The sequence below is a fragment of the Micromonospora sp. NPDC049301 genome (assembly GCF_040678715.1).
Classification (GTDB): Bacteria; Actinomycetota; Actinomycetes; order Mycobacteriales; family Micromonosporaceae; genus Micromonospora.
On the sequence record NZ_JBFAQO010000002.1, the window covers coordinates 171,218 to 226,763 of the forward strand.

Genomic DNA, 55,546 nt, shown 5'->3' on the forward strand with positions numbered 1-55,546 from the left:
CCACCCGGCCGGAGTCGCGGTAGACGTGCGTGGTGGTGCCGGGGCCGACCACGAACGGCGGGTTGCTCACCACCAGGTCGAAGCGGCGGCCGGCCACCGGCGCGACCATGTCGCCGCGCAGCAGCTCCCAGTCCTGGCCGTTGAGCGCGGCGGTCGTCGCGGCGAAGCGCAGGGCCCGCTTCGACAGGTCGGTGGCGGTCACCTGGCTGGCGTGGGTGGCCAGGTGCAGGGCCTGGATGCCGGAGCCGGTGCCGAGATCCAACGCGGTGTCGACCGGCCGGCGGACGGTCGCGCCGATCAGGGTCTGGGTGGCTCCGCCGATGCCGAGCACGTGCTCGGAGTGCAGCGGTCGGCCCGGCCGGGCGCTGGCCGGCACGTCGGCGAGCACCCACCAGTCGTCGCCGTACGGCTCCAGGTCGACGCCGGCGCGCAGGCCGTCGCCGTGCCGCTCGACCAGCCCGCCGGCGATCGCCTCCGCCAGGTCCAGCGGCGCCAGCGCGGCGGCCACGGTCGCCTCCGACTCGGTCTGGTCGCAGATGAACACCCGGATCAGGGTGCCGAGCGGGTCGCGGTCCTCGGTGGCCCGCAGCGCGGCCCGGTAGTCGTTGCGCGCGACCCCGCCGGTGGCCTGGGAGCCGAGCCGGCCCGCGATGCCGTTGCTGGTGAACCCGGCCCGGGTCAGCGCGGTGCGCAGCGCGTCGATGCCGGCAGGGGAGAGCAGCATGTCGTGTTCGTCCACTCCGCCATCCTGCCCCCCGCCCTGCCCCCGGTCGGCGCCACCCGCCGGATCGAACCCGGAGCGTCGGTGTTCACCCCGGGTCGGTGGCCGGGCAGGATGTGTCCATGACGCTCGTGCTGCCCATCGACCCCGAGGCCAACCGTCTGCTGGAGCGCAGCCCCCTGGCCCGGCTCATCGGCATGGTTCTCGACCAGCAGGTGCCGATGGAGAAGGCGTTCTCCTCGCCGTACGTGCTGGCGCAGCGGCTCGGCCACGACCTGGACGCGGCCGAGCTGGCCGGGTACGACCCGGACGCGCTGATCGCGCTCTTCGCCACCCCGCCCGCCCTGCACCGGTTCCCCAAGGCGATGGCGGCCCGGGTGCAGGAGGTGTGCCAGGTCCTGGTGGATCGCTACGACGGCGACGCCGCCGGGCTCTGGTCCGACGTGGCCGACGGGCCGGAACTGTTCCGCCGGGTCGCCGAGCTGCCCGGCTTCGGCAAGCAGAAGGCGCAGATCTTCGTGGCCCTGCTCGGCAAGCGGTTCGGGGTGACCCCGCAGGACTGGCGGGAGGCGGCCGGCGGCTACGGCGACCCGGGCGCGTACCGGTCGGTGGCCGACGTCACCGACGCCGACTCGCTGCGCAGGGTGCGGGAGTACAAGCAGCAGATGAAGGCGGCCGCGAAGGCGAAGGCCACCGACGGCTGACCCGCACCGGGGTGTCGCTCAGGCGGCGGTCGGGTGGGCCAGCGAGGCCAGCGCGCGCCGGACGTCGGCGAGCGAGACGGTGGCGGAGTCGTCCAGGTCGGCAAGCCCGGCCTCGATCCACTGCCGCATCAGTGTGGTGACCCCGATGCCGCGGGCGTCGGCGGCAGCCCGCACCCGCTCGTAGGTCTCCAGCGGCAGCCGAACCGACCGGCTCACCATCGGCACGTCGGTGTCGGGGGTGGGCAGGTCCACCGCCGGGCTCTCGTCGATCAGCTCGGCGATCCGGTCGTCGCCGCTGTGGAACTGCTTGGTCGCGTCGTTACGGTGCATCGTCACGGCCTCCTCATCGGCGATCTCTCCGCACGGCCTCGTCGTAGCGCTTGGACTCGACGTCGCTCAGCTCACGGGCGGAGAGGATGTCCCAGTCGTTGTCGGTGCCGTCGGCCTCGGCGAGCAGCACCGCCAGTCGGCGGCCCCGCCGGAGGCGGCGTAGACCACCATCACGTCGTCGCCCAGGTGGCGGATCACCCGTCGGGCGCTGTGCAGCGCCTCCCAGACTTCCCCGGGTGTGACGTCGTAGACCCTCAGGTTGGCCAACGCCTCGTCGGTGAAGCTGAACCTGCTGCCCACGCGCGCAGCGTACCACGGACGTAACACGCAGCGGGATGAGTTGAATTTCGCTGATCACGGTCGCGCGGTGACAGGATGAGTCGTAATCCCCTTGAGGAGGTTCATGGTGAAGCGTCAGGCGTACCAGCCGATTCTGATCACCGACGCCTCGCGCAGCCAGAACGATCAGCTGACCAGCCGTCAGCGCCGGTATGTCCTGATGATGGGCATCCGGGTGGCCTGCATCATTCTCGGCGCGATCCTGGTCGGCGCGAACGCCCCACTGCTCTGGCTCTGGCTGCCGCTGTGCGCCCTGGGCATGGTGCTCATCCCGTGGCTGGCCGTGCTGCTGGCCAACGACCGGCCGCCCAAGGAGGAGCACCGACTGGCCAACCGGTTCCGCCCCCGGCTGCGGGACGACACCCCGCCGATGAGCCTCACGGCCGAGGAACGTCCGCACAAGGTCATCGACGTCGAACCCTGACCCGCGCCCGGGCCAGGGTCCGACAGGTCACGGCAGTGGCCGGGCGCCGACGGTGGAGACGGCCAGGGCACCCAGGTCGGTGGCGCGGCCCAGCGCGGCAGTCGGGGTGGCGCCGCCGAGCCAGGCGGTGAGCAGACCGGCCGCGAAGGCGTCGCCCGCCCCGGTGACGTCCACCACCGCCACCCGCCGTGCCGGAGCCGCGCAGAGCGCCGCCGCGCGGTCCACCCAGACCGCCCCGGCCGCGCCGCGCTTGACCACCACCCGCCGGGCCGTCGCCGACAGCGCCCGCCCCTGCGCCGCGGGGTCCAGCCCGCCGGCCAGCACCGTCGCCTCGTCCGCGTTCACCAGCAGCAGGTCGACGTCGCGTACCCAACCCAGAAAGGCCGCCGCACCGACCCGCCGCAGCGGCGCCGCGGAGGCTGCGTCGACGCTGGTGGTGAGCCCGCGCTCGCGGGCGGCGGCCAGCGCGCGCAGCCCGGCGCCGCGCGACCCGGCGTCCAACAGGGTGTACGCGGACAGGTGCAGGTGCCCGGCGTCGGGCACCGCCGCGAGGGCCCCCTCGACGTGCTCGGCGCTCAGCCGCAGGTTCGCGCCCCGCTGGCTCACCATGGTGCGCTCGCCGTCGGTGGCCAGCACGATCACCGTGCCGGTCGGAACGCCCTCGACCCGCTCGATCGCACAGTCGACACCGGCACGGTCCAGCTCGGCCATCCGGTCGCGCCCCGCGTCGTCGTCCCCGACGGCGCCGACGAGCGTGACGTCCACCCCCTGCGCGGCGATCCAGGCCGCGGTGTTGGCCGCCTGGCCGCCGCCGCCGATGCTGATACCGGCCGAGGTGTCCGAACCCGCCGCGAGCGGCCCGGACAGCACCGCGACCACATCCGTGATCACGTCCCCGACGACGACCACCCGGGCCGGTCGGGTCATGCCGGAATGGCGTCGGCGCGGGCGGCCGCAACCGCGATCCGCGCGGCCAGGTCGGCGTTACGCAGGATGATCCGCACGTTCACGGCCAGGCTCGCGCCCTCCGTGGCCGAGTGGAAGTGCGCCAGCAGGTACGGGGTGACGGCCTTGCCGGTCACCCCGTCGCGTTCCAGCAGGGCCAGGCCCTCGGCGAGGGTCCGGTCGTGCAGCTCCGGGTCGAGCTGCTCGTCGACCGGCAGCGGGTTGGCGACGATCAGGCCGCCGGCGTGCACGGCGTGCCGGTCACGGGCGGCGAGCACGGCGGCGACCTGCTCCGGTGAGTCGACCGACCAGTCGAGGTCGAAGCCGCCGTCGGTGAGGTAGAAGCCGGGGAACCGGTGGGTGCCGTACCCGACCACGGCGACCCCGAGGGTCTCCAGCCGCTCCAGGGTGGCGCCCACGTCGAGGATCGACTTGACGCCGGCGCAGACCACCGCGATCGGGGTGCGGGCCAGGGTGATCAGGTCCGCCGACTCGTCGAAGGTGTGCGCCGCCTCCCGGTGCACCCCGCCCAGACCTCCGGTGGCGAACACGCCGATCCCGGCCGCGGCGGCCACCGCGCTGGTCGCGGCCACGGTGGTGGCACCGTCCGCGCCGGTCGCCGCCGCCACCGCGAGATCGCGGACGGAGAGTTTGGTCACTCCATCGACGGTGGCCAGTCGGGTCAGCTGCGCGTCGTCCAGGCCGACCACCAGCTGGCCGCCGATCATGCCGATCGTCGCCGGGACCGCCCCGGCGTCCCGGACCGCCTGCTCGATCTCCCGAGCCACCCGAAGGTTCTCCGGCCGGGGCAGGCCGTGCGAGACGATGGTGCTCTCCAGGGCGACGACGGGCCGGCCGTCGTGCAGTGCGTCGGCCACCTCGGTGCCGTAGCTGATGCGAAAGTCAGTCACGGGGGGCCACGGTACGGGGTGGGGCCTGCGCCGGCCTCAAGTGGACCCGGCCGTGATGACCTGCCAAACTTGACGGTTGGAGGTGCAGACGTGAGCACAGAGGTTCTCGAGCGTCCGGAGCTGAAGGACGCCGACACCGGTCCCGAGATGTTCCACTACGTCCGCAAGGAGAAGATCGCCGAGAGTGCCGTCATGGGCACCTTCGTCGTCGCGCTCTGCGGGGAGACCTTCCCGGTCACCAAGGCGGCCAAGCCGGGTTCGCCGGTCTGCCCGAAGTGCAAGGAGATCTACGACTCGTACCGCGAGTGAATCGCGGCCGGTGTTCCGGCCGGCGACGTAGCCTGCGGCGGTGACCACCTCCACCGCCCTGCTCCTCGCCGACCTGACCGGGGTGGCCGTCTTCGCCGCGTCCGGGGCCTCGGCCGCGGTGGCCAAGCGGCTCGACCTGTTCGGCGTCGCGTTCGTCGGCTTCGTGGCCGCCCTCGGCGGCGGGATCTTCCGGGACCTGGTCATCGACGAGGTGCCGCCGCTGGCATTCGCCGACTGGCGGTACGCCACCACCGCCGCGATCACCGCGCTCGCCGTCTTCTGGCTGCACCCGCAGCTGGCCCGGCTGCGCACCACAGTGCTGGTGCTGGACGCGGCGGGCCTCGGGCTGTTCACCGTGACCGGCACGCTCAAGGCGCTCGACGCCCGGGTGCCGGCGGTCGGTGCCTGCTTGATCGGCATGCTCACCGCGATCGGCGGCGGGCTCGGCCGTGACCTGCTCACCGCGGAGATCCCGGTGGTGCTCCGCCGGGAGATCTACGCGGTGGCCGCCCTGGTCGGCTCGGTCGCGGTGGCGCTGCTGTACGTCACCGGGCAGACCGGGCCGGCGCCGCTCACCGCCGCCGCCGTGCTGGTCTTTGGGCTGCGCCTCATCGCGCTGCGCCGGCGCTGGTCGGCGCCGGTGGCGACGCTGCGCCCGCCACGTACCGGTGGGGCCGATCCGCGCACCGACCGGGAGTGGTGAGCCCGCCGGCCGACGGGCTGCCGGGCTTCCCGGGACGGCGCGGGCGGGGTGGTGGATGTGACCAGCGTGGCGTCGCCTGGGCCATGGGGCCGGCGCTGGTTATGCTGAGTCGGCCTTCGCGGCAGCTACTGCGCGGAGGCGTTTTCATGGGCGGCGGTACTCGTGGCCCTCGCCCGGGGTCCGCCATCGTGCGGTCGGAGAGGAGCTTCGCGTGGCAGCCCGGACGCCGGTGCTCGAGACGTTCCCGGCACTACGTGCCTGGCAGCGCAAGGCCCTGGTGGAGTACCTGCGCCGGCGCAGCGAGGACTTCACCGCGGTCGCCACACCGGGCGCGGGCAAGACCACCTTCGCCCTGCGGATCGCGGCCGAACTGCTCGGGGACGGCACGGTGGAGGCCGTCACGGTCGTCGCCCCGACCGAGCACCTGAAGAACCAGTGGGCCGAGGCCGCGGCCCGGGTGGGCATCCAGCTCGACGCCGCGTTCCGCAACGCCGACGTGCACTCCGCGGCCGACTTCCACGGCGCGGTGGTCACCTACGCCCAGGTCGGGATGGCCCCGCAGGTGCACCGGCGGCGCACCATGACCCGGCGCACCCTGGTCATCCTCGACGAGATCCACCACGCCGGCGACTCCCGGTCCTGGGGTGACGGCGTGAAGGCCGCCTTCGAGCCCGCCGTACGCCGGCTGATGCTCACCGGGACACCGTTCCGCTCCGACGACAACCCGATCCCGTTCGTCAGCTACGAGCGCGGCGGTGACGGGCTGCTGCGTTCCCGAGCCGACTCGGTGTACGGCTACTCCGACGCGCTGCGCGACGGCGTGGTCCGGCCCGTGCTCTTCCTGGCGTACTCGGGAGAGACCCGCTGGCGGACCAACGCGGGGGAGGAGCTGGCCGCCCGGCTCGGTGAACCGATGACCCAGGACCTGGTGGCGCAGGCGTGGCGTACCGCCCTGGACCCGGCCGGGGACTGGATGCCGCAGGTGCTGCGGGCCGCCGACGCCCGGCTCACCGTGCTGCGCAACGCCGGGATGGCCGACGCCGGCGGTCTGATCATCGCCACGGACCAGCAGACGGCCCGCTCGTACGCCAAGCTGATCGAGCAGGTGACCGGCGAGAAGGCGGCCGTGGTGCTCTCCGACGACCAGGGGGCGTCCGCGCGGATCGCGACGTTCGCGGCGTCCGACCAGCGGTGGCTCGTCGCGGTGCGGATGGTGTCCGAAGGTGTCGACATCCCGCGCCTCGCCGTCGGCGTCTACGCCACCAGCGCCAGCACCCCGCTCTACTTCGCCCAGGCGATCGGCCGGTTTGTCCGGGCCCGCCGGCCAGGGGAGACCGCGTCGGTCTTCCTGCCCAGCGTGCCGCACCTGCTCGGGCTGGCCAGCGAGATGGAGACCGAGCGGGACCACGTGCTCGGCAAGCCCAAGGAATCCGACGGTTTCGACGACGACCTGCTGGAACGGGCGCAGCGCGACGATCAGGCCAGCGGTGAGCTGGAAAAGCGGTTCGCGGCGCTCTCGGCCACCGCCGAACTGGACCAGGTGATCTTCGACGGCGCGTCGTTCGGCACCGCGGCCCAGGCGGGCACCCCCGAGGAGGAGGAGTACCTCGGCCTGCCCGGCCTGCTCACCGCCGACCAGGTCTCCCTGCTGCTGACGAAGCGACAGGCCGACCAGCTCGCCGCCCAGCGCCGCCGCAGCGCCGAGCGGGCCGCCCAGCCGGCCGGTGCGCCCACCGCGGCGCCCCCGGCACCGATGAGTGCCGCCCAGCGCCGGGTGGCGCTCCGGCGGCAGCTGAACGCTCTGGTGGCCGCCCGGCACCACCGCACCGGCCAGCCGCACGGCAAGATCCACGCCGAGCTGCGCCGGCTCTGCGGCGGCCCGCCGAGCGCCCAGGCCACCATCGAACAGCTAGAGGAACGCATCGCCACCGTGCAGACCCTCTGACCCCACCGGCACCACCTGCGGCGGCCGTGCCGCAAGATCCGCGCAGCTTCCGGGAAACTGCTGCCTCCGGGCGCGTCGAGGCAGCACTTTCCCGGAAGTTGTGCGGATCTTCGCGCCGCGCGTTTCTGGGACGTCGGCGGGCTTCAGGCCCTGGCACGTCCGCCGCGACCGGCGGAATGCGCTCTCTGGCGGGTCAGCCCGCCAAGATCGTGCAACGTCCTGGTTGTAGTGGTCTCCCGGCGCGCCGACGCCACTACAACCAGGATCGTGCACGATCTTCGCGCGGGGCGCGGATTGGGTTGTGGGTAGAGAAAAGCCGACCGGAGACACCCTCGGGGTGCCTCCGGTCGGCTATGTCGGGTTGCGGATTCAGTTCGCCATCAGATCGGCGCCACGCCAGCTGAACTCGGGGTCCGTCGCGAACCGGACGGTGATCTTCACGAGATCCTCCGCGTACTTGTTCGCGTGGTGCCCACAGAAAACCAACTCGCTCCCACCCGCCAGAGTGATCCGGAGCTTGCCGGCAGCATTGCAGCGGTCGCACCGTTCATCGGCGGCTGGGGGGGCCACCGTCTCGGGCGGCGGCGTGAGGGTCGGGGTCATCGCCTTCCTCCTCTGGTCGTCACCGATGAACAATCTCTTCGGTCGTTGCTCACCTATCGTGCAACACCCTTGCCATGCCTTGCCTTCCCTGTGTGCCCGCGGGGGACCGAGGTCACACATGGCAGGGACAGTGTGCCGTGCACCCAGGGTGCCACGTCAACGATCACATTCGTGCATCCGGACGATCACCATCTGGTGTTGCACACCAGGTGGCCAAAACGACACGTTCGGTTGACGAAACCCGATCAGTCCAGGTAATCCCGGAGGACCTGCGACCGGGACGGGTGACGCAGCTTGGACATCGTCTTGGACTCGATCTGCCGGATCCGCTCCCGGGTCACCCCGTAGACCTGGCCGATCTCGTCCAGCGTCCGCGGCTGGCCGTCGGTCAGGCCGAAGCGCAGGCGTACCACACCCGCCTCACGCTCGGAGAGCGTCTGCAGCACCTGCTGGAGCTGGTCCTGCAGGAGCGAGAACGAGACCGCGTCGACCGCGACCACAGCCTCGGAATCCTCGATGAAGTCACCGAGCTGGCTGTCGCCCTCGTCGCCGATGGTCTGGTCCAGTGAGATGGGCTCCCGGGCGTACTGCTGGATCTCCAGCACCTTCTCCGGTGTGATGTCCATCTCCTTGGCCAGCTCCTCCGGCGTGGGCTCGCGGCCCAGGTCCTGGAGCAGCTCGCGCTGTATGCGGCCGAGCTTGTTGATGACCTCGACCATGTGCACCGGGATGCGGATGGTGCGGGCCTGATCGGCCATCGCGCGGGTGATCGCCTGCCGGATCCACCAGGTGGCGTACGTGGAGAACTTGTAGCCCTTGGTGTAGTCGAACTTCTCGACCGCGCGGATCAGGCCGAGGTTGCCCTCCTGGATCAGGTCGAGGAAGGCCATGCCACGCCCCGTGTACCGCTTGGCCAGCGACACCACCAGGCGGAGGTTCGCCTCCAGCAGGTGGTTCTTGGCCCGCTCGCCGTCGCGGGAGATCCAGCCCAGGTCGCGGACCATCTCCCGGCTGAGCTTCTCCTCGCCCTCGTCGGCGGCGCGCAGCCGCTCCGCGGCGTAGAGCCCGGCCTCGATCCGCTTGGCGAGCTCCACCTCCTGCTCGGCGTTGAGCAGCGGGACCTTGCCGATCTGCTTGAGGTACGCCCGCACCGAGTCGGCGGAGGCGGTCAGCTCGGCGTCCCGGCGGGCCTGCTTGAGCGCCTCGGACTCCTCGTCGTCCCACTCGAAGTCGTTGTCGGTGGCGGAGGCGGCGGCGTCGGTCTCGGCGGCCTGGGTCAGCTCCGCCGGCTCCTCGACCACCACGTCCTCGATCGCGGCGGCCAGTTCCTCCGGGTCGATCTCACCCTCGGCGCCCTCGCCCTTCTTGCCACCGGCCTTGGTCGGCTTGGCGCCGGCGGCCGCGGCGACCGTCGCCTTGGTGGCGCGGGTCGACTTGGTCGCGGCCTTCGCCGGCGTGGCGGCGGCGACCTCGGCGGTGCTGCCGGCTGCCTTGCGCGCGGCGACCTTCCGCGGGGCCGGCGTCGACGGGGCCTCGTCGGAGGCCGGTGCCTGCTTGGGCGCCGGCGCGGCGGCCTTCTTGGTGGTCTTGGCGGTGGTGGCTCGGGACGCCGGCGTGGTCGAGCGGGCCGCGGCGACCCGGCGGCGGGTGCTGGCCGAGCCGTCGACCACCACGGTCACTCCCGCCTCGGAGAGTGCCCGCAGGATCTTCTTGGCCTGGGCCGGAGTCACCTCGGCGGACTCGACGGTGCGCGCGAGCTGGGCCGACGTGAGCTGACCACCGGCGCTCTGCGCGTGGGCGATCAGGGTGTCGGTGAGCGAGCGAACGTCGGCGCCGGTCTGGCGGGGTTCTGTCACGAATGACCTTCCGGAGGCGAAGAGCGGGCACGGCCGGGTCGTCCGGCACAGCGTGGGGCACCGGGCCGGGCGATGTGGTTGAGGGACCCCCGTGTCCCGGGCCGGCCGGTGGTCGGCGGTCCGTGGCGCGGTGGCAGGGGTGAATTGTAACGCCGTCTGCGGCGATCATCCTGCGCCGCACGGCGTACCGGCGGTGGGGACCGCCGATTCGGCGCAGATGTGGACTTTGTAAGGATGATACTCGCGCGTGGCCCGGAACGCCCCGGTCGTGCGGGAAGGGGATGTGGGATGGACCGTTCGGTGCCGCCACCCGGGGATCTGTTGGCCATGGCGGTCGACGTGGCGCGGGACGCCGCGGCCACCGCGTACCGGATGCGGGCGGAGGGCGTCGCCGTGGCCGCGACCAAGAGTACGGTCACCGACGTGGTCACCGCGGCGGATCGGGCGGTCGAGCGGCAGGTGCTCGACGCGCTGCGCCGGCTGCGGCCGGGCGATGCGGTGCTCGGCGAGGAGTACGGCACGGGGGACACCGGGCCGGTCGCGCCGGGCGGTGTGCGCTGGATCGTCGACCCGATCGACGGCACCGTCAACTACCTGTACGGGCTGCCGTACAGCGCCGTGTCGCTCGCCGCCGAGGTGGACGGGGTGGTGGTCGCCGGCGTGGTGCGCAACGTCAGCACCGGCGAGGAGTGGACCGCCACGGCCGGCGGGGGCGCCTGGCGCGACGGCGTCCGGTTGCGCTGTTCCGGCGAGACCGACCTGGGGCAGGCGCTGGTCGCCACCGGTTTCGGCTACGACGCCGGCCGCCGGGCGCACCAGGCCCGGGTGGTGACCGGGCTGATCGCGCACGTGCGGGACATCCGCCGCCTCGGCGCCGCCGCGCTGGACCTCTGCCTGGTCGCGGAGGGGCGGCTGGACGCGTACTTCGAGAAGGGCCTGGCGGCCTGGGACCTGGCGGCCGGTGGGCTGGTGGCCGCCGAGGCGGGGGTGCGGGTCACCGGCCTGGACGGCCGTCCCCCCGGCCCGGACCTGGTGCTCGCGGCCCCGCCCGCGCTGTTCGCGCCGCTGCACGACCGGCTGGCCGCCCTGGACGCCGCCGGCGGGCCCTGACCGACGCTCCGCCCCGCGGCACGCCGGTGCGTCCGGGGGTTGATCGTCGGTCAGGGGGCCGCCGGTGCCGGAGTGGTCAGCGCCCGCTGGCGCGGCCGGTCACTTCTTCTCGACGGGGGCCGGGCAGGAGCCCGGGGGCGCCACCGGGGAGCCCAGGTCGCCGAGGGACTGGTTCACCTCGGTCGTCGTGGCGAGCTGCTGGAAGCGGCTGCCCAGCACCACGTCCACCGTGTCGTCGGTGCGCTTCGGGTCGTAGCCCGGCTCGGCGTTGTTGAGGAAGTACGCCTGGAGCAGGTGCGCCGAGCCGACGCCCTTGGGGCCGTACCGCAGCACGGCCACCTCGTCGATCCCCTTGGGCGCGTTGTCGACCTTCTTGACCTGGAACTTGCGGTTGCGGAAGTCGTCCGCGACGCCGGCCGCCCGGCCCGGCTCGTCGGTGGCGTTCAGAACGTTGATCTTGACGTCCTTGGGCTCGTGCAGGGTGACGTCGGCCAGCGGCCAGCCGTCCGGGCAGCCCTCGGCCGTGCCTGCGTTGCCCTGTGTGTCGCGGACCAGCGCGGTGATCACGAAGGCCAGGGCCAGCACCCCGAGCAGGCCGACGACGACGAGTGCTCGCACTCGCGCAAAACTCATCTGGGCGCTCCCGGACGTCAGGTGGGTGGCGGCAGCCGCCGACGATCGCACTGACCGGCGGCCGTCGAATACGCCGCTGAGGTTAACGGTTGTCCGGCCGTCGCGTGGAAACAGTCCGACATGCCGGCGCGCCGACCGCTGACCGGGTACTACTACCCCTATCTTCGTGTCGCCTGAATCACATTGGGAACAACTTCGCGTGCTGGGGCGTACATCTCAGCCGCGAGGGCGGTATACATGCCTCGCCCAAGGGGGGGTAAGGTTCCGCGCTCGCAGGGGCGTCGCCCCAGCGGTCTCGACCCGTTCGGTCCCCGGGTCGGGTGCCCGACACAACTGGTGGCCGGCCAGCGGAACCGAAACAGCGTCGTCCGGCGTTACAACCGGAAGCGACAACATCGATATGGGAGAGTGAAACCGATGGCCACCGACTACGACGCCCCGCGTCGCGACGAGGTCGACCTCGGCGAGGACAGCCTGGAAGAGCTCAAGGCCCGGCGCGTCGACTCACAGTCGGGCGCGGTGGATGTCGACGAGGCCGAGGTGGCCGAGAGCTTCGAGCTGCCCGGCGCCGACCTGGCCGACGAGGAGCTCACGGTCAAGGTGCTACCGATGCAGCAGGACGAGTTCCGATGCGCCCGCTGCTTCCTGGTGCATCACCGCAGCCAGCTGGCGGTCGAGCGCAACGGCGAGCTGATCTGCCGCGAGTGCGTCTGACACTCACGACACCAGCGGCGGCCTCCTGATCGGGGCCGCCGCTGCCGGTGTAGCCGTGCGGCACGTGTGGGTACCTGCTTGACTCGTAGGGGGTAACCACAGCACCGGGAGGTCCGACCCCATGAGCGATCGAGGTGACACCAGCGGCGGCGCGGACGACCTCGGCGCCACCGTCGCGGCGTTGACCGCCGACGACGTCGAGCCGGCCCGGCGCCGCCAACTGCTCACCCGGATGGTCGGGCAGGCCCGCGCCCGTGGCATCGGCGACCTGTTCAAGCCCCGCGCCGCCGTGCGCTGGATGGTCGACACCGTCGCCGAGATCGCACCGCACGTCCCGGTACGGGACCTGGCCACCCTGCGTCGACACTTCCCGGGCCTGGACGACAACGCCCTGGCCGAACGATTGATCCGCAACGCGGCCCGGACCACCGCCGGGATCGGCGCGGCCGGCGGGGGCGTCGCCGCCGTCGAGTGGACGGTCGCCCCGACCCTGCTCTCCGCGCCGGTGCTGCTCGCCGCCGAGACGGTCGCCGTGGTGGCGGTGGAACTGAAGCTGGTCGGCGAGCTGCACGAGGTGCACGGCGTGACGCTTCCGGCCGGCGGCAGCCAGCGGGCGGTCGCCCTGGTGCACTCCTGGGCCACCCAGCGCGGGGTCAACCCGATGATGCCCGGCGTGGGGGTGGGCGCGGTGCTCGGCACCGCCGCCCGCAAGGAGCTGCGGGACACCCTGCTCCGCCGCTTCGGGCGCAACCTCACCACGCTCGGGCCGTTCCTCACCGGCGCGGCGGTGGCCAGCTTCCTCAACCGCCGGGCCACCCGCTCGATGGCCGACCAGCTCCAGGTGGACCTGCGCCGGCGCGGCATCGCCCGGCCGGCCCCGCCGCCGGCCCTGCCCGGCCCGCCGACCGGCACCTGAGCGGCTCACCCGCCGGCGCGTGGCCCCGGTGCGGTCAGCCCGGCCCGCCGGCCGTGCGGTCGACGCGCGCCCGGGCGTCCCGGGCGGTCAGCACCGCCTCGGCCAGCTCGACCGGGTGCCGGGTGCTCACCACCCAGAACGGGGTCGGGTCGGCCGGGTCGTCGAGCACGACCTGCACGGCCCCGCCGATCCACGGCCGCTGCACCACGAAGGCGAGCGGGTCCGCGCCCACCCCGAGCACCTCACGGCGACCGGCCGCGTCCAGCGGCACCACGTCCGCCACGAAGCGCACCGGCAGCCGGGCGTCGTCCACCCGCAGCTCGCCGTCGGCGACCGCGACCCGGATCCGGCCCAGCCACCACAGCCCGGCCGCGGTGGCCGGCAGCAGCACCACGAACGGCAGCCAGGCGCGGACGCCGTCGGCGCCCATCCAGATCTCGACGGCCAGCAGCGCGGCGGCCGCCAGCCCGGCCAGCCACAGCCACCAGGACAGATCCAGCCGTTCGGCGTAGGCCGTGCGGGCCGCGACCGGCGGCTGACCGGCGGACGGCGAAGGCGACATGCTCACTCCTGCGAGGGTACGGCGCACGACGGCCCGGGTAACCGGCAGGATGGCAGGGACACCCCGATGAACCGGACGGAAGAGGAGACTTGTGACCGACGTCGTACCCGTGTCCGTACGGCTGCTCGACACCGAGCTGCCGCTGCCCGCGTACGCCCATCCCGGCGACGCCGGGGCCGACCTGGTGGCGGCTGCGGACGTCGAGTTGCCACCCGGCGGCCGGGCCCTGGTGCCCACCGGCGTGGCCATCGCGCTGCCGGAGGGGTACGTGGGGCTGGTCCATCCCCGCTCCGGCCTGGCGGCCAGGCTCGGCGTGACCGTGCTCAACGCGCCCGGTACGGTCGACGCCGGCTACCGGGGTGAGATCCTGGTCAACCTGATCAACCATGATCGGGAAACGCCGGCGAAGATCTCCCGCGGCGACCGGATCGCGCAGCTCGTGGTCCAGCGGGTCGCGCGGGCGCGGTTCGAGCCGGTGGCCGAGCTGCCCGGGTCCCAGCGCGGGACCGGTGGGCACGGTTCCACCGGCGGCCACGCCGGGCTGGTGCCGTCGCCGGCGAGCCTGGACCGGATCGAGCAGCGGCTGAACGAGCCGGGCCACGGGTGGACGGAAGAGGTGGCAGGGTGAGTGCGAACAGCGGAGGGTGGGCGCAGTGATCTTCTCCCGAAAGCGGGCCGGTGCCGGGCGGCACACCCGTGACGAGCGGACCACGGAGGTCGGCGACCAGCGTGTCGACGAGTCGACGCCGACGTTGGAGCGCGGCCCGTACGACATCTCCGAGGTCGACGACGAGGTGCAGCGGCTCGACCTCGGCAGCCTGCACATCCCGGCGGTCGCCGAGGTGGAGGTGCGGGTCCAGGCCGACCCGCAGGGCGTGATCCAGCAGGTGGTGCTGGTGCACGGGGACAACGCACTGCAGCTCGGTGTCTTCGCCGCCCCCCGGTCCGAGGGGATCTGGGACGAGGTGCGCGAGGAGATCCGCCAGTCGCTGCTCCGCGACGGCGCCGACGCCCGGGAGGTCGACGGCGAGTACGGCCCCGAGCTGCACGCCCAGGTGCGTACCCCGGACGGCCCGACCAACCTGCGGTTCGTCGGCATCGACGGGCCGCGCTGGATGGTCCGTGGCGTGTTCCAGGGCCCGGTGGCCCTCGACCCGACGACCGCCGGGCCGCTCGCCGAGTGCCTGGACGGCCTGGTGGTCGACCGGGGCCAGGAGGCGAAGCCGGTCCGCGAGCCGCTGCCCCTGCGGCTGCCCAAGGAGATCGCCGACCAGGCCGACCCCGAGGCCGGGGACGCGTCCGCCGTCGAATCGCGCCAGGTCTGACCGCCGCGCACCGGCCCGCCGGAACCGCTCCCGTCGGCGTACGCTGGCGGCACGGTTCCGGCGTCGCCGGGGCCGGCCCAGTGCCGGCCGGGGCCGGTGAGCGTGGAGAGGGTGACACGGAGGTCATGACGACCGACGAGAGCCGGGTGTCGCTGCGGCGCATCCTGCAACGGCTCACCGCCAGCGAGGCCGAGATCGACGCGCAGGAGCTGCGTCGGGAGAGCGCCGAGTGCGGCGGTGTCCCGGCCCAGCAGTGCTCCCGGGGCCAGGTGGTCTCGGTCGCCGGTCGGCTGCGCACGGTGGTCTACACACCGCGGACGAACCTGCCCACCCTCGAGGCCGACCTGTACGACGGCAGCGACGTGGTCACCCTGGTCTGGCTGGGGCGGCGGCACATCGCCGGGATCGAGCCGGGGCGACACCTGACCGCGCGCGGCCGGGTCGCGGTGCGCGACGACCGCAAGGTGATCTACAACCCCTACTACGAGCTGGACTCGCCGAAGTGACGGCGTTGCGGACGGAAGGCCGGCGATGACGACGGGACAGGACCGGGCGGCACAGCCGGAGACCGGCCCCCAGGACGACGAGCAGCTGCCGACGATCGCCGAGCAGATGGCCGACCAGCTCGGCGGCTGGCGGGGGCTGGTCGAGTCCAGCATCCCGGTGGTCGTCTTCGTGGTCGCCAACATCATCGGCGAGCTGCGTCCCGCGGTGATCGCCTCGGTGGCCGTCGCGCTGCTGATCGCCGGGTTGCGGCTGGCCCAACGCCGGCCGATCCGGCACGCGATCAACGGGCTGTTCGGCATCGGCATCGGTGCGGCCATCGCCTGGCGTACCGGCGACGAGCGCGACTTCTACCTCCCCGGCATCCTCTACGGCATCGGCTACGGCGTCGCCCTGCTCATCTCGGCGGCCATCCGGCAGCCGCTGGTGGGCTGGATCTGGTCGGTGCTGGTGGCCAAGGGCCGCGCGGAGTGGCGGGACGACCCGAAGCTGGTGCGCGTCTTCACCCAGCTGACCGTGCTCTGGGGCGTGGTCTGGCTCGCCAAGGTGGGCGTGCAGGCCGGGCTCTACCTGGCCCACCAGGACACCGCGCTGGGCGTGGCCCGGCTGGCGCTGGGCTACCCGCCGTACGCGCTGCTGCTGCTGATCACGGTCTGGACGGTGCGCCGGGTCACCCGGGAGCCGCAGCCGACCCCGCTGCCCGGCGCCTGAGCGCAGCGCCGGGCAGCCGGCGAGGCTCAGCGGGAGCTGCGGGTCCGCTCGACGCTGTCCGGGCCGAGGATCACCGCGCGGACCTCGTCCTCCACCTCGGCGGTGCAGACGAAGACCAGCTCGTCGCCGGCCTCGATCGGGTCGTCCGGGCTGGGCACCAGGACCCGCTTGCCGCGCAGGATCGCCACCAGGGCGGAGTCGCGGGGCAGCGGCACGGCGTGGATCGGCTGGCCGACGTACGGAGCGGTCGGCGGCAGCGTGATCTCGACCAGGTTCGCCTCGCCCTGCCGGAAGGTCATCAACCGGACCAGGTCGCCGACGGTGACCGCCTCCTCGACCAGCGCGGCCATCACCCGCGGCTTGCTCACCGCGACGTCCACGCCCCACTGGTCGGTGAACAGCCACTCGTTCTCGGCCCGGTTGACCCGGGCGACCACGCGGGGCACCGCGAACTCGGTCTTCGCCAGCAGCGACACCACCAGGTTGACCTTGTCGTCGCCGGTCGCCGCGACCACCACGTCGCAGCCGGCGACGTTGGCCTCCTCCAGGCTGGCCAGCTCGCAGGCGTCGGCCAGCACCCACTCGGCTGCCGGCACCCGCTCCGGGCGCAGCATCTTCGGCTGGCGCTCGATCAGCATCACCTGGTGGCCGTTCTCGATCAGCTCCTGGGCGATCGAGCGGCCCACGTTGCCGGCGCCCGCGATGGCGATCCGCATGGCTCAGTGCCCCCCTTCCGGCGGCGTGGCCGCCACCGACGTGACCGTCGCCACGATGTCGTCGCTGACCAGCATGAAGACCTGGTCACCCTCCTGCACGACGGTGGAGCCGGTGGGCAGCGTGCCGATGCCGAAGCGGATCAGGTAGGCCACCCGTGCCCCGGAGGCCTCCTCCAGCGTGCGCACCGGTCGGCCGATCCAGTCCTTGTGCACCGGGACCTCGACGATCGACACGGTGCTCGTGGGATCGCGGAAGATCTCCACGTTGCCCTCCGGCACCAGGTGCCGCAGCATCCGGTCGGCCGTCCAGCGCACGGTCGCCACGGTGGGGATGCCCAACCGCTCGTAGACCTGCGCCCGGCGCTGGTCGTAGATGCGTGCCGCGACCCGGGACACGCCGAACGTCTCCCGCGCCAGCCGGGCCGAAATGATGTTGGAGTTGTCGCCGCTGGAGACGGCCGCGAAGGCGTCCGCCCGCTCGATGCCGGCCTGCCGCAGCACGTCGCCGTCGAAGCCCGCCCCGGTCACGGTGATCCCGGCGAAGTCGGGGCCGAGCCGGCGGAAGGCGTCGGCGTCCTGGTCGATCACCGCCACCGAGTGCCCCCGGGACTCCAGGCTGTGGGCGAGGGTCGACCCGACCCGGCCACATCCCATGATCACGACGTGCACGCTGTCCCTCCCAAGGTGCGTACCGCTCCGTTACCGGTGGCCCTTCGAGTGCGAGCCTGCCACGTCCGGGTCGGAAGCGGGGACCGACCGTACCCCGTGCCTCCGGCAGGCCGTGATCGCCCACCCCCGCGTTCCCGCCGTGGTGGTCGTACCCTTGGCGTTCGTGGCCAGTCCCACCTCGCTGCTGAAGCGGTTGCTCCTCGGTCGACCGTTCCGGTCCGACCGCCTGCAGCACACCCTCCTGCCGAAGCGCATCGCGCTGCCCGTGTTCGCCTCCGACGCGCTGTCCAGCGTCGCGTACGCGCCCGACGAGATCCTGCTGACCCTGTCCATCGCCGGAGCCTCGGCGTACGTCTTCTCGCCGTGGATCGCGCTGGCGGTGGTCGTGGTCATGCTGACCGTGGTGGCCAGCTACCGGCAGAACGTGCACGCCTACCCCTCCGGCGGTGGCGACTACGAGGTGGCCACGGTCAACCTGGGCCCGAAGTTCGGCGTCGGCGTGGCCAGCGCCCTGCTGGTCGACTACGTGCTCACGGTGGCGGTGTCGGTCTCCTCCGGGGTGGCCAACCTCGGCTCGGTGGTGCCGTTCGTGGCCACCCACAAGGTCATGATCGCGGTGATCGCGGTGGTCCTGCTGACCGCGGTCAACCTGCGCGGGCTGCGCGAGTCGGGCACCGCGTTCGCCATCCCCACCTACGGCTTCGTGATCGTGATGGGCGGGATGCTGCTCACCGGGCTGGTCCGGGTCTTCGTGCTGGGCGACGAACTCCGCGCGCCGAGCGCCGACCTGGTGATCCAGGCGGAGCACAGCGTGACCGGTTTCGCGCTGGTCTTCCTGCTGCTGCGGACGTTCAGCTCGGGCGCCGCCGCGCTCACCGGCGTCGAGGCGATCTCCAACGGCGTGCCGGCGTTCAAGGCACCGAAGAGCCGCAACGCGGCCACCACGCTGCTGCTCCTGGGTGCGATCGCGGTGAGCCTGCTCGTCGGGATCATCTGGCTGGCCCGGCTGACCCACCTGCAGTTCGTCGAGGACCCGGCCCTGCAGATCGTCTCCGGCCCCGAGGGGTACGTGCAGAAGACCGTCACCACCCAGCTCGGCGAGACGGTCTTCGGCTCCGGCTCGATCCTGCTGTACCTCGTCGCCGGGATGACCGCGCTGATCCTCTTCCTGGCCGCGAACACCGCCTTCAACGGCTTCCCGGTGCTCGGCTCGATCCTCGCGCAGGACCGTTACCTGCCCCGGCAGTTCCACACCCGCGGCGACCGGCTGGCGTTCTCCAACGGCATCGTCTTCCTCGCCCTCTTCGCGATCGTGCTGATCGTCGGTTTCCAGGCCGAGGTGACCCGGCTCATCCAGCTCTACATCGTCGGGGTCTTCGTCTCGTTCACCGTCTCCCAGGCCGGCATGATCCGGCACTGGAACCGGCACCTGCGAACCGAGCGGGATCCGGAGGCGCGCCGCCGGATGCACCGGTCCCGGGCCATCAACACGTTCGGCACGGGTCTGACCGGCACGGTGCTGGTGATCGTGCTGGTCACCAAGTTCCTGCTCGGCGCCTGGATCGCGATCGCCGCGATGGCGGTGATCTACGTGCTGATGCTGGCCATCCGCGGGCACTACGACCGGGTCGCCCGGGAGCTGACCCCGCCGGACGAGGGTCGCGCCGTGCTGCCCGCCCGCAACCACGCGATCGTGCTGGTCAGCAAGCTGCACCAGCCGACCCTGCGGGCCATCGCGTACGCCCGGGCCACCCGGCCGGACACGCTCACCGCGGTGACCGTCAACGTGGACGAGAAGGACACCCGGGACCTGCAGGCCGAGTGGGAACGGCGGGAGATGGCCATCCCACTCACCGTGATCGACTCGCCGTACCGGGAGATCACCCGGCCGATCCTGGACTTCGTCGCCTCCACCCGCCGCTCGTCGCCCCGCGACGTGGTCACCGTCTTCATCCCCGAGTACGTGGTCGGGCGCTGGTGGGAGAACCTGCTGCACAACCAGAGCGCGCTGCGCCTCAAGGGGCGCCTGCTCTTCGAACCGGGGGTGATGGTGGTCAGCGTTCCCTGGCAGCTCGCCTCGACCGCGAGCAAGAACCTGGACCGGCTGGACGCCACGCTGTCCCGGACCCCGGCGCGCGGACCACGGGTGGCCCCGCGCGGCACCCTGCCGCCGGTGGTGTCCGCGCCGTCCGGCGACAGCGCCCCGGCCGACGGCGGCCCGGTCGGGACCGGCCGTGACTGAGCCGGGCGCGCAGCGTGCCGCGACATCCCCGCCGCCGGAGCGCGGGCTGGGCGAGGCGGAGCTGGTCGAGCTGACCGTCGACGCCGTCGCCCCCGGCGGGCACTGCGTTGCCCGGGTGGACGGCCAGGTCGTCTTCGTCCGGCACGCGCTGCCCGGCGAGCGGGTGATCGCCGAGGTCACCGAGGTGCACCGGGGGTTCGTCCGGGCCGACGCGGTGACCGTGCTGGAAGCCTCGCCGGACCGGGTCGAGCCGCCCTGCCCGTACGCGAAGCCGGGCGCCTGCGGTGGCTGCGACCTGCAACACGTCGCCCCGGACGCGCAGCTGGCCTGGAAGGCCTCCGTGGTGCGCGAGCAACTGGTCCGCCTCGGCGGGCTGACCGACGCCGAGCTGGACCGGCTCGGCGTCCGGGTCGAGGCGCTGCCCGGCGGGCCGCTGGGCTGGCGCTCCCGGGTCCGCTACGCGGTGGACGCCGCCGACCGGGCCGGCCTGCTCAAGCACCGTTCGCACGAGGTGGTGCCGATCGACCGCTGCCGGATCGCCCACCCGGCCATCCAGCAGCTGCCGGTGCTCACCCCGACCGGCGCCCGCTGGCCGGCGGCCGAGGCGGTGGAGACCGTCGCCAGCACCGGCGGGGACGTGACCGTCGCGGAGGTCCGCGACGGTGTGGCGACCCCGGTGAGCGGGCCGTCCGTGGTCCGCGAGGTGGCCGCCGGGCGGGACTGGGCGCTGCCCGCGTCCGCCTTCTGGCAGGTGCATCCGGCGGCTGCGGACACGCTCTCCACGGCCGTGCTGAGCCTGCTCGACCCGCAGCCGGGTGAGGTCGCCTGGGACCTCTACGGCGGTGCCGGGCTGTTCGCCGCCGGGCTGGCGGCACGGGTCGGCGCGACCGGCCGGGTGACCCTGGTCGAGGCGGCCGCACAGGGCGTCGCCGCCGCCCGGGAGAACCTTGCCGACCTGCCCCGGGTCGAGGTGGTGTCGGCCCGGGTGGAGACGGCCCTGGCCCGCCGACGGATCACCGGCCCGGTCGACGTGGTGGTCCTCGACCCGCCGCGCTCCGGGGCGGGCGCACCGGTGGTGCGCGCGCTGGCCGCCGCCGGTCCGCGCGCGGTCGCGTACGTGGCCTGCGACCCGGCCGCCTTCGCCCGGGACGTGCGGACCTTCGCCGAGCTGGGCTGGCGGCTGGAGGCGCTGCGCGGGTTCGACCTGTTCCCGATGACCCAGCACGTCGAGCTGGTCGGGCTGCTGCTCCCGCCGGCCGAGCGTTGACCGGGGACCCTTCCTTCATGCGGATCGTCGGTCTGATGTCGGGGACGTCGTACGACGGGGTGGACGTGGTGGCCGCGGAGTTCACCACCGAGGGGGACACCCTCTGGCTGCGTCCGCTGGGGCACCGCGGCCTGGACTACGACGAGGGTCTGCGCGCCGAGATCGCCGCGCTGCTCCCGCCGGCGGCCACCACCATCGAGGCGGTCTGCCGGCTCGACAACCGGCTCGGTGAGGTCTTCGCCGAGGCGGCGGCGGTCGGCCTGGAACTGGCCGGCGGGCGGGCCGACGCGGTGGTCTCACCCGGCCAGACGGTCTTCCACTGGGTCACCGACGGGGTCGCCCGGGGCACCCTGCAACTGGGCGCGGTGGCCCGGGTCGCCGCCCGGGTCGGCGTACCGGTGCTCAGCGACCTCCGCTCGGCGGACATCGCCCTCGGCGGGCAGGGCGCACCGCTGGTGCCGGCCTTCGACGCGTTGCTGCTGGACCCGGCCGACGACGCCGCGGCCCCGCGCGCCGCGCTGAACCTCGGCGGCATCGCCAACCTCACCGTGGTCGCACCGGGGGCGCCGGTGCTCGGGTACGACGTGGGCCCGGCCAACGCCCTGCTGGACGCGGCGGCCCGGCGCTTCCTGGACCGGCCGTGTGACCTCGACGGCGCCCGGGCGGCCGCCGGCCGGGTGCACCCGGGGCTGCTCGCCGAGCTGCTGGCCGAGCCGTACTACGCGGCGCCGCCACCGAAGTCCACCGGCAAGGAGCTGTTCCACACCGGCTACCTGGACCAGCGGCTCGCCGCGCTCGGTGAGCCGGTGCCGGTGGACGACCTGCTGGCCACGCTGACCGAGCTGACCGCCCGGGTGGTGGCCGCCGAGTGCGACCGGCACGACGTGGTCGAGGTGGTCGCCGCCGGCGGCGGTGTGCGCAATCCCACCCTGCTGCGCCGGCTCGCCGCGCTCGGCGCCGGCCGGTGGCGGCTGCGCGGCACCGACGAGCTGGGCGTGCCCGCGCAGGCCAAGGAGGCGTACGCCTTCGCGCTGCTCGGCTGGCTGTCCTGGCACGGGCTGCCCGGGGCGCTCCCGTCGGTGACCGGCGCCACCCGGGGCGCGGTGCTCGGCTCCTGGACCCCCGCCGGGCCGGCGTACCCCGGCACGCCGGCCGACCCGCCGCGCCGGCTGCGGATCCGGTCCTGACCAGGCGCGCGGCCGGTCGCCGGCCGACCCGGCCGGCGCTCGTCTGACCGGGCGCTCAGCGAGCGGGCGCGGGTCGGGCCTGGCCGGGCCGGGCTGCGGAGTGCCGGAGGGCCGATAGACTCTGCGGTCATGAGTGTTGAAGAGGACACGGCCAACCACGGTCGGCTGCTGGGGACGGTGCGCGGTCCGCAGGACGTCAAGCGGATGTCCGGCGAGGAACTGGACGTCCTCGCCGCCGAGATCCGGGACTTCCTGATCGCCAAGGTCTCCCGCACCGGCGGGCACGTCGGGCCCAACCTCGGTGTGGTCGAGCTGACGCTGGCCATGCACCGCGTCTTCGACTCGCCCCGGGACCGGCTCCTGTTCGACACCGGCCACCAGGCGTACGTGCACAAGATCCTCACCGGGCGCCAGGCCGGCTTCGACAAGCTCCGCCAGCGCGGTGGCCTCTCCGGCTACCCCAGCCAGGCCGAGAGCGAGCACGACCTGATCGAGAACTCGCACGCCTCCACCGCGCTCTCCTACGCCGACGGCCTGGCCAAGGCGTACGCCCTGCGCGGCGAGGCGCGCAGCGTGGTCGCAGTGGTCGGTGACGGCGCGCTCACCGGCGGCATGTGCTGGGAGGCGCTGAACAACATCGCCACCGCCGGCAACTCCCTGGTGATCGTGGTCAACGACAACGGCCGCTCCTACTCGCCGACCATCGGTGGCCTGGCCGACCACCTCTCGTCGCTGCGGCTCAACCCGGGCTACGAGAAGGTCCTCGACACGGTCAAGGACGCCCTCGGCTCCACGCCGCTGGTCGGCAAGCCGATGTACGAGGTCCTGCACGCGGTCAAGAAGGGCATCAAGGACGCCGTCGCCCCGCAGGCCATGTTCGAGGACCTCGGCATCAAGTACGTCGGCCCGGTCGACGGGCACGACGTGGCGGCGGTCGAGTCGGCGCTGCGCGCGGCGAAGAACTTCGGCGGCCCGGTGATCGTGCACGCGGTCACCCGGAAGGGCTACGGCTACCGGCCGGCCGAGGAGGACGAGGCGGACTGCCTGCACGGCCCCAGCAGCGCCTTCGACGTGGAGACCGGCGCACTGCTGGCCGCCCCGTCGGTGAAGTGGACGCACGTCTTCGCCGACGAACTGCTGGCCGTGGCCGACGAGCGGCCGGACGTGGTGGGCATCACCGCCGCGATGGCCGAGCCGACCGGCATCGCCAAGCTGGCCCGCAAGTACCCCGAGCGGGTGTACGACGTGGGCATCGCCGAGCAGCACGCGGCCACCTCGGCGGCCGGGCTGGCGCTGGGCGGCCTGCACCCGGTGGTCGCGGTCTACGCCACCTTCCTCAACCGCGCCTTCGACCAGGTCCTGCTGGACGTGGCGATGCACAAGCTGCCGGTGACCTTCGTACTGGACCGGGCCGGGATCACCGGTCCGGACGGCCCCAGCCACTACGGCATCTGGGACATGTCGGTCTTCGGCGTGGTGCCGGGCCTGCGGATCGCCGCTCCCCGGGACGCCGCCACGCTGCGCGAGGAGCTGCGCGAGGCGGTGGCCGTCGACGACGGCCCGACCGTGGTGCGCTTCCCGACCGGCGCGGTCGCCGCGGACCTGCCGGCGCTGCGCCGGGTGGGCCCGGTCGACGTGCTGGCCGAGTCGGCCCGCACCGACGTGCTGCTGGTCGCCGTCGGCTCCTTCGGCCAGCTGGGCATGGAGGTGGCCGCGCGGGTCGCCGAGCAGGGCTACGGCGTCACCGTGGTCGACCCTCGCTGGGTCCGTCCGGTCCCGGCCGAGCTGGTCGAGCTGGCCGCCGGCCACCGGCTCGTGGTCAGCGTGGAGGACGGCGTCCGGGTCGGCGGGGTGGGCGACGCGCTCGCCCAGGCGATGCGCGACGCCGACGTCCGGGTGCCGCTCAAGGACCTGGGCGTACCGGCTGACTGGCACCCGCACGGCACCCGTGCCCAGATCCTCGCCGACCTGGGCCTGACCGCGCAGGACGTGGCCCGCGACGTTACCGGCTGGATCTCGGGTCTGGACGCCACCCCGGACCGCCTGACCCCCACCCGGGCCCCAGCCCAGAACTGACCCGCATCGCGACGGCGGGCGTCCCTTGAAGGGGCGCCCGCCGCCGTACGTGCGCAGCACGCCGCCCGGGTGACCCCCTCGCTGCGTCGATCATGGAGTCGTGGTGGGCAGCTCATCCGCAGGGTGCCCCTTTGGCGCAGCACCACAAGTGCATGATCGACGCCGGGCGGCGGGTGGGGTCAGCGGGGGGTGATCGAGCGGTAGTGGGTCTTGTCGGTGTTGGCCAGGCTGAAGGTCTGGCTGCGGCGCGGTTCGGGGACGACCACCAGGCCGGGGCGTTCGACCAGCAGTGGCGTGCCCGGCGGGACGGAGAGCGAGCTGTCCCGGGTGGCCCGCCAGCTGAGCACCACCAGCGGCTGGCCGGGCACCGGCAGTTGGTACGTCTGCAACGGGGTGGCCCGGTCGGCCGGCGAGACCACCGGAGCGCTTCCGTCCGCCGGTCGGTAGACCACCGCGGTCATCGTGCCGGCGTCGGTGTCCCAGCTGAGCTGCTGCAACTCGGCTGGCTCGCCGCCACCGAGGGCGACCTCGCCGAGCGAGCGGACCGTCAGCTTCGCCATCGGCCAGGACGTCGGCACCGACTGCGGCGCGTCCCGGTCGCCCACCCGGCGCGGGATGCTGCCGAAGGGGCCCCGGTCGCCGGCCAGCACGCAGGTGTCCAGGCCGGTGAGCGCCCGCCGGCCGGTGCCGGACTCGTCGCGTACCAGTGGATAGCGCGGATCGGTGGTGCCGGTGCCCAGGTCGAGCAGCCGGTCGGCGGCCCGCCCCCGGGGCAGCGACTCGGTGGCCCGCAGCGACGCGGTCACCGGTACCGCTGTGCAGGCCGGCACGTCGACCGGCGCGCTGAGGCCGTCGGCGACGGTGAGCGCCCGGCCCTGCGGCCCGAGCAGCCGCTGCACCCGCGCGGAGACCAGGTAGCGCCGGCCGCCGGCGGTCTGCACCGGCAGCACGTCGGAGTAGACCAGGTAGCCGGGGTCGGTGTACTCGGTGGCGCGGGTGACCGCGTACCGGTCCCCGTCGCGGGCGAGTTGCAGCAGCCAGGAGGCGCTCTCGCCGGGCACGTCCGCGGCGACCAGCGCCACCGGGGCTCCGTCGACCCGGCCGGAGAAGAGGATGCCGGACGAGGGCAGGTGTGCCCGGTCGTCCGCCGGTGACCGCCAGTCGCGGACGGCGTCGGTGACCGCCGCCGTCGCCGTGGCGTCGCCGGACAGGTCGCCCCGGGGCGGCCACACCGCGAGCGTGCCGTCCAGGCTGTCGTACCCGACCCGCAGGTCCTGTGGCGTGCGGTCGGCGACCGGACCGCACGCCGTGGCGGCCAGCAGGGCGGTCAACAGGACGGTGAGCGTCCTGCGGTGCCGGCGGGCTGGAGTCACCTGATCCGCTTCCGATCGCCTCGTCGTCGCTGTGGGAAAGCGTCATAGTACGAGATGTCCGATGCGGCACCTCAGGTGGCCGTCGATCCATCCACCACATTGGACGGCACCGGGGCTTTAGTGCCTTTTCGTCGCTCGGGTAGACTCCGCCGACTGTGACGCCTGCCGAGTCCCGCGCCCTGTCCGCGCCGCACCGGGAGGCGGCCGGCCTCGACGAGACAGTGAGCCACCGCACTCCGGCCGCCGTCCCGGTCGATCCGGCAGGCGCTCCCGCCGGTTCCGCCGCTCCCGTCGCGCCCGCCCGGGGCCGCGGCGTCGCCGAGCCCGCACTCGCAGGGCCGGCCACGCTCACCGGGCCGGCCGCGCCCGTCGAGGCCGGGACGGACGAGACGGCGGAGGCGCCGGCGGCGACGCGTCGACCTCGGTGGACCGGGTGGACCCGGCGGCGGCAGAACCTGGCCGTGGGTGGGCTGTTCCTGCTCACCGCGCTCTGGGTGACCAGCCGGATCTGGCTGGACCCCGCCGGCCGGGTGGCCTCGCTCTACACCGGCGACCCGGCCCAGGTGCAGTTCTTCCTCGCCCACTCGGTACGCGTGGTGCTGCACGGCGAGTACCCGTTCTACACGGAACAGTTCAACTACCCCGACGGCGTCAACCTGATGGCCAACACGGCGGTGCTGGCGCTGGGCATCCCGATGGTGCCGGTGACCCTGCTCTTCGGGCCGGCGGTGTCCTTCGTGGTCCTGGTGACGCTCGGTCTCGCGGGCACCGCCATGGCCTGGTACGTCATGCTCTCCCGGCACCTGGTGCGCACCCCGCTCGCCGCGGTCGTCGGCGGCTGGTTCTGCGGCTTCTCCCCGGCGATGCTCTCGCACGCGAGCTGGCACCCGAACATCATCAGCCAGTTCCTGCTGCCGTTCATCGTCTGGCGGGTGCTCGTGCTCACCCGGTCGCACCGGCCGGTACGCGACGGGGCACTGCTGGCGTTGCTGGTCACCGCGCAGGCGTTCATCAACGAGGAGATCCTGCTCTTCACGGCGATGGCCTGCGGGGTCTTCCTGCTCGCGGTGCTCGCCCAGCAGCCGGCCCGCTGGTCGGCGGCGTGGCGACCGCTGGCCGCCGGCCTCGGGGTCTGCGCGGTGCTGGCCGGGGCGCTGCTGGCGTACCCGCTGTACGTGCAGTTCGCCGGGCCGATGGCGTACCACGGGCTCAGCGACGCGGTGCAGGACTACGGCAACGACATCGCCGCCTTCTTCGCTCCCGGCTCGCCCACCCTCGGCGGCAACCAGCGGGCCAACATCAACCTGGCGCCGAACTACTCCGAGGAGAACGCGTTCTTCGGCTGGAGCCTGTCGCTGCTCGCCATCGGCGTCGTGGTCTGGCTGCGACGGGACCTGATCGTCCGGGCGCTCGCGGCGACCGGCGCCTTCTTCGCCGTGCTCTCGCTCGGCGAGCGGGTCTCCTGGTGGGACCGGGAGATGGTCACCGGGCCCTGGCAGTGGCTGGTCCACCTGCCGCTGCTGGACGCGGTGGTGCCGACCCGCTTCGGTCTGATCACCAGCGTGACGGTCGGTCTGCTGCTCGCGCTCGCCGTCGAACGGGCCTGGGCGCTGCGCCCGGCCGACCGGGGCACGGTGCGCAAGCTCGCCGTCGCCGGCCTGGCGTTCGCGTTGCTGCCGGTCGCACCGATGCCGCTGCGGATGGTGTCCCGGCCGCCGGTGCCGGAGTTCATCACCGCCGACCGCTGGCGGGCGTACGTCGGCCCGGACCAGACGCTGGTGCCGGTCCCGGTGCCCAGCATGGGCAACACGCACGGCATGCGGTGGGCAGCGGCCACCAACCTCGACTTCAAGATCCCCGGCGGGTACTTCCTCGCGCCGCGTAACGGCAACACCGGTGACCCGGGCCGGTTCGGCGGCCGACCCAGCGGGGTGGGCGCTCTGCTGGAGGAGGTGGCGACCACCGGCCGGACGCCCAAGCTGGACGATCGGCAGCGCCGCCGTTTCATGGACGAGCTGCGGCACTGGCGGGCGGCGATCCTGGTGCTGCCGGTCCGGCAGCAGAACGTCGAACCCCTTCGCCGTACCGTCGAGGAGCTGGTCGGTCCCGGCCGCCAGGAGCTGGACGTCTGGGTGTGGGACGTCCGGACGCTCACCGACCGCTCGGTCTGATGACCACCGGGACGGCGTCCTCGGCGCCGCCAGAGCCGGCGACGGCGGTCCCGCCGGCACCACGCCGGTCCCGGCCCGCCTGGCTGCCGGACGCGCTGGTGGTGGCCGGCTACCTGGGGCTGGCCCTGCTGCTGACCAGCGGGCAGTGGCGCCACCCCGAGCGGCTGTTCCGCCAGGCCGGCGATCAGGTCCTGTTCGAGTGGATGCTGGCCCACGCGGCCCGTGCCGTGGTGGAGGGGGAGAACCCCCTCTACAGCACGGCGTTGAACGCGCCGGACGGCGTCAACCTGATGGCGAACACCTCGGTGCTCGGCCTGGGTGTCCCGCTGGCCCCGGTCACCCTGCTCCTCGGCTCGCAGGTGGCGTTCTGCGTGGCGGTCGTCTGCTGCCTCGCCGGCACCGCCACGGCCTGGTACGCGCTGCTGCGCCGCCGGCTGGTCACCGCCCGGTCCGCGGCGGCGGTCGGCGGACTGATCTGTGGTTTCGCCCCCGGCATGATCGCCCAGGCGGGAGCGCACCTGCACGTGGCCGCCCAGTTCCTGGTGCCGGCGATCCTCGCCCTGGTGTTCCGGCCCGGACCGGGGCCCGGCGGGGTGTGGCGGCCCGGCGTCGGCCTCGGGCTGCTGCTCGTCTGGCAGGTGTTCATCGGTGAGGAGGTGCTGGTCTTCCTGGCGCTCGCCGCCGGGGTGTTCGCGCTGGGCTACGCGCTCGCCGACCGGGTGGCGGCCCGGCGGCTCGCGCCGGCCCTGCTCGGCCGGCTCGCGGTGGCCGCCGTCGTGGCGGCGGTGCCGCTGGCGTACCCGTTGTGGTTCCAGTTCCGTGGCCCGCAGCACTACTCCGGGATGGCGTTCGCCGCCCACGGCTTCCAACTGGACGCGGCGTCGTTCACCGCGTCGGCCCGGCAGACCGTGCTGGGTGACGACTGGCTGCCGGGGCTGCTCTCGCCGAACCCGACCGAGGAGAACTCGTTCTTCGGTCCCGGGCTGCTGGTGCTCGCCGTGGTGGTCGTGATCTGGCTGTGGCGGCGGCCGCTGGTCCGCGCGCTGGCCGGCTGCGGTTCCGTCTTCGCCCTGCTCTCGCTCGGCACCGAGGTGCGGGTGGACGGTACGGCCACCGGTATCCCCGGGCCGTACCGGCTGGTCGCCGGGTTGCCCCTGCTCGACCTCGCGGTCCCGGCGCGGTTCGCGCTGGTCTGCGTGCCCGTGCTGGGTGTGCTGATGGCGCTCTCCCTGGACCGGGTCCGGGCGGCGCGTGGGCCGTCGGCCGCGCCGGGACTGCCGGTGCGGCTGCTGTGGACCGGCGCGGTGGCCGCCGCACTGCTGCCTCTGCTCCCCACGCCGATCCGGGCCGTACCGGTCGCGCCGGTGCCGGAGTTCGTCGCCGCCGGCGGGTGGCGCCCGCTGGTGCCACCCGGCCGGACCGTGGTGGCGGTGCCCCCGGTCACCGGTGCCGCGCTGAGCCCGGTGATGCTCTGGTCCGCCCGCACCGGGCTGGCCTTCCGCGCGCCGGGCGGCTACTTCATCGGCCCGACCGGGCCGGACGACCCGACGGCGCTCTGGGGTGCGCCGGACCGGCCCACCGCCGCGCTGCTGCGCCGGGTGGCCGAGACCGGCGCGGTGCCGGTGCTCACCGACGCCGACCGTCGCCAGGCCGTCGAGGACCTGCGGCACTGGCGGGCCGCGGTGGTGGTGCTCGGCCGGTTGCCGCACGGCGAACCGGTCCGCCGGACCGTCGAGGAACTGCTCGGCCCGGGCCGGCCCGTCGACGGCGCCTGGGTGTGGGACGTCCGGGACCGCGTCTAGCCCACCAGCGTGCGGACGTCCCAGACCCAGACGTCGTCGACCCGCTGCGGTGGCCCGATCAGAGCCGTGACCAGCTCACGCAGCACCGCCTCACGCGGATGCGCCCCTAGCACCACCACCGACGCCCGCCAGAACCGCAGGTCCTCGACGGCCTGGCGGCGGTTCTCGTCGGTGAGCGTGGGGACCGCGCCCGCGTCCATCGTGGAGTAGATGAGGCTGCTGGTCGGCCGGTTCGGTGCGCCGAAGACCCCCTCGCCCACCTCGTTCGGGCCGATGAAGTAGCCGCCCGGAACGGGGAACTCCTGCCCGGTCAGCGCACCCCAGCGCAGCGTCGGCAGACCGTGCACATTGCTCGGGATCGGCACCGGCACCAGGGTCCGGCCCTCCGGCACGTACGGCCGCCAGCCACCGGCGGTGATGAAATGCGGCGGCGGGTCCACCGGCTGGGCCGGCAGCGGCCGGGGGAAGAGCGGCAGCAGAGCGAGGGCGACCGCCGCGTACCCCACCGGGCGCAGCCACCGCCGCCGCGACGCCACCGGTGCGGGCGCGTCACCGGGAGCCGTCGGCTCGCCGGCCCGCGGGGCCGGCACCCGGGCCCGGTCGGCCGCCGGGCGCCCCTGGCGGGCCGCGGCGTCCCAGATCAGCGCGACCAGCACGCCCACCGCGGCGGCCACCACCAGGGTCAGCCGGGTCGGCATCATCATCTCGACCAGCGGCAGGTCGTCCGGCACGTACGACCACGGGCCGCGCACGTCGGTCTCCACGCCGTTGAAGCGGACCACCGGCCCGATCGCGGCCACGGTGAAGACCACGATCAGCACCGCGACGATCCGGGCGGCCAGCGACCGGCGTACGAGCAGCACCAGGGACACCACCGAGAGCAGCACCAGCGGCCAACCGAACCAGGTGTTCTGCTCGGTCAGCCCGATCGTCTGCTCCACCGCGGGGTCACCGGCCCAGGTGTCCCGGGCGAAGGTGACGAAGGCGACCAGGTCCTCGCCCCAGTTGTGGAACACGCCGCCCTGCAGGCCGCGGTAGGACTGCGGGCCGTTGAACTGGAACCAGATCGGGTACGCGGCGAGCAGCAGCGCCAGCCCGCCGGCGACGCCCAGCCCGGCCAGGAACGGGCCCGCCGCGGCGCGCGCGGCGGCCGGCCGCTGCACGACGTACGCCAGCACGACGACCAGGCAGGCCAGCGCCGTGAGCAGCAGCATCTCCTCGTTGATGAAGATCTGGTACGTCACCAGCGCCCCGAGCACCAGCCCGTTGCGCCGCCACCGGCCCGGCTCGCGCAGCCGCAGCACCCGCACCACGATCAGCGGCAGCAGGAAGTTGGACACGAAGTTGGGCTGGCCGTTGGCGTGGTGGATGATCCCCGGCGCGAAGCCGAGGAAGGCGCCGCCGACGAAGGCCGCCGCCCGGGAACGCACCAGGTGCCGGGAGAGCATCCAGTACCCGGTGCCGGCGGTGGCCGCCAACGCCCCGCCCAGGTAGAGCGCGTACATCACCTGCGGGCCGAGCAGCATGGTCAGCGGGGCCAGCGGCAGGGTCACCCCGAGCAGCGAGGTGTTGGCCATCATGTTCACCCCGTCCGGGGCGTTCTGCCGCGCCGTGAACAGCGGGTTCTCCAGGTGCCGCAGCGAGTACGCGCCATGCGCGAACAGCCACTCGAACCAGCTGTGGTCGGTGGGCAGGTGCGAGGAGACCCGGGCCTGCACGTCCCCCCAGTAGTTGAGGCAGACGAACACGCCCAGCACCACATAGGCTCCGAGGGCCAACAGGTCGGCGCGGGCCGGGCGGCGTCGAGGCCGTCGTGTCGGCTCGACCTCGGCCGAGTCGGCGTCGGTCACGGGATTCAGCGAAGGGTCTACCACCGGCACGGCCACGACGCGCCATCGTACAGGCGAGGATGCGTCGCTTTTGCCGGGCCGGTGCGCCCAACGGTTGGTGTGCCGTGCGCGGGCCGCCGGCCAGCCGGACGCGGGGGACGGAAGGACGGTCTGTGTCGTCGATCATCGAGCTGGGCGAGGTCGGGGAGCAGTCGACGCCGGTGCGGCCGGCCCGCCGGCCACGCGCCGCCGGCCGCCCGCTGCGCTGCGCGGCGGTGCTGCTGCTGGCCCTGGTCGTGCTGGCCGGTGCGACACCCGGGCCGTGGCGGATCGTGACGGTGGTGCCAGCGGTGTCGGGGGCGGCCGCCTACCTCGCCGAGGGCGGCGTCTTCGTCGTCGACCCGTCGACACCCACCGGAGATCGGTACCTGACCGCGTACGCCCAGCCGTCGCCGACGGCCGGCAGCGGTGTGCGGCGGCGGTGGCAGGCGCCGCTGGTTGGCGTCGGCACCTACCTCGACGTCCGGGTCGAGCGGGGGCTGGTGCTGCTGGTCGGTGTCAGCGCCGCCGCCGGGGTTGTCGAGACCACCGCGTTCGACGCCGCGACGGGAGAGCAACGCTGGCAGCTCCCGGGGGTCCCCCTCTGGACCAGCGACGCCGCTCTGCTGCTGATGAGCAGTCTGTCGGACGGCCCGGGCGTGGTGCGCCGAGTGGCCCCCGACACCGGCCGGGTCGCGTGGTCGGTGCCCGTTCCGCCGCCCGGCGAGCCCGGCTTCCACGGGAGCGCGGCCGGGGTGGACCAGGTCGTGCTCGTCCAGCCGACCGGCGAGGTGCAGGTGCACGACGCCGGCTCCGGTCGGCTGGTGAGCGGCGTCGACACGCTGCCCGGCGACCGGTCCGCGGTCCAGCGGGCGGAGGTCGTCGGCGACCTGCTGCTGCTCGTCTCGCCCGGCAGCACCCGGATGGTCGCCTACGAGCTGCCGGGGTTGCGTCCACGGTGGACCGCCGAGGTCCCGCTGGTGGCCTACGCGCTCGACTGCGGGGGGCTGCTCTGCGTGGTGCAGCAGACCGGTGGGATGCAGACACTCGACCCGGCCACCGGCCTGGTCCGCTGGTCGGACCCGGATCAGGACACGCTGGCCGACGTCCGGCAGGACCGCCTGCTGGTCCTCGGCCCCGACCAGCGCTACGCGGTGCGGGACGCGGCGACCGGGCGGGCACGGGTCGATCTGGGCAGGTGGGACCTGGCGCCGGTGCTGCGGCGCGACGATCCGCTGATCGGGATGCGGCCCGGCGACGGCGGCCGGCTGGTCGTCGCCGAGCTGGACCTGGCCGCCGGCCGGCCACGGATCCTGGACGTGCTGCCGGGCGTGGTCGGCGGCTGTCAGGCGGCCCCGCCGGTCCTGCTCTGCCGCCGCCTCGACGGGTCGACCGCGCTGTGGCGGTTGCGGCGGTGACCGGCCCGGTCATCGACCTCGGCGAGCTGCGGCACGAGCCGGAGCGTTCCACGCTGCCCCGCCCGCCCCGCGCCAACGGCCGGCCGCTGCGCTGCGCGCTGGTCCTGCTGCTCGCGCTGGTCACCCTCGCCTCCGCCGCGCTGCCCACCCGACGGTCCGTGGTGACGCTGCCGGGCCGGCTCGGCACCGAGGCGCAGGTCGCCGGCGACCTCTTCCTCGTCATCGACCCGCCGGGCCCGCAGGGCGGACAGTTGCGGCTGACCGCCTTCCGGCTACCGGACGGCGAGCCGGCCTGGCAGGTGCCGCTGCCGGCGGGCGGCCGGTTCTGGGGGATCTACCAGCACGGGGGGATCCTGCTGGTCACGGGGCACCAGGCCACCGCGGACGGGGAAAGCGCGCTCACCGTCGCGTTGGACCGGGCGACCGGGGCGTACCGCTGGCAGCAGCCGGGCAACGCCACCGGGCTGGCCGACGGCAACCTGCTGCTCCAGTCCGGCGACGGCGACGAGGCGGGCCTCCTCCGCGCGGTCGACCCGTGCTGCGGCACCGTGCGCTGGCAGCTGCCCATCACTCCGGGTGCGGTCAACTCCCGGGACACCGGGCACGGGTTGGACCGGCTGGTCTTCAGCCACCCGAACGGATCGACCGAGGTCCGGGACGCGACCACCGGCACGGTGCTGGCCCGCACCGACCTGCACCGGGTCGGCCGCGGGGCGTCCGCGACCGTACAGGTGGTGGACGACCTGCTGCTCACCGTCGGCGGAGCGCCGTCGACGGTCACCGCGTACGGGCTGGACCGGCTGGACCAGCGCTGGCGCACGTCCGCCGGCGAGGCGCTGTACGCGCTGGACTGCGCTCCCGTCATCTGCCTCCAGACCTGGTCCGGCGGGGTGCACGTGGTCGACCGGGCGACCGGCCAGCCGCTCTGGCACAGCGACCGGTGGGGATGGGTCTGGCCGTACGCCGGCCGGCTGGTCGCCACCAAGGTGAGCAGTGCCGGCCCCGGCGCGGAGGAACTGGTCGTGCTCGACCCGCCGACCGGTCGGGTGCTGGCCGAGCTGGGGCGGTGGGAGCTGGCCCAGTTCGGTCTCGGGGGTCCGATGATCGGGCTGCGCCGGCATCCCGACGGCGGGCTGCTCGTCGCCGAGCTGGACGTCCGTGCGGGGACGGCACGGATGCTGGACGTGCTGCCGGAAGCGTCCGGGGAGTGCCACGCCGTCACCGCCGGCCAGCTGCTCTGCCGGCGGACCGACGCCTCCTACGGGCTGTGGCGGTTGCCGGCCTGATCACCAGTTGGCCTGGGCGGGCGGCGGGGGCAGCGGCACCGACGCCGGCCGCAGCACGTACGCCACCCCACCGCTGCCCCGCTGCCAGGCCGCCTCGAACCGCTGCCGGGGCACGGTACGGCGTACCGCGTCGTCGTCCGGCGCGTACGGGTCGTTGAGCACCGGGTCACCGTCGGCGGTGAAGCCGACCAGCACCATCAGGTGCCCTCTGGTGTCGTACGCCAGCCCCGGCACCTCGCCGGCCCGGAACGCGGCGGAGACGATCAACGGGATGCCGGCGGCGAGGAACGCCTCCGCCTCGGCCAGCGACCGCAGCCGGGTGACGAACGCGTCCACCCCGTGCAGGCCGGCGTACGCGGTGTTGAACGGCCAGTTGCCGGCCCCGGCGTACGCGTGGTCGTAGCAGTGCCGGGCGGCGTGCACCACCACCGGGCGCGGGCCGGGCGGGTCCACCCAGGCGTAACGCTCCGGCGCCGGCTCGGCGCCCCAGTAGGCGAGCACCATCGAGACGCAGGTGGGACTGCACCAGGATTCCCCGCCGCCACCCCACTGCGGGTGCTGGCCGGTGTGCACGCGCTGGGAGTAGCGGGGCACGTCCAGCACGGTCCCGCGCGCGGCGCCGTGCCCCGTCTCGTCGGCCGGGTCGGTGGGAACGTGCTCGCCGCCTCCGGTGGCGACCGCGCCGATGCTGCGCAGCACGGGCCCGGCCGGGCTGCCGGCTGGCCGGCACAGGGTCACGCGAGCCTGCCAGCCGGTGACCGCCGCCCCGGTCACGATCAGCGTGTCGGTGTCCACCCGGGCGTCGCCGTCGCGCTGCCCGGGCACCGAGGTGCGCCGCACCGCGCGGTCGTCGGCCGCCCACCGGGCCAGCGGGTACCAGCCGGTGCTGGGCGCGTCCCCGTGCCAGCCGCGCAGCTCGACCTCGATCCAGCAGCCCTCGGGGGTGTCGGCCGTCCAGGACGGCACCACCTCGGCGACCGGGAAACCGACCCGCACCGGCGGTGACGTCCAGCTGCCCCGGGCCACCGCCGGGTCCGCGCCGGCCGGGGTCAGCCCTCGCTCGTCGGCGCGCAGGCCGTCACCGGTGCCGGCCGTCCGGTCCGCCGGCAGGTGGAAACCCCGGTAGGCGATGTCCCGCCGGGTGGCTGGTGCCGCGATGGTCATGACACGTCCGTCCGTCGTTCGGTGCGGGAAAGCATCGCGTACGCCGGGAGGGGTCGCAACGCCGGCCGGTGCGGGCGGCGAGGGACGATGGTTTGCCGGCCGGCACTAGGTTGTCGGTGGTCAGCAGCGAGGAGGCCGGGATGCGGGTACTGGTGGTGGAGGACGAGCGCAACCTCGCCGACGCGATCGCGCGCGGGTTGCGCAAGCGGGGGATGGCGGTCGACGTGGCCTACGACGGTGACGCCGGCCACGAGGCGGCGTTCGTGACCCGGTACGACGTGGTCGTGCTGGACCGTGACCTGCCCGGCGTGCACGGCGACCAGATCTGCGCCGACCTGGCCGCCTCCGGCGCGCTCACCCGGGTGCTGATGCTGACGGCGAGCGGCACGGTGGCCGACCGGGTGGAGGGTTTGCAGCTCGGCGCCGACGACTACCTGCCCAAGCCGTTCGCGTTCGACGAGCTGGTCGCCCGGGTGCAGGCGCTGGGCCGGCGGGCCACCCCGGCCGCGCCACCGGTGCTCGAACTGGCCGACCTGGTGCTCGACCCGGCCCGCCGGGTCGCCACCCGGGCCGGCGTGCCGGTCGACCTGACCAACAAGGAGTTCGGGGTGCTCAGCGAGCTGCTCAAGGCGCGCGGCGCGGTGGTCTCCAGCGAGGAGCTGCTGGAACGGGTCTGGGACGCCAACACCGACCCGTTCACCACCATCGTCCGGGTCACCGTGATGACGCTGCGCCGCAAGCTCGGTGACCCGCCGCTGATCGAGACGGTGGTCGGCGCGGGTTACCGCACCGCGGAGGTGGCGTGATGGCCGGGCGGGGAGGGTTGCGGCCCACCCTGCGGTTGCGGCTGACCGTGCTCAACGGTGTGCTGCTGATCGGCGCGGGAGCGATCCTGGTGCTGCTGGCCTGGCTGCTGGTCCGCGACGCGTTGCGCCCCACCGACGAGCTGCTGCCCGGCACGACCGTGGTGCTGTCCGACGGCCGGGTGCTCGACGCCGCCCGGTGGCAGCGCCAGTTGGTCGACGCCGCCTCCGGGGAGCTGCTGGCCAAGGGGCTGGTCGCGCTGCTCGCGATCAGCGTGGTCGGGGTGGCCGGGGCGTACGCGGTGGCCGGCCGGGCGCTGCGGCCACTGCACCAGGTCACCGCGACCGCGCAGCGGCTCGGCGAGGCGACCCTGGACCAGCGGATCGGCTACTCGGGCGCCGACGACGAGGTGGCCGAGCTGGCCAAGACGTTCGACGCCATGCTGGACCGGATCGCGTCCGCGTTCGAGGCGCAGAAGCGGTTCGTGGCCAACGCCTCGCACGAGTTGCGGACCCCGCTGGCGGTGATGCGCACCGAGATCGACGTGACGCTCAGCGACGAGGACGCGGACACCGCCGAGTACCGCCGGATGGCGACGGTGGTCCGGGACGCCTCCGAGCGGGCCAACAGCCTGGTCGACGCGCTGCTGGTGCTGGCCCGCAGCGAGGCGCAGGCCGGGCGGCGACTCGGCCGGCGTACCGAGTGTGACCTGGCCACCGGCACCGCCAACGCGCTGTCGGCGATGCGCCGGGAGGTGGAGCGGATCGGCCTGCGGGTGCAGACGTCGCTGGAGTCCGCGCCGGTGGTCGGCGACCCGGGGCTGCTCGACCGGTTGGCCGGCAACCTGATCGAGAACGCCGTCCGCTACAACCACCTGCACGGCCGGCTCTGGGTACGCACCGGCACCGACCGCGAACGCTCCTGGCTGGTGGTGGGCAACACCGGTTTCGAGGTGGACCAGGCGGACGTGCCGGGGCTGTTCGAGCCGTTCCGGCGCGGCGGCCGGGAACGCACCGGGGCCCGTGGTTCCGGCCTGGGGCTGTCCATCGTCCGGGCGGTCTGCGACGCGCACGGCGGCACGGTGCGGGTGATCGCCCAGCCGGGTGGGGGCCTGGAGGTGACGGTCACCCTGCCATCGGCGGACGCCCCGGCGGTGACCGGCCCGGTGTCCGCCGTGGGTGGCTGACCGCTTCCGTGCCGGGGTTGCGGGCGGTGCTCACCCGGTGTAATGATCATGCCGTCAGCTGGAGATCGAAGGGGGGTGCGTTGATGTCCACCAACACCGGCTCCGCGCCCCGGGTCTCTCTCGGCTGACCCCCGGAGGCGGAGCGTCCCCACCCAGCACGGAGGGAACACCCGTGTATCCACGGATCCGCAACATCAGTATCGACTGTCACGACACGTACGCCCTGGCCGGCTTCTGGTCGGCGGTGCTCGGGTACGCCCGGCACCCGGAGGACGCCCCGGGCGATCCGGAGGCGGCGCTGCTGCCACCGGACGCGGCCACCCCGAACCTCTTCTTCCAGGCGGTGCCGGAGGACAAGGTGACCAAGAACCGGCTGCACATCTGCCTGGAACCCGTCGAACGGAGCAGGGACGAGGAGATCGAGCGGGTGCTCGGCCTCGGGGCCACCCTGGTCGCCGACCGGCGGCACGCCGACGGGACGGGCTGGGCGGTGCTCGCCGACCCGGAGGGGAACGAGTTCTGCGTGGTACGCGGCGCCGGGGAACGTGTCCCTGCCACCACTGTGGAGGACCAACCGTGAGTTCCACGATCCACAACATCAGCATCGACTGTCACGACACGTACGCGCTGGCCGGCTTCTGGTCGCAGGTCTTCGACTGCCCCCGGCAGCCCGACGACTTCCCCGGCGACCCGGAGGCGATGCTCCTGCCGCCGGGTGGCCCGGAGGTGCTCTTCATCGCGGTGCCCGAGGGCAAGACGGTGAAGAACCGGCTGCACCTGGACCTGGAGCCCGCCGACCGGACCCGGGCCGAGGAGGTCGAGCGGCTGCTCGGCATGGGCGCGACGCACGTCGACGACCGGATCCGACCCGACGGCTCCGGTTGGGTGGTGCTCGCCGACCCGGAGGGCAACGAGTTCTGCGTGTTGCGCAGCGCCGCCGAGCGGGCAGCGGCGGCGCGGGCCGCCGCGACGGACGGCCAACCGGCCTGACCGCCGGCATACGGCACGGGGCCCCGGCCACCCTCGGGTGGCCGGGGCCCCGGTCGATCCGGACGGATCAGGAGCGCTGCTCGACCTGCCCGCGGATCGTGGCGAACTCCGCCTGCGCCTCCGCGCCGGACTTGAAGAACATCACCACCAGGCCCACGCTGCCCTTGTCGGCCCAGACGCAGACGCCCAGGGGCACACCGTCGGTCTTGCCGTCACCGCAGCGGGCGTCGCCGCCGAGCGGACCGGGATCGACGGTCGCCATGGTGGCCACACCGAGCTCCGTGGAGAGCCCGGTCACCGCGGTGTCCAGCTCCTTCTTCGGGTCCGCCATCAGGCCGGACGTACCGGCGATCATGACGAGGTCCTCTTTCGCCGGGTCGCCGTAGAAGGCGCCGACGGCGCTGGTCTCGTTCTGCACCGTGGACTTCATCTCGGCGACCAGATCGTCGGAGAGCTTCTGCAACTCCGGGTCGTCGATCTTCGGCCGGCCCGCGAGGGTGGCCGGTGCGACCACCCGGGTCTTCGTGGCGTCGACGACGTCGCCCACCTCGTCCTTCACCGCGAACCAGGTGATCGCCGCGCCGCCGAGGCAGAGCACCAGCACCACGGCCAGCACGATCAGCACGATCTTGCCGACCTTCGACTTCTTCGCCGGCGGCGGGCCGCCGGCCAGGCTCGGGTCGCCGTACGGCTGACCCGGCTGCGCGGGCGGGAAGCCCTGCTGCTGCGGCACTGCCGGCTGGCCCTGCTGGGGCGGCGGGGGAGGGGAATCGTGCGGCGGACCGTAGGGGGTGGCCGGCGGCTGGGACATCAGTCAGCTCCAAGTTGGGATGGCAAAGCGGATGATCCTAACCCGGTGACGGACCGCGGCGCTGTCGGCGGGACCAGAAACGTTCGCGGTGGCCGGCCCGTCCACGAGGGACGGTCCGACCACCGCGACGGTGATACCGGGAACGGTCAGGCGGGCAGGCTCGCCGCCCCGCGCGGCAGGAACCGCTGGCCGGTGACGCGCTCGCTGGTGCCGGTCCGGTCCAGGTACGGCGTCACGCCGCCCAGGTGGAACGGCCAGCCGGCACCGAGGATCATGCACAGGTCGATGTCCTGCGCCTCGGCGACCACACCCTCGTCCAGCATCAGCCGGATCTCCTGCGCGAGCGCGTCGAGCGCGTTCTGCCGTACCTGCTCGGCGGTCAGCGGCTGGTCACCGACCACGAGCAGCTTGGCGACGTCCTCGTTGACCCTGTCGTCGACCACGATGGGCTGGCCCGAGTCGGCGATCCGCTTGAGGTTCTCGCTGACGCCGAACCGGTCCGGGTACGCGGCGTGCAGGGTGCCGCCCACGTGGTACGCGACGGCCGGCCCGACCAGCTGGAGCAGGGCCAGCGGGCGCATCGGCAGGCCCAGCGGGTCCAGCGCGCTGTTCGCCACGTCCAGCGGGGTGCCGGCGTCGACGGCCGCGAAGACCGTGCCCAGGAAGCGGGTGAGCAGCCGGTTCACCACGAACGCCGGGGCGTCCTTGACCAGCACGCTCGACTTCTTGAGCTGCTTGCCGACCGCGAACGCGGTCGCGAGGGTGGCATCGTCGGTCCGCTCGCCCCGGACGATCTCCAGCAGCGGCAGCACCGCCACCGGGTTGAAGAAGTGGAAGCCGACCACCCGCTCCGGGTGCTCCAGCTCCGCGGCCATCTCCGTGATGGAGAGCGAGCTGGTGTTCGTGGCGAGCACCGCCTCCGGGGAGACGATCTTCTCCAGCTCCGCCCAGACCTGCTTCTTGACGCCCAGGTCCTCGAAGACCGCCTCGATGACGAAGTCGGCGTCCGCGAAGGCGCTCTTGTCGACCGTGCCGCTGACCAGGCCGTACAGCTTGGCGGCGGTGCCCTTGTCCATCCGGCCCTTGGTGACGGCCTTCTCGATCTGGGTGTGCACGTAGCCGACGCCCTTGTCCACCCGGGACTGGTCGAGGTCGGTCATCACGACCGGCACCTGGAGGCGGCGGGCGAACAGCAGCGCCAGCTGGCTGGCCATCAGGCCGGCGCCGACGATGCCGACCTTGGTGACCGTGCGGGCCAGGCCCTTGTCCGGCGCCCCGGCCGGGCGCTTGGCCCGCCGCTGCACCAGGTCGAAGGCGTACAGGCCGCTGCGCAGCTCCTCGGAGAACACCAGGTCCGCGAGGGCCTCGTCCTCGGCGGCGGTGCCGGCGGCGAAGTCGCCGTCCTTCGCCGTCTCCAGCAGGTCGAGCGCCTTGTACGCGGCGGGAACCGCGCCGTGCAGCCGCTGGTCGAGGGTCTCCCGGGCGAAGTAGAGCACGCCCGCCCACATGTCCTTGTCGACCTCGGGCCGGGTCACGGTGACCTGGCCCCGCACCACGCCGGCCGCCCACTCCAGGGACCGCTCCAGGAAGTCGGCCGGCTCCAGCAGCACGTCCGCGATGCCCAGCTCGGCGGCCTGCTTCGGCTTGAGCATCTTGTTCTGCATCAGCGGGTTCTGGATGATCACCTGCGTGGCGGCGGGGATGCCGATCAGGTTCGGCAGCAGCTGGGTGCCGCCCCAGCCGGGCACCAGGCCGAGGGAGACCTCGGGCAGGGCCAGCGCCGCGGCGCCGCCGGAGAGCGTCCGGTAGTGGCAGTGCAGCGCCAGCTCCAGGCCACCGCCCATGGCCGCGCCGTTGACGAACGCGAACGTGGGAACGGTGCTGTCCTTGAGCCGGGCGAAGACCCGGTGACCGAGCCGGCCGATCTCCAGCGCCTGCGCGCGGTCGGCGAGCTGCGGCAGGCCGACGATGTCCGCGCCCACGCAGAAGATGTACGGCTTGCCGGTGACCGCGACGAACGCCGGATCGGCGGCGAGCGCGGCGGTGATCGCCTCGTCCAGGCTGGTCAGGCCGGCCGGGCCGAAGGTGTTCGGCTTGGTGTGGTCGAAGCCGTTGTCCAGCGTGATCAGGGCGGCCGGTCGGTCCAGCCCCGGTACGTTGACCTGACGCAGCAGCGCCTTCGTGACGACCTCGTTCGGTGCGGCGAGCGCGCTCACTTGGCTCCCTCCCAGTGCGGGTTCTCCCAGATGACCGTGCCGCCCATGCCGATGCCGATGCACATGGCGGTGAGGCCGTAGCGGACCTCGGGGTGCTCGGCGAACTGACGGGCCAGCTGGGTCATCAGACGTACGCCGGAGGAGGCCAGCGGGTGGCCGATGGCGATCGCGCCGCCCCACGGGTTGACCCGGGGGTCGTCGTCGGCGATGCCGAAGTGGTCGAGGAAGGCGAGCACCTGCACGGCGAAGGCCTCGTTCAGCTCGAACAGGCCGATGTCGTCGATGCTGAGCCCGGCGATGCGCAGCGCCTTCTCCGTCGACGGGATGGGGCCGACGCCCATCACCTCCGGCTCCACGCCGACGAAGCCGAACGACACCAGCCGCATGGCGACCGGGAGGCCCAGCTCGCGGGCGGTGGCCTCGTCGGCGAGCAGGCTCGCCGTGGCGCCGTCGTTCAGGCCGGCCGCGTTGCCCGCGGTGACCTTGCCGTGCGGTCGGAACGGGGTCTTCAGGGTGGCGAGCTTCTCCAGCGAGGTGTCCCGCGGCGCCTCGTCCACGGTTGCCAGGCCCCAGCCGCCCTCGGCGTCGCGGATGGCCACCGGCACCAGGTCGTCCTGGAGCTTGCCGTTGGCGTACGCCTTGGCGGTCTTCTGCTGCGAGGCGAGCGCGAACGCGTCGGTGCGCGCCTTGGTGATGTGCGGGACCAGGTCGTGCAGGTTCTCCGCGGTGGAGCCCATGACCAGCGCGGACGGGTCGACCAGCTTCTCCGCGATGATGCGCGGGTTGGGGTCGACGCCCTCACCCATCGGGTGGCGGCCCATGTGCTCGACGCCACCGGCGATGGCGATGTCGTACGCGCCCATGGCGATGCCACCGGCGACGGTGGTCACCGCGGTCATCGCGCCGGCGCACATGCGGTCGATGGCGAAGCCGGGAACGGTCTTGGGCAGACCGGCCAGCAGGGCGGCGGTCCGCCCGATGGTGAGGCCCTGGTCGCCGATCTGGGTGGTGGCCGCGATGGCGACCTCCTCGACCCGCTCCGGCGGCAACTGCGGGTTGCGGCGCAGCAGTTCACGGATGCAGCGGATCACCAGGTCGTCGGCGCGGGTGTTGGCGTACATGCCACCCGCCTTGCCGAACGGGGTACGGACGCCGTCGACGAAGACGACATCCCGAACTTCACGGGGCACTTGAGCCTCCTTTTCGACCGTCGTTCGGTCTTCGTGCCGGCGGGCGGCACTCCGGACCGAATGAGGGTCGCCGACACGGGCACGTTCCCCCGGATGCTACTCGCCAGTAACCAACCCCGTCCCCGCCCCCCACTGTGGCCCACCCCACACCCGTCCCGTCCCCGTCCCGCGCCCTCCACCCCGTTGATCATGAAGTTGTTGTCGCGACTCGCCGATCCGGAGGGCAACAACTTCATGATCAACCCTGGTGGGGTGGGTCAGGGGAGGGTGGGGGTGGGGGCGGGCGGGTCCGGGTGCAGGGCGGGCGTCAGGTGGGGGGTGAGGAGGGCGATCTGCCACTCGCGCGCGTTGAAGCCGCGCAGGGTCTCCGCCACGGCGTCCTCGGTGAGCTCCTCGGGCGGGGTCCAGGCAAGCCGGCGTACCGAATCCGGGGTGATCAGATTCTCCGGAGGCAGGTTGTGCTTGCTGGAGATGCGGATCACCACCTCCCGGCAGCGGGCCAGCCGACCGGCCGCCACCGGGTCCCGCTCGGCCCACCGGTGCGGCGGGGGAGGGCCCTCCACCGCCGGGGTGACCGGCAGCGCGTCATCCGGTAGCTGCCGGGCGTCGTCGAGCGCGGCCAGCCAGGTGCGGGCCAGCCGGCGGACCGACCGGCCGCCGAAGCCGGGCAGCGTCAGCAGGGTCTTCTCGTCCTTCGGGTCCAACTCGGCAGCGGCGATGATCGCCGAGTCGGGCAGCACCCGGCCGGGCGCGGCGTCCCGTCGGGCCGCGATCTGGTCCCGGGCGTACCACATCGAGCGGACCCGGGCCTGGGCCCGCGCCCCGCGCACCCGGTGGATGCCGGAGGTGCGACGCCAGGGCTCCGCGCGGACCCGGGGCGGACGTGCCCCGGTACGGACCAGGGCGGCGAACTCCTCGGCGGCCCAGGCCGACTTGCCCTGCCGGGCCAGCTCCGCGTCGAGCGCGTCGCGCAGGTCGGTGAGCATCTCCACGTCGAGGGCGGCGTAGGTCAGCCACGACTCGGGCAGTGGCCGGCTCGACCAGTCGGCCGCCGAGTGGTGCTTCTCCAGGGTGAACCCGAGCAGCTGCTCGGTCAGTGCGGCCAGGCCGACCCGCTCGAATCCAGCCAGCCGAGCGGCCAGTTCGGTGTCGAACAGCCGGCGCGGGCGCAGCCCCACCTCGGCCAGGCAGGGCAGATCCTGGCTGGCCGCGTGGAGCACCCACTCGGCCTCGCCGATCACGGCGTCCAATGCGCTGAGGTCGGGCAGCGGCAGCGGGTCGATCAGCGCTGTGCCGGCGCCGGCTCGACGCAGCTGCACCAGGTAGGCGCGCTGGCTGTAGCGGTAGCCCGAGGCGCGTTCGGCGTCCAGGGCGACCGGGCCGGTGCCCGCGGCGAAACGGGCCACGACCTCGGCGAGCTCGGCCGGAGTGGCCACCGGCTCGGGGGTGCCGTCACGTGGGGCGATCAGCGGAACGGGCCCACCGTCGGTCGGGTCGACCCCGTCGCCCGCCGGCTGCGGCTGGGCCGACGGCGGGTGCTGGGGTGCGTTTCCCTGGAGTTCTTCGGTGGGCCGACGGCGCAGGGGTGGTTCGTCGGTCACCTGCCAACCCTAGTGCGCTTGGTGATCCGGTGGGTGCAGCCGGTCCGGCGTGTGTCGGTCAGGTGTCCGCAAGGTGTCCTTTCGGATGCCGGACATCGGGGGAGACAAAGCCCGTTCGCGCAGGTACGGTCCATCGAGCCGCCGCCCCGTTGGGGGATGACGAACGGGTTGATGGCGGCCAACGGGGAGATCACGGGAAGGCAAGACGATCATGACGGCTGGCTTCGGTTCGGGGGACGGACGACCGGCGGGCGCCGAGCCTGACGACGCGGGCAGGGCGGAGCCGGCCGCCGACCGGCCAGGGCCGTTGCCGCCGCGCATCGAGCCGCACCCCGCCGCGTCGGCCTGGTCCACGCCGACCGGCGGCACCGATCCGTCGCAAGCCATCCCGGCCCCCCGCGCCGGCTGGTCCGCCCCGCCCAACACCGGCCAGTGGGGTGGCACCCCGCCGGCTCCCCACGCCCCGCCGGCTCCCCACGGGGCCACCCCGCCCTACGGCACCGGCGCGCAACCGGTGGGCGCCGGCGGCTACCCGCCGGCCGCGGGACCGCGCTTCCCGGGCACCAGCGGAGCGGGAGTCCCGGGGCCGAGCTTCCCGCCAGCCGCCGGGCCGACCTTCCCCGGTGGCGGGTACCCGCCACCGGGCGCCCTGCCACCGTCGGGCGACCCGGCAAGCGCCCCGCCGGTCGCGGCCGCGGGTCACCCCGCCGTGCCCGGACAGCCCGGCTGGCCGGCCGCCGCCCCGCTGCCGGCCGCCCGGCCCACCCGCCGCCGCTGGCCGGCGGTGCTCGCCACCCTCGCCGTTCTGGTGCTGGCCGCCGTGGCCGGAGTGCAGGCGTACCAGCTCGACCGGCTCGGCGACCGGCTCGCCGACACCGACCGGCGACTGGCGCAGGCCCAGGACGGCGACGGCACCCGCCTCGACGGCCTGGAGAAGCGCGCCGAGGCGCTGGAGAAGCAGGCCGGCGCCGCGTTCAACCCGGAGGCGGTGGCGAGCGCCGTGCTGCCCAGCGTGTTCCGGGTCCGGGCCGGGGAGTTCACCGGCACGGCGTTCGCGGTCGGCAAGGCGGCCACCGGTGGCGGGACGAACCTGTTCACCAACTTCCACGTGGTCGAGGCGGTCTGGGACGGCGGCGGACGCCAGGTCTTCCTGGAGCGCACCGACCAGCGGTTCCCGGCCACCATCGTCAAGGTCGACAAGACCAACGATGTGGCGCAACTGCGCACGAGCGGCAAGTTCACCGGCCTGGTCACCGCGCCCGCCACGGTGAAGTCCGGCCAGCAGATCGTCGTCGTCGGCGCTCCGCTCGGCCTGGAGGACAGCGTCACCACCGGTGTCGTGAGCGCGGTGCGCGCCGCTCAGGGGGACACCGGGCCGGCCATCCAGTTCGACGCCCCGATCAACCCGGGCAACTCCGGCGGGCCGGTGATCAACGGCAGCAAGCAGGTGGTCGGCATCGCCACCGCCAAGGCACGCGACGCCGAGGGCATCGGGCTGGCCGTACCGATCAAGGTCGCCTGCGACGGGTTCAAGATCTGCTGACCGGCGGGCCGGCGACGCCGCCGGTGCCGCGCACGCCACCCACGGCCGTCGCCGGCCGTCTCCCGTCCCGCTCGGGTTCCCCGGACCCGGGAATCTCGCCGCCGCACCCGGTCTCACGCGCCTGCCGGCGCGGGGCCTGCTCAACTGGAGGAATAGCGATGTCCCAGCCACCGACCGGGCCGGACGGTTTCCCGCCGGTCACCCCGAGGCCGCCGGCCGGCCCGGGTCAGCCGCCGTCCGCCGCCGACCAGACCGTGTCGTACGCCGCCGGCCCGTCCGGCTCCGACCCGACCGTGCCGCACCCCTCCGCGCCGCACCCGTCCGCCGCCGAGCCGACGGTGCAGTACCCGGCAGGTCCGCCCGCGCCGCAGCAGTACGCCCCGGGTCAGCCGGCGCCGCAGCAGCAGTACGCGCCCGGCCAGGCCGCCCCGCAGTACGGCGCCGCTCAGCCCGTGCCGCCGCAGTACGGCGTACCGCAGGCTCCGCCCGGCTATCCGGCCAGTGCCCCGCCGTACGCCGGGCAGGTCTCCGCGCCCCCGGTGTCCGGCCCGGCCTACGGCCAGCCGATGTCCGCGCCGCCGGTGTCCGGCCCCAGCTACGGCCAGCCGATGTCCGCGCCGCCGGTGTCCGGCCCGGCCTACGGGCAGCCGATGTCCGCCCCGCCCGGGATGGCGCCGCCGTACGGCCCGACCGGGGCACCGGGGGCCGGCCGAGGTCGGGCGGTGCTGGTGCTGGCCCTGGTGGCCGCGCTGCTGTTCGTCGTCAGTGGGGTGATGACCGGGCTGTTCGTGACCAAGAACAACGAGCTGAACCGGACCGAGAAGCGCCTCACCGGTCAGGTCAGCCAGCGCGACGACACCATCGCGGCCAACACCACGGAGATCACCAAGCTGAAGACCGACCTGCAGACCATGCAGGAGAAGCTGGACAACACCGAGCAGGACCTGACCGGGACGCGTAACGACCGCGACGAGCAGGCCCGGCAGAAGAAGGTCATCGCGAGCTGCCTGGACAAGCTGACCACGGCGCTCGGTGCGGCGGCGGCCGGCAACAAGAGCGCGTACGACGCGGCGATGAAGGGCCTGGACAAGGTCTGCGACGAGGCGGACAACTACCTCTGACCTGACCGCCCGCCCGGGCTTGTCGATCATGGAGTTGTGGTGCTCGCACATGGGCCACCGAGGGGCGTCCCGCCCACCACAACTCCATGATCGACCCGCTCGAGGGCGGGCCTGGACGGGGGTGGGCAGCTAGGCGGCGCCGGCGGGGCGGCGGTCGGACAGGGCGGTGACCCCGGGCGGGGGCAGGCCCGCCGTGAAGGCGAGCAGCGCGCACCAGCCGACCAGGTGCGGGGCCAGGTCATCGTCGATCGGTGTCCAGGAGGCGCGGATCTCGATGTCACCGGCGGTGGGTGGGCCGGCCAGGTCGCCGAAACGGGTCGACATGGTCTGCGTGACCGTCCCCCCGATGGCCCGGTGACCGGCGTCGTGGGCGTCCAGCGCGTCGGTCAGCCACGTCCAGCCGACCCCGGGCAGCAGTGGGTCGGCGGCCAGGTCGACCTCCAGCTCGGCGGTCACGTAGGTGACCAGCCGCAGGGTGCCCTGCCACGCCTCGTGCCCGGCCGGATCGTGCAGCAGGATCAGCCGGCCGGTGGCCACCTCGTCGCCGTCGCGCAGCACCGTCGCGGAGAGCGCGAACGCGTACGGGGCCAGCCGCTGGGGGGCGCCGACCTCCTCCAGCGTGATCTCCGGCCGGGGTGCCGCCGACCGCAGCCCGGCGACCGCGCGGGCGAAGGTCTCCGGGAGCGCGATCGGGGGGGCCATGCCGGCAGCCTATGCCGCCGTCGGCCCCCCGGCTTCGACGGCGCGCCGACACCCGATCCGGCGGCGGTTCCGTACCGCGGCTCGGCTTCGCGTACCCGGCGTCCGATCCGGCCCGGCTCGCGGCACCGGCGTTGACGAGGGCCGGTGGCGGCAGGAAGGTGTTCTTCCTTTCACCCCCGGCGGGGAGGGGGTGGGTGCCGTGGCACGATTGCGGCGATGAGCACGGACACCACGGGCACTGTCGCCCGAGACGGAGAACAGCGCCCCGGCGGGCCGGCCGACTCGCCCTTCATCCGTGCCTGCCGGCGCAGGCCCGGCCCGCACACCCCGGTCTGGTTCATGCGCCAGGCCGGCCGCTCCCTACCGGAGTACCGGGAGATCCGGGCGAGCGTGCCGATGCTGGAGTCCTGCCGTCGTCCGGAGCTGGTCACCGAGATCACCCTCCAGCCGGTACGCCGGCACAAGGTGGACGCGGCCATCCTGTTCAGCGACATCGTGGTGCCGGTCGCCGCCGCCGGGGTCGACCTGGACATCGTGCCGGGCACCGGCCCGGTGGTGGCCGAGCCGGTCCGTACGGCCGCCGACGTGGAGCGGATCCGCCCGATCACCCGCGACGACGTCTCGTACGTGGACGAGGCGGTCCGGCAGCTCGTGATCGAGCTGGGCGACACCCCGCTGATCGGGTTCGCCGGCGCGCCGTTCACCCTGGCCAGCTACCTGGTCGAGGGGGGCCCGTCGCGGACCCACGCGAAGACCAAGGCGCTGATGTACGGCGACCCGGAGCTGTGGCACGCGCTCTGCGGCCGGCTGGCCGAGGTGACGCTCGCCTTCCTCCGGGTGCAGGTCGAGGCCGGCGTCTCTGCCGTGCAGCTGTTCGACTCGTGGGCCGGCGCGCTCTCCGAGGCCGACTACCGCCGCTACGTGCTGCCGCACTCGACTGCCGTGCTGAGCGGGCTGGTCGACGCGGGCGTCCCGCGGATCCACTTCGGGGTGGGCACCGCCGAGCTGCTCGGCGCGATGGGCGAGGCCGGCGCGGACGTGGTCGGCGTCGACTGGCGTACCCCGCTGGACGTGGCCACCGGCCGGATCGGCCCGGACAAGGCGGTGCAGGGCAACCTGGACCCGTGCGTACTGCTTGCGCCCTGGCCGGTGGTGGAGGCCGAGGTGCGCCGGATCCTGGACCAGGGCCGGGCGGCCCCCGGGCATGTGTTCAACCTCGGCCACGGTGTGCTGCCGGAGACCGACCCCGACGTGCTGACCCGGGTGGTCGCGCTGGTGCACGAGCTGTCCAGCCGCCGGGCCGACCAGGGCTGACACGCGATGCGGCAGCCCTGGCGGGTGGCGGTGGTCGGCGGCGGGATCGCCGGGCTGGCCGCCGCGGTCCGGTTGCGCGACCGCGCCCCGGCCGGCACCGAGATCACGGTGTACGAGCAGTCCGGCGCGCTGGGCGGCAAGCTGCGCACGGGCGAGCTGGCCGGCGAGCCGGTGGAGTTCGGCGCCGAGTCGTTCCTGATGCGCGACCCGACCGGGGCCGAGTCCGCGGCGGTGGCGTTGGCACGCCGGCTCGGGCTGGCCGACCGGATCGTGCACCCCACGGTGGGGCAGGCCGCGCTGGTGGTCGACGGGGGGCTGCGCCCCATCCCGGGCGGCACGCTGGTGGGCGTACCCGGGGATCTGGACCGGGTGACCACGGTCGCCCGCCCGGCCGTGGACGCCGACACCGACGGCGGCCGGCCGCTGGTCGCGCCCGGCGCGGACGTCTCGGTGGGCGCGCTGGTCCGGTCCCGCTTCGGCGACGAGGTGGTCGACCGGCTGGTCGACCCGATGCTGGGCGGTGTGTACGCCGGCCGCGCCGACGACCTCTCCCTGGTCACCACCATGCCGGCGCTGGCCCGCGCGGCCCGGGTGGAGCACACCCTGACCGGCGCGGTCCGTGCGGCGCAGGCCGCCGCGCCGCGTGCTCCCGGCGCACCGGTCTTCGGCACCCTGGTCGGCGGGTTGAGCACCCTGGTCGAGGCGGCGGCGACGGCCAGCGGCGCGACGGTACGGCGGGACGCGGCGGTCCGCGAGCTGACGCCGACCGACACGGGTTGGCGGCTCACGGTCGGCCCGACCCGCGCTCCTGACCTGGTCGACGTGGACGCCGTGGTGCTGGCGGTGCCGGCCCGGCCGGCGGCCCGGCTGCTCGCCGACCCGGCCCCGGCGGCCGCCGCGAGCGTCGGGAAGCTGGACTACGCCAGCGTCGCGCTGGTCACCATGGTGCTGCCGCAGCCGCGGCTGCCCGAACTCTCCGGCTTCCTGGTGCCGAGCACCGAGGGTCTGCTGATCAAGGCGGCGACCTTCTTCACCACGAAGTGGGGGCACCTGCGCCGGCCGGACGGGCTGGCGCTGGTCCGGGCCTCGGTGGGCCGGTACGGCGAGGAGGCGCACCTCCAGCGCCCGGACGCGGACCTGGCGGCCACCGTGCACCGGGAGATGTCGGCGGTGCTCGGCGCACCGCTGCCCGCGCCGGTCGACGGGCACGTGCAGCGATGGGGTGGCGCGCTGCCCCAGTACACCCCCGGGCACGCCGACCGGGTCGCCGCCGCCCGGGCGGCGTTGCGGGCCGTGCACCCCACCCTGGCCCTGGCCGGCGCCGGCTACGACGGCGTCGGCATCCCGGTCTGCGTCCGTTCCGGCGAGACGGCGGCCGACGAGATCATCACAGCACTGGGAGGATCGGCGAGATGACCGAGCAGACCAACGCGGCCCGGTTGCGGGAGCTGAACGCCAGCATCCGCTACACCATGTGGTCGGTGTTCCGGGCCAGCGCCCCGCTGCCGTCGCTGCGGGACAACGTCACCGGTGAGGTCGAGTCCCTCTTCGAGGAGCTGGCCGGCAAGGACGTGGTGATCCGGGGCGTGTACGACGTCTCCGGGCTGCGCGCCGACGCGGACCTGATGATCTGGTGGCACTCCGCGTCCAGCGACGCGCTCCAGGACGCGTACCTGCGGTTCCGCCGCACCACGCTGGGGCGGGCGATGACCCCCGTCTGGTCGCAGATGGCGCTGCACCGGCCGGCGGAGTTCAACAAGAGCCACATCCCGGCGTTCCTGGCCGGTGAGGAGGCCCGCCCCTACATCTGCGTCTACCCGTTCGTCCGCTCCTACGAGTGGTACCTGCTGCCCGACGCCGAGCGGCGCGAGATGCTGGCCGAGCACGGCCGGCTGGCCCGGGGCTACCCGGACGTGCGGGCCAACACCGTGGCCTCGTTCGCCTTGGGCGACTACGAGTGGATGCTCGCCTTCGAGGCCGACGAGCTGCACCGGATCGTCGACCTGATGCGTGACCTGCGGGCGTCCGGCGCCCGTCGGCACGTCCGCGAGGAGGTCCCCTTCTACACCGGTCGCCGCCGTTCGGTCGCCGAGATCGTCAACTGCCTGGTGTGATCCTCGCGGGCGCGGGTCAGAGCGGCCGGAGCATGACCTGTTCGCGGCGTACGCCGTCGGGCAGGAGGTCGCCGAGGTCGTCGGTGCGGGTGAAGCCGGCGCGCCGGTAGAGGGCCTTCGCCGCCGCGTTGTCCGGCATGACGCTGAGGCGCAGCCGGTCCGCGCCGCGCTCGCGCGCCCAGTGCGCCACCGCGTCCACCAGCAGGTGGCCGACCTTGCGGCCGCGCGCCTCGGGGCGCACCCACATCGAGATCAGCTCCGCGACGAGCGGGTCCGGCGTGGGTACGCCGCTGACCATCCCGACCGGCCGCCCGTCCAGCGTGGCCACCAGGTTGTGCGAGTCGGGGATGCTCAGCCGGTCACGCCAGCGCTGCTCGCGGTCGCCGTCGCCCTGCCAGTCGGCCAGCCGGGAGCCGAAAGCCTCCGGCGCCTCGGTGAGGGCGGCGAGCCGCAGCTCGCGCCACGTGGGCCAGTTGTCCGGGGTGAGCACGGTCATCTCGATCATGTCGGAATGATGCCGGTGGCCGGCGGGGCGGACCACCGCATTTCCCCGCCGGCCGGCGCCGCACCCCCGCCCGGGTGCGGCGCCGGACGGGGATCAACTGGTCGTCGTGCAGGAGACCAGCGGAAGCGGGTTGGTGCCGTTCCACGTCCCGAGGAAGCCGAACGTAGTGCTCGCTCCGGCGGCGAGGCTGCCGTTGTGGCCGACGTTGCGCGCGGTGACGAGCGTGCCGTTGCTGGTGACGGTGGCGTTCCACGCCGAGCTGACCTGCTGGCCGCCGGTGTAGTTCCAGCTCACCGACCAGCCCCGGGTGGGCGAGCCGCCCGCGGTCACCCGCACCTCGGCCTGGAAGCCGCCGGCCCACTGGCCGGTGACCGCGTACGTGGCGGTGCAGGCCCCGGCCGGCGGCGTCGTCGGCGGCGGAGTGGTCGGGGGTGGCGTGGTGGGCGGGGGCGTCGTCGGCGGCGGGGTGGTGGGCGGCGGGGTGCCCGTTCCACCGGAGAAGTCGACGTCGCTGCACAGGTAGTAAGACTGGTCCAGGTGGCTGGCCTGCCAGATGGTGTAGACGATGTGCCGACCCGTGCGACCCGGCGCGTTCACCGGGATCTCGATGGAGACGCCGCCGGTCTCCTGCTTCCACTGCGACGCCGGGGTGTTGCCGATCTGGCCGGACAGCACCAGGTCGTCCCAGCCCAGCGGCTCGGTGAGCGGGTTGAAGCCCTGCCGGGTCACGTACACCCGGATGTAGTCGGCGCCGTGGCTGGCCTGGTCGAAGAAGCGGACCCGGAAGTTGCTCGACACCGGGGTGGTCTTCCAGGCACCGACGGTGTCCAGGGCGTTGTAGCGACCACTCTGGGTGCGCCCGCCGCTGCACAGTTGACCGTTGGGAATGGCGCCCTGGTGGTTGCCGGCCACGCCCTCGCGGAACAGGCCGTTCCAGTTCCACATGGCGTTCGGGTCGGCCTGCCAGGCCTGCCAGCACATCGGGTCCTCGGTGGCCATCCGAGGGTTCTGGAAGTCGCTGCCCCAGCGTTGCCAGCAGCTGTAGTTGCGCGAGGCCGGGTCGACGACCGAACCGTGTGCCGAGGCGGGCTGGACCAGCGCGGTGCTCAGCGCGGTGGTGACCAGGAGCGTGGCGGCCGCCACGATGGCGAGCAGCCAGAGCACGCGTGGTGATCGGACGAGAGTGGACATGGAGCCCCCGGGGGATGAGGTCGGACGACGACACCCGGACTGCCGGGAGATGCCCGCTCCCGTGCCTACTCGCAGGCTCCCGCGATGGCTCTACCCGGCACGATGCCAGGCGGATCGTCAATCGTCAATGGCCTCGCGCCGCATCGGGGTGTGCGGGATGCCGTCCTCGACGTACTCCGGGCCGCTGACCGTGAAGCCGTGCCGGGTGTAGAACGGGACCAGGTGCGACTGGGCCTCCAGCACGCAGGGCCGGTTGCCCACCACCTCCAGGGCCGCGGTCATCAGCCGGCCGGCGTGCCCGCCACCGCGCGCGGTGGGTGCCACTACGACCCGACCGATCCGTGCGGCGCCGTCCGGATCGGCCAGGATCCGCAGGTACGCCAGCGGCGCCCCGCCGTCGCTCAGCCAGAGGTGCCGGGTGCCCGGTTCCACGTCCCGCCCGTCCAGCTCCGGGTACGGGCACTCCTGCTCCACCACGAACACGTCGATGCGCAGCTTGAGCAGGTCGTGGAAGGTGTGGGCGTTGAGGTCGGCGAAGGAGGCCGTCCGGACCTCGATGGTCTGCTGGGGCATCCACCGATGGTAGGCCGCCCGGCCGGGCGGGATCTCTGCCGTCCCGCCCGACCGGCCCGGTCACGGTGTGTCCGGCCGGGCGGGGGCCAGGTAGGTGGCGGCCACGGCGCTGAGCAGCAGCGCGCCGCCGACGATCACCGGCAGCGGGAGCGGTTCGTGCAGCAGCGCCACGGCCAGTGCCGCCGCGGTCAGTGGTTCGAGCAGGGTGAGCACGGCGGCGACGCTGCCCGCCGTGGTGCGCAGCCCGGCGTAGAACAGCGCGTACGCCACCGCGGTGGTGACCACGCCCAGGTGCAGCAGCAGCGCCACGGTGTCGACGCGTACCGGTACGCCGACTCCGGCGACCAGCGCCAGCGGGGCCAGGGTCAGCGCACCGATCACGGTGGAGATGGTGGTCAGCGTCATCGGCGCGGTGCGCTGCGACACCTGCCGGCTGATCAGGGTGGTCACCGCGTAGCCGAGGCCGGATCCGGCCGCCGCGAGCAGGCCGAGCAGCGGGGCGGGCGCCGCCGCGGTGGGCTGCGCGGTGGCGCCGGTGATCAGGGCGAGGCCGGCCACGGCGGCGATCAGCGTGCCGAGCCGCAGCGGGCCGGGGATCCGGCGGGCCCGCACCGACTCCCAGGCCGCGGCGAGCACCGGGGCCAGGCCGAGGCTGACCACGGTGGCCACGCCGACCCCGGCCAGCGCCACGGCGGCGAAGTAGAGCGCCTGGTAGAGGCCGAGGCCCACGCCGGTAACCAGCAGCGGCACCGGCGCGGCGCGCAGGGCGGCCAGGATCGTGCCGAACCGGCCGGCGGTGCACGCCAGCAGGACGATCGCGGCGATGGCCAGGCGGTGGAAGCCGATGCTCACCGGGCTGAGCCCGGTGCTCTCGCGCAACAGTTGCACCGCCACGCCGGTGGTGCCCCACAGCACTCCGGTGACGGTGATCTGGATCAGGCCGGTGCGGGCCTGGGCGACGGCCGGGTCGGCCGTCGGGAGGGTACGGGAGGTGGACACGGGTGCGCTCCGAAGGGGTGAGCCGTTGACGGGGACGACGTCGACGGAGCGCGTACGGCGAGGTGGCCGAACCGGTCAGTCACCGGTCGACGGAAGGCGCGGCGCTCCGGTCAGGAGCGCGGCGGGGGCAGGACACCCAGGAACGGCCGCATCGGACGACCGTACCGCAGGCGGCGTGCTCAGGCGGGGCGCGCCCCGACAGCGTCGCGGATCTCGGCGCCCTCGGCGCCGTCGACCGCGCGGGCGCAGTGCCCGCAGCAGAAGAACCGGCCGTTGACCTCGACGCCGTGCCCGACGATCTTGATTTCGCAGTGCTCGCAGATGGGTGCCATCCGGTGGATGGCGCACTCGAACGAGTCGAAGGTGTGCACGTCGCCGCTGACCGTACGCACCTCGAACGCCATCCAGTAGTCGTTGCCGCAGACCTCGCACGTTGCCACGAGAAACCCCCCGTATCAGGACATGTGTATCCAGAATGCGCCGGTATCCGGCGGTAGCGGGTGGAATGCCGTCAGCCGGGCCGCTCGGGCGGCGTGTCGGCACCGGCGTGTCGTCCGTTAGGCCAGGTGAACCCCCGCAACCCCCGGAGGATCGCAGTGATCAAGCGCAACAAACTCTTCGGCAACCAGACCCGGGTCACCTTCTGCCTGCCCCGCGACGTCCCGCCCGGCCCGGTGAGCGTGGTCGGCTGCTTCAACGGTTGGGAGCCCGGCCGGCACGAGCTGGTGAGCCGCCGTGACGGCACCCGGACGGTGACCGTGAAGCTCGGCCCGGGGGAGTACCGGTTCCGCTACCTCGCCACCGGCGGGGTCTGGCTGGACGACGACTCGGCCGACCAGGTCGACGACCGGGGCAGCCTGCTCCGGCTCTGACGAAAAACTCGTCATCATCAATGGATTTATTGACGGGGGTCTTTACTGTTAACAAAGTTTAAATTACGTTGAGGGGCACCCACCGGACCTCGAGAAGGAGCTGCCCCGATGCGTCGAAGAATCACCGTTCCGCTGGTGGCGGCAGGCGCCGTCGCCGCCACCCTGACCGTCGCCGCGCCCGCCCAGGCGCACGGCTACGTGTCCGCCCCACCGAGCAGGCAGGCGCTCTGCGCCCAGGGCCGGGTGCCCGACTGCGGGCAGATCAAGTACGAGCCGCAGAGCGTCGAGGGGCCGAAGGGCCTGCGCAGCT

At 73.7% G+C, this 55,546-nt stretch carries 55 protein-coding genes (2 of these 55 cut by a window edge); 31 read left to right on the forward strand and 24 right to left on the reverse strand.

From position 1 onward, the window contains the following. Window positions 1-739, reverse strand: partial view of a methyltransferase gene (locus tag AB0K07_RS06945; protein ID WP_363751638.1) — the 5' end (the start) only. It extends 746 nt beyond the left edge of the window; 739 of the gene's 1,485 nt are visible here — the first part of the coding sequence; the start codon lies at window positions 737-739; its stop codon lies beyond the left edge, outside the window. A 104-nt stretch (window positions 740-843) separates the two neighbouring features. Here AB0K07_RS06945 and AB0K07_RS06950 point away from each other — a divergent pair, with 104 nt between their 5' ends. Beyond that, a complete protein-coding gene (locus AB0K07_RS06950) occupies window positions 844-1,425 on the forward strand; it encodes an HhH-GPD-type base excision DNA repair protein (RefSeq protein ID WP_363751640.1) in 582 nt (193 codons plus the stop codon). 18 nt (window positions 1,426-1,443) lie between these two features. Here AB0K07_RS06950 and AB0K07_RS06955 read toward each other — a convergent pair whose 3' ends face one another. Together AB0K07_RS06955 and AB0K07_RS06960 are read right to left on the reverse strand one after the other, a co-directional pair. Then, complete coding sequence (locus AB0K07_RS06955) at window positions 1,444-1,755, reverse strand: hypothetical protein (RefSeq protein WP_074318058.1); 312 nt, start codon at window positions 1,753-1,755, stop codon at window positions 1,444-1,446. Between the two features lie 66 nt (window positions 1,756-1,821). Next, window positions 1,822-2,055 (reverse strand): hypothetical protein, encoded by a 234-nt coding sequence (locus AB0K07_RS06960; RefSeq protein ID WP_363751641.1) that lies wholly within the window; start codon window positions 2,053-2,055, stop codon window positions 1,822-1,824. A 103-nt stretch (window positions 2,056-2,158) separates the two neighbouring features. On the opposite strand from AB0K07_RS06960, the gene AB0K07_RS06965 reads away from it, so the two are divergent. Next, the gene (locus AB0K07_RS06965; RefSeq protein WP_363751642.1) at window positions 2,159-2,518 is read left to right on the forward strand and encodes a DUF3099 domain-containing protein; all 360 of its coding nucleotides are present in this window, start codon (window positions 2,159-2,161) and stop codon (window positions 2,516-2,518) included. Window positions 2,519-2,545: 27 nt separating this feature from the next. Here the strand turns inward: AB0K07_RS06965 and AB0K07_RS06970 are convergent, their stop codons facing one another. Together AB0K07_RS06970 and AB0K07_RS06975 are read right to left on the reverse strand one after the other, a co-directional pair. Further along, window positions 2,546-3,445, reverse strand: coding sequence for a PfkB family carbohydrate kinase (locus AB0K07_RS06970; RefSeq protein ID WP_363751644.1), 900 nt, complete (start codon window positions 3,443-3,445; stop codon window positions 2,546-2,548). Then, complete coding sequence (locus AB0K07_RS06975) at window positions 3,442-4,374, reverse strand: pseudouridine-5'-phosphate glycosidase (protein WP_363751645.1); 933 nt, start codon at window positions 4,372-4,374, stop codon at window positions 3,442-3,444. Before AB0K07_RS06975 ends, AB0K07_RS06970 begins: the two co-directional genes overlap by 4 nt. A gap of 90 nt (window positions 4,375-4,464) precedes the next feature. On the opposite strand from AB0K07_RS06975, the gene AB0K07_RS06980 reads away from it, so the two are divergent. The 3 genes from AB0K07_RS06980 to AB0K07_RS06990 all read left to right on the forward strand — a co-directional run bounded on the left by AB0K07_RS06980 (window position 4,465) and on the right by AB0K07_RS06990 (window position 7,331). Then, complete coding sequence (locus AB0K07_RS06980; protein ID WP_007456912.1) at window positions 4,465-4,683, forward strand: DUF3039 domain-containing protein; 219 nt, start codon at window positions 4,465-4,467, stop codon at window positions 4,681-4,683. Window positions 4,684-4,723: 40 nt separating this feature from the next. After that, on the forward strand, window positions 4,724-5,386 hold the full coding sequence (locus AB0K07_RS06985; RefSeq protein WP_363751647.1) for a trimeric intracellular cation channel family protein: 663 nt from the start codon (window positions 4,724-4,726) through the stop codon (window positions 5,384-5,386). 211 nt (window positions 5,387-5,597) lie between these two features. After that, window positions 5,598-7,331 carry a DEAD/DEAH box helicase gene (locus tag AB0K07_RS06990; protein ID WP_363751649.1) on the forward strand — a complete coding sequence of 578 codons (1,734 nt, stop codon included), beginning with the start codon at window positions 5,598-5,600 and terminating at the stop codon, window positions 7,329-7,331. A 369-nt stretch (window positions 7,332-7,700) separates the two neighbouring features. Here AB0K07_RS06990 and AB0K07_RS06995 read toward each other — a convergent pair whose 3' ends face one another. Both AB0K07_RS06995 and AB0K07_RS07000 read right to left on the reverse strand, forming a co-directional pair. Next, window positions 7,701-7,934: a hypothetical protein gene (locus tag AB0K07_RS06995; protein WP_074474066.1), complete on the reverse strand. Its 234-nt coding sequence runs from the start codon at window positions 7,932-7,934 to the stop codon at window positions 7,701-7,703. Between the two features lie 245 nt (window positions 7,935-8,179). Then, window positions 8,180-9,790: an RNA polymerase sigma factor gene (locus AB0K07_RS07000; protein WP_363751651.1), complete on the reverse strand. Its 1,611-nt coding sequence runs from the start codon at window positions 9,788-9,790 to the stop codon at window positions 8,180-8,182. A 288-nt stretch (window positions 9,791-10,078) separates the two neighbouring features. On the opposite strand from AB0K07_RS07000, the gene AB0K07_RS07005 reads away from it, so the two are divergent. After that, window positions 10,079-10,900, forward strand: coding sequence for an inositol monophosphatase family protein (locus AB0K07_RS07005; RefSeq protein ID WP_363751653.1), 822 nt, complete (start codon window positions 10,079-10,081; stop codon window positions 10,898-10,900). Between the two features lie 99 nt (window positions 10,901-10,999). Here AB0K07_RS07005 and AB0K07_RS07010 read toward each other — a convergent pair whose 3' ends face one another. Next, a complete protein-coding gene (locus tag AB0K07_RS07010) occupies window positions 11,000-11,518 on the reverse strand; it encodes a LytR C-terminal domain-containing protein (protein WP_363752745.1) in 519 nt (172 codons plus the stop codon). Window positions 11,519-11,950: 432 nt separating this feature from the next. Between AB0K07_RS07010 and AB0K07_RS07015 the strand changes: the two genes are divergently transcribed. Both AB0K07_RS07015 and AB0K07_RS07020 read left to right on the forward strand, forming a co-directional pair. Further along, window positions 11,951-12,247 carry a DUF4193 domain-containing protein gene (locus AB0K07_RS07015; protein ID WP_007075406.1) on the forward strand — a complete coding sequence of 99 codons (297 nt, stop codon included), beginning with the start codon at window positions 11,951-11,953 and terminating at the stop codon, window positions 12,245-12,247. Window positions 12,248-12,368: 121 nt separating this feature from the next. After that, complete coding sequence (locus AB0K07_RS07020; RefSeq protein WP_363751654.1) at window positions 12,369-13,163, forward strand: hypothetical protein; 795 nt, start codon at window positions 12,369-12,371, stop codon at window positions 13,161-13,163. Between the two features lie 34 nt (window positions 13,164-13,197). On the opposite strand, the gene AB0K07_RS07025 is transcribed toward AB0K07_RS07020, so the two are convergent. Next, entirely contained in the window at window positions 13,198-13,725 is a 528-nt protein-coding gene (locus AB0K07_RS07025) for a DUF3093 domain-containing protein (RefSeq protein WP_363752748.1), read from the reverse strand. Between the two features lie 91 nt (window positions 13,726-13,816). Here AB0K07_RS07025 and dut point away from each other — a divergent pair, with 91 nt between their 5' ends. From dut to AB0K07_RS07045, 4 genes are all read left to right on the forward strand, one after another. Further along, window positions 13,817-14,353, forward strand: coding sequence for a dUTP diphosphatase (dut, locus tag AB0K07_RS07030; protein ID WP_363751656.1), 537 nt, complete (start codon window positions 13,817-13,819; stop codon window positions 14,351-14,353). A gap of 25 nt (window positions 14,354-14,378) precedes the next feature. Then, complete coding sequence (locus AB0K07_RS07035; RefSeq protein WP_363751658.1) at window positions 14,379-15,050, forward strand: DUF3710 domain-containing protein; 672 nt, start codon at window positions 14,379-14,381, stop codon at window positions 15,048-15,050. Between the two features lie 125 nt (window positions 15,051-15,175). After that, window positions 15,176-15,556 carry an OB-fold nucleic acid binding domain-containing protein gene (locus AB0K07_RS07040; protein ID WP_089017103.1) on the forward strand — a complete coding sequence of 127 codons (381 nt, stop codon included), beginning with the start codon at window positions 15,176-15,178 and terminating at the stop codon, window positions 15,554-15,556. A gap of 25 nt (window positions 15,557-15,581) precedes the next feature. After that, the gene (locus tag AB0K07_RS07045) at window positions 15,582-16,265 is read left to right on the forward strand and encodes a DUF3159 domain-containing protein (protein WP_363751659.1); all 684 of its coding nucleotides are present in this window, start codon (window positions 15,582-15,584) and stop codon (window positions 16,263-16,265) included. Window positions 16,266-16,291: 26 nt separating this feature from the next. On the opposite strand, the gene AB0K07_RS07050 is transcribed toward AB0K07_RS07045, so the two are convergent. Then, window positions 16,292-16,981, reverse strand: coding sequence for a TrkA family potassium uptake protein (locus tag AB0K07_RS07050; protein WP_363751660.1), 690 nt, complete (start codon window positions 16,979-16,981; stop codon window positions 16,292-16,294). A 3-nt stretch (window positions 16,982-16,984) separates the two neighbouring features. Next, window positions 16,985-17,650, reverse strand: a complete 666-nt coding sequence (locus tag AB0K07_RS07055; RefSeq protein WP_363751661.1) for a TrkA family potassium uptake protein — start codon at window positions 17,648-17,650, stop codon at window positions 16,985-16,987. 163 nt (window positions 17,651-17,813) lie between these two features. Here AB0K07_RS07055 and AB0K07_RS07060 point away from each other — a divergent pair, with 163 nt between their 5' ends. The 4 genes from AB0K07_RS07060 (at window position 17,814) to dxs (ending at window position 24,422) form a co-directional block, all read left to right on the forward strand. Beyond that, window positions 17,814-19,892, forward strand: a complete 2,079-nt coding sequence (locus AB0K07_RS07060) for an APC family permease (RefSeq protein WP_363751662.1) — start codon at window positions 17,814-17,816, stop codon at window positions 19,890-19,892. After that, window positions 19,885-21,159 carry a TRAM domain-containing protein gene (locus tag AB0K07_RS07065; RefSeq protein ID WP_363751663.1) on the forward strand — a complete coding sequence of 425 codons (1,275 nt, stop codon included), beginning with the start codon at window positions 19,885-19,887 and terminating at the stop codon, window positions 21,157-21,159. Before AB0K07_RS07060 ends, AB0K07_RS07065 begins: the two co-directional genes overlap by 8 nt. 17 nt (window positions 21,160-21,176) lie before the next feature. Then, window positions 21,177-22,346, forward strand: a complete 1,170-nt coding sequence (locus AB0K07_RS07070; RefSeq protein ID WP_363751664.1) for an anhydro-N-acetylmuramic acid kinase — start codon at window positions 21,177-21,179, stop codon at window positions 22,344-22,346. 129 nt (window positions 22,347-22,475) lie between these two features. Continuing rightward, the gene (dxs, locus tag AB0K07_RS07075) at window positions 22,476-24,422 is read left to right on the forward strand and encodes a 1-deoxy-D-xylulose-5-phosphate synthase (RefSeq protein WP_363751665.1); all 1,947 of its coding nucleotides are present in this window, start codon (window positions 22,476-22,478) and stop codon (window positions 24,420-24,422) included. Between the two features lie 179 nt (window positions 24,423-24,601). On the opposite strand, the gene AB0K07_RS07080 is transcribed toward dxs, so the two are convergent. Further along, complete coding sequence (locus AB0K07_RS07080; RefSeq protein WP_363752751.1) at window positions 24,602-25,756, reverse strand: hypothetical protein; 1,155 nt, start codon at window positions 25,754-25,756, stop codon at window positions 24,602-24,604. A 494-nt stretch (window positions 25,757-26,250) separates the two neighbouring features. On the opposite strand from AB0K07_RS07080, the gene AB0K07_RS07085 reads away from it, so the two are divergent. Further along, window positions 26,251-27,966, forward strand: a complete 1,716-nt coding sequence (locus AB0K07_RS07085; protein ID WP_363752754.1) for a hypothetical protein — start codon at window positions 26,251-26,253, stop codon at window positions 27,964-27,966. Beyond that, window positions 27,966-29,768: a hypothetical protein gene (locus AB0K07_RS07090; protein ID WP_363751666.1), complete on the forward strand. Its 1,803-nt coding sequence runs from the start codon at window positions 27,966-27,968 to the stop codon at window positions 29,766-29,768. Before AB0K07_RS07085 ends, AB0K07_RS07090 begins: the two co-directional genes overlap by 1 nt. Here AB0K07_RS07090 and AB0K07_RS07095 read toward each other — a convergent pair. Next, window positions 29,765-31,642 (reverse strand): hypothetical protein, encoded by a 1,878-nt coding sequence (locus AB0K07_RS07095; protein WP_363752756.1) that lies wholly within the window; start codon window positions 31,640-31,642, stop codon window positions 29,765-29,767. The two genes, AB0K07_RS07090 and AB0K07_RS07095, sit on opposite strands and share 4 nt — an antisense overlap. A gap of 128 nt (window positions 31,643-31,770) precedes the next feature. Between AB0K07_RS07095 and AB0K07_RS07100 the strand changes: the two genes are divergently transcribed. Beyond that, window positions 31,771-33,054, forward strand: a complete 1,284-nt coding sequence (locus tag AB0K07_RS07100; RefSeq protein WP_363751668.1) for a PQQ-binding-like beta-propeller repeat protein — start codon at window positions 31,771-31,773, stop codon at window positions 33,052-33,054. Further along, entirely contained in the window at window positions 33,051-34,340 is a 1,290-nt protein-coding gene (locus AB0K07_RS07105; RefSeq protein WP_363751669.1) for a PQQ-binding-like beta-propeller repeat protein, read from the forward strand. The genes AB0K07_RS07100 and AB0K07_RS07105 overlap by 4 nt, the downstream gene beginning before the upstream one ends. Here the strand turns inward: AB0K07_RS07105 and AB0K07_RS07110 are convergent, their stop codons facing one another. After that, the gene (locus tag AB0K07_RS07110) at window positions 34,341-35,504 is read right to left on the reverse strand and encodes a peptidase C39 family protein (protein WP_363751670.1); all 1,164 of its coding nucleotides are present in this window, start codon (window positions 35,502-35,504) and stop codon (window positions 34,341-34,343) included. It lies immediately after the preceding gene. 140 nt (window positions 35,505-35,644) lie between these two features. On the opposite strand from AB0K07_RS07110, the gene AB0K07_RS07115 reads away from it, so the two are divergent. The 4 genes from AB0K07_RS07115 to AB0K07_RS07130 all read left to right on the forward strand — a co-directional run bounded on the left by AB0K07_RS07115 (window position 35,645) and on the right by AB0K07_RS07130 (window position 38,484). Beyond that, the gene (locus tag AB0K07_RS07115; protein WP_363751672.1) at window positions 35,645-36,310 is read left to right on the forward strand and encodes a response regulator transcription factor; all 666 of its coding nucleotides are present in this window, start codon (window positions 35,645-35,647) and stop codon (window positions 36,308-36,310) included. Then, window positions 36,310-37,494 (forward strand): HAMP domain-containing sensor histidine kinase, encoded by a 1,185-nt coding sequence (locus AB0K07_RS07120; RefSeq protein WP_363751673.1) that lies wholly within the window; start codon window positions 36,310-36,312, stop codon window positions 37,492-37,494. Before AB0K07_RS07115 ends, AB0K07_RS07120 begins: the two co-directional genes overlap by 1 nt. A 172-nt stretch (window positions 37,495-37,666) precedes the next feature. Further along, on the forward strand, window positions 37,667-38,074 hold the full coding sequence (locus tag AB0K07_RS07125) for a VOC family protein (RefSeq protein ID WP_363751674.1): 408 nt from the start codon (window positions 37,667-37,669) through the stop codon (window positions 38,072-38,074). Then, window positions 38,071-38,484, forward strand: coding sequence for a VOC family protein (locus tag AB0K07_RS07130; protein ID WP_363751675.1), 414 nt, complete (start codon window positions 38,071-38,073; stop codon window positions 38,482-38,484). Before AB0K07_RS07125 ends, AB0K07_RS07130 begins: the two co-directional genes overlap by 4 nt. Window positions 38,485-38,551: 67 nt before the next feature. Here AB0K07_RS07130 and AB0K07_RS07135 read toward each other — a convergent pair whose 3' ends face one another. The 4 genes from AB0K07_RS07135 to AB0K07_RS07150 form a co-directional block, all read right to left on the reverse strand. Next, complete coding sequence (locus tag AB0K07_RS07135) at window positions 38,552-39,295, reverse strand: hypothetical protein (RefSeq protein ID WP_363751676.1); 744 nt, start codon at window positions 39,293-39,295, stop codon at window positions 38,552-38,554. 146 nt (window positions 39,296-39,441) lie between these two features. Then, the gene (locus tag AB0K07_RS07140) at window positions 39,442-41,511 is read right to left on the reverse strand and encodes a 3-hydroxyacyl-CoA dehydrogenase NAD-binding domain-containing protein (protein WP_363751677.1); all 2,070 of its coding nucleotides are present in this window, start codon (window positions 41,509-41,511) and stop codon (window positions 39,442-39,444) included. After that, window positions 41,508-42,701 (reverse strand): thiolase family protein, encoded by a 1,194-nt coding sequence (locus AB0K07_RS07145; RefSeq protein ID WP_363751678.1) that lies wholly within the window; start codon window positions 42,699-42,701, stop codon window positions 41,508-41,510. The genes AB0K07_RS07140 and AB0K07_RS07145 overlap by 4 nt, the downstream gene beginning before the upstream one ends. A 257-nt stretch (window positions 42,702-42,958) precedes the next feature. Beyond that, the gene (locus tag AB0K07_RS07150) at window positions 42,959-44,302 is read right to left on the reverse strand and encodes a ribonuclease D (RefSeq protein ID WP_363751680.1); all 1,344 of its coding nucleotides are present in this window, start codon (window positions 44,300-44,302) and stop codon (window positions 42,959-42,961) included. Window positions 44,303-44,513: 211 nt separating this feature from the next. Between AB0K07_RS07150 and AB0K07_RS07155 the strand changes: the two genes are divergently transcribed. Continuing rightward, window positions 44,514-45,845, forward strand: a complete 1,332-nt coding sequence (locus AB0K07_RS07155) for a trypsin-like peptidase domain-containing protein (protein ID WP_363751681.1) — start codon at window positions 44,514-44,516, stop codon at window positions 45,843-45,845. Window positions 45,846-46,003: 158 nt separating this feature from the next. Beyond that, on the forward strand, window positions 46,004-46,966 hold the full coding sequence (locus AB0K07_RS07160) for a hypothetical protein (RefSeq protein WP_363751682.1): 963 nt from the start codon (window positions 46,004-46,006) through the stop codon (window positions 46,964-46,966). 129 nt (window positions 46,967-47,095) lie between these two features. Here AB0K07_RS07160 and AB0K07_RS07165 read toward each other — a convergent pair whose 3' ends face one another. Further along, complete coding sequence (locus AB0K07_RS07165) at window positions 47,096-47,668, reverse strand: DUF3000 domain-containing protein (protein WP_363751683.1); 573 nt, start codon at window positions 47,666-47,668, stop codon at window positions 47,096-47,098. Between the two features lie 216 nt (window positions 47,669-47,884). On the opposite strand from AB0K07_RS07165, the gene hemE reads away from it, so the two are divergent. Genes hemE through hemQ form a run of 3 tightly spaced genes read left to right on the forward strand, consistent with a single transcriptional unit; the run spans window position 47,885 to window position 51,096 of the window. Further along, the gene (gene hemE, locus AB0K07_RS07170; RefSeq protein WP_363751684.1) at window positions 47,885-48,982 is read left to right on the forward strand and encodes a uroporphyrinogen decarboxylase; all 1,098 of its coding nucleotides are present in this window, start codon (window positions 47,885-47,887) and stop codon (window positions 48,980-48,982) included. A gap of 6 nt (window positions 48,983-48,988) precedes the next feature. Beyond that, window positions 48,989-50,398, forward strand: a complete 1,410-nt coding sequence (hemG, locus tag AB0K07_RS07175) for a protoporphyrinogen oxidase (RefSeq protein ID WP_363751686.1) — start codon at window positions 48,989-48,991, stop codon at window positions 50,396-50,398. Then, complete coding sequence (hemQ, locus tag AB0K07_RS07180; protein WP_363751687.1) at window positions 50,395-51,096, forward strand: hydrogen peroxide-dependent heme synthase; 702 nt, start codon at window positions 50,395-50,397, stop codon at window positions 51,094-51,096. Before hemG ends, hemQ begins: the two co-directional genes overlap by 4 nt. Window positions 51,097-51,112: 16 nt before the next feature. Here the strand turns inward: hemQ and AB0K07_RS07185 are convergent, their stop codons facing one another. The 5 genes from AB0K07_RS07185 to AB0K07_RS07205 all read right to left on the reverse strand — a co-directional run bounded on the left by AB0K07_RS07185 (window position 51,113) and on the right by AB0K07_RS07205 (window position 54,804). Then, entirely contained in the window at window positions 51,113-51,601 is a 489-nt protein-coding gene (locus AB0K07_RS07185) for a GNAT family N-acetyltransferase (RefSeq protein ID WP_363751688.1), read from the reverse strand. Window positions 51,602-51,694: 93 nt separating this feature from the next. Next, window positions 51,695-52,792 carry a lytic polysaccharide monooxygenase gene (locus AB0K07_RS07190; protein ID WP_363751689.1) on the reverse strand — a complete coding sequence of 366 codons (1,098 nt, stop codon included), beginning with the start codon at window positions 52,790-52,792 and terminating at the stop codon, window positions 51,695-51,697. 117 nt (window positions 52,793-52,909) lie between these two features. After that, a complete protein-coding gene (locus AB0K07_RS07195) occupies window positions 52,910-53,365 on the reverse strand; it encodes a GNAT family N-acetyltransferase (protein ID WP_363751690.1) in 456 nt (151 codons plus the stop codon). 60 nt (window positions 53,366-53,425) lie between these two features. Next, window positions 53,426-54,364 (reverse strand): DMT family transporter, encoded by a 939-nt coding sequence (locus AB0K07_RS07200; protein WP_363751691.1) that lies wholly within the window; start codon window positions 54,362-54,364, stop codon window positions 53,426-53,428. Between the two features lie 179 nt (window positions 54,365-54,543). Beyond that, complete coding sequence (locus AB0K07_RS07205) at window positions 54,544-54,804, reverse strand: Prokaryotic metallothionein (protein WP_363751692.1); 261 nt, start codon at window positions 54,802-54,804, stop codon at window positions 54,544-54,546. Window positions 54,805-54,960: 156 nt separating this feature from the next. Here AB0K07_RS07205 and AB0K07_RS07210 point away from each other — a divergent pair, with 156 nt between their 5' ends. Together AB0K07_RS07210 and AB0K07_RS07215 are read left to right on the forward strand one after the other, a co-directional pair. Then, window positions 54,961-55,236 (forward strand): glycoside hydrolase, encoded by a 276-nt coding sequence (locus AB0K07_RS07210; RefSeq protein ID WP_363751693.1) that lies wholly within the window; start codon window positions 54,961-54,963, stop codon window positions 55,234-55,236. A 108-nt stretch (window positions 55,237-55,344) separates the two neighbouring features. Further along, window positions 55,345-55,546, forward strand: partial view of a lytic polysaccharide monooxygenase gene (locus tag AB0K07_RS07215; protein ID WP_363751694.1) — the beginning only. The gene runs 539 nt beyond the window's last position; only the first 202 of its 741 coding nucleotides appear in the window; the start codon lies at window positions 55,345-55,347; its stop codon lies off the right edge, out of view.

Coding starts and splice junctions, on each gene's coding strand:
- AB0K07_RS06950 (WP_363751640.1), top strand. CDS start 844: ATGACGCTCGTGCTGCCCATCGACCCCGAGGCCAACCGTCTGCTGGAG.
- AB0K07_RS06955 (WP_074318058.1), bottom strand. CDS start 1,755: ATGCACCGTAACGACGCGACCAAGCAGTTCCACAGCGGCGACGACCGG.
- AB0K07_RS06965 (WP_363751642.1), top strand. CDS start 2,159: ATGGTGAAGCGTCAGGCGTACCAGCCGATTCTGATCACCGACGCCTCG.
- AB0K07_RS06970 (WP_363751644.1), bottom strand. CDS start 3,445: ATGACCCGACCGGCCCGGGTGGTCGTCGTCGGGGACGTGATCACGGAT.
- AB0K07_RS06995 (WP_074474066.1), bottom strand. CDS start 7,934: ATGACCCCGACCCTCACGCCGCCGCCCGAGACGGTGGCCCCCCCAGCC.
- AB0K07_RS07005 (WP_363751653.1), top strand. CDS start 10,079: ATGGACCGTTCGGTGCCGCCACCCGGGGATCTGTTGGCCATGGCGGTC.
- AB0K07_RS07015 (WP_007075406.1), top strand. CDS start 11,951: ATGGCCACCGACTACGACGCCCCGCGTCGCGACGAGGTCGACCTCGGC.
- AB0K07_RS07020 (WP_363751654.1), top strand. CDS start 12,369: ATGAGCGATCGAGGTGACACCAGCGGCGGCGCGGACGACCTCGGCGCC.
- AB0K07_RS07025 (WP_363752748.1), bottom strand. CDS start 13,725: ATGTCGCCTTCGCCGTCCGCCGGTCAGCCGCCGGTCGCGGCCCGCACG.
- AB0K07_RS07040 (WP_089017103.1), top strand. CDS start 15,176: ATGACGACCGACGAGAGCCGGGTGTCGCTGCGGCGCATCCTGCAACGG.
- AB0K07_RS07045 (WP_363751659.1), top strand. CDS start 15,582: ATGACGACGGGACAGGACCGGGCGGCACAGCCGGAGACCGGCCCCCAG.
- AB0K07_RS07050 (WP_363751660.1), bottom strand. CDS start 16,981: ATGCGGATCGCCATCGCGGGCGCCGGCAACGTGGGCCGCTCGATCGCC.
- AB0K07_RS07070 (WP_363751664.1), top strand. CDS start 21,177: ATGCGGATCGTCGGTCTGATGTCGGGGACGTCGTACGACGGGGTGGAC.
- dxs (WP_363751665.1), top strand. CDS start 22,476: ATGAGTGTTGAAGAGGACACGGCCAACCACGGTCGGCTGCTGGGGACG.
- AB0K07_RS07090 (WP_363751666.1), top strand. CDS start 27,966: ATGACCACCGGGACGGCGTCCTCGGCGCCGCCAGAGCCGGCGACGGCG.
- AB0K07_RS07110 (WP_363751670.1), bottom strand. CDS start 35,504: ATGACCATCGCGGCACCAGCCACCCGGCGGGACATCGCCTACCGGGGT.
- AB0K07_RS07115 (WP_363751672.1), top strand. CDS start 35,645: ATGCGGGTACTGGTGGTGGAGGACGAGCGCAACCTCGCCGACGCGATC.
- AB0K07_RS07120 (WP_363751673.1), top strand. CDS start 36,310: ATGGCCGGGCGGGGAGGGTTGCGGCCCACCCTGCGGTTGCGGCTGACC.
- AB0K07_RS07135 (WP_363751676.1), bottom strand. CDS start 39,295: ATGTCCCAGCCGCCGGCCACCCCCTACGGTCCGCCGCACGATTCCCCT.
- AB0K07_RS07155 (WP_363751681.1), top strand. CDS start 44,514: ATGACGGCTGGCTTCGGTTCGGGGGACGGACGACCGGCGGGCGCCGAG.
- AB0K07_RS07160 (WP_363751682.1), top strand. CDS start 46,004: ATGTCCCAGCCACCGACCGGGCCGGACGGTTTCCCGCCGGTCACCCCG.
- AB0K07_RS07165 (WP_363751683.1), bottom strand. CDS start 47,668: ATGGCCCCCCCGATCGCGCTCCCGGAGACCTTCGCCCGCGCGGTCGCC.
- hemE (WP_363751684.1), top strand. CDS start 47,885: ATGAGCACGGACACCACGGGCACTGTCGCCCGAGACGGAGAACAGCGC.
- hemG (WP_363751686.1), top strand. CDS start 48,989: ATGCGGCAGCCCTGGCGGGTGGCGGTGGTCGGCGGCGGGATCGCCGGG.
- hemQ (WP_363751687.1), top strand. CDS start 50,395: ATGACCGAGCAGACCAACGCGGCCCGGTTGCGGGAGCTGAACGCCAGC.
- AB0K07_RS07185 (WP_363751688.1), bottom strand. CDS start 51,601: ATGATCGAGATGACCGTGCTCACCCCGGACAACTGGCCCACGTGGCGC.
- AB0K07_RS07190 (WP_363751689.1), bottom strand. CDS start 52,792: ATGTCCACTCTCGTCCGATCACCACGCGTGCTCTGGCTGCTCGCCATC.
- AB0K07_RS07195 (WP_363751690.1), bottom strand. CDS start 53,365: ATGCCCCAGCAGACCATCGAGGTCCGGACGGCCTCCTTCGCCGACCTC.